The 57671-nt window shown below is 55.8% G+C and carries 38 protein-coding genes; 13 read left to right on the top strand and 25 right to left on the bottom strand.

Features of this window, described 5'->3' with window-relative positions:
• Positions 1–459 precede the first annotated feature (459 nt).
• A complete protein-coding gene (locus tag OSO_RS0132125) occupies positions 460–5619 on the top strand; it encodes a beta strand repeat-containing protein (protein WP_162130575.1) in 5160 nt (1719 codons plus the stop codon).
• 660 nt (positions 5620–6279) lie between these two features.
• On the opposite strand, the gene OSO_RS0132110 is transcribed toward OSO_RS0132125, so the two are convergent.
• The 3 genes from OSO_RS0132110 to OSO_RS0132095 all read right to left on the bottom strand — a co-directional run bounded on the left by OSO_RS0132110 (position 6280) and on the right by OSO_RS0132095 (position 10075).
• Positions 6280–6735 carry a hypothetical protein gene (locus OSO_RS0132110; protein ID WP_010586999.1) on the bottom strand — a complete coding sequence of 152 codons (456 nt, stop codon included), beginning with the start codon at positions 6733–6735 and terminating at the stop codon, positions 6280–6282.
• 119 nt (positions 6736–6854) lie between these two features.
• Positions 6855–7949: a DUF1559 domain-containing protein gene (locus OSO_RS0132105; RefSeq protein WP_010586998.1), complete on the bottom strand. Its 1095-nt coding sequence runs from the start codon at positions 7947–7949 to the stop codon at positions 6855–6857.
• A 644-nt stretch (positions 7950–8593) separates the two neighbouring features.
• Positions 8594–10075: a PhoPQ-activated pathogenicity-related family protein gene (locus OSO_RS0132095; RefSeq protein ID WP_010586997.1), complete on the bottom strand. Its 1482-nt coding sequence runs from the start codon at positions 10073–10075 to the stop codon at positions 8594–8596.
• A gap of 985 nt (positions 10076–11060) precedes the next feature.
• Between OSO_RS0132095 and OSO_RS0132085 the strand changes: the two genes are divergently transcribed.
• Positions 11061–11960 (top strand): YitT family protein, encoded by a 900-nt coding sequence (locus OSO_RS0132085; RefSeq protein WP_010586995.1) that lies wholly within the window; start codon positions 11061–11063, stop codon positions 11958–11960.
• Positions 11961–11970: 10 nt separating this feature from the next.
• Here OSO_RS0132085 and OSO_RS0132080 read toward each other — a convergent pair whose 3' ends face one another.
• Entirely contained in the window at positions 11971–13950 is a 1980-nt protein-coding gene (locus OSO_RS0132080; protein ID WP_010586994.1) for a GTPase, read from the bottom strand.
• Positions 13951–14424: 474 nt separating this feature from the next.
• Between OSO_RS0132080 and OSO_RS0132065 the strand changes: the two genes are divergently transcribed.
• Together OSO_RS0132065 and OSO_RS0132060 are read left to right on the top strand one after the other, a co-directional pair.
• On the top strand, positions 14425–15492 hold the full coding sequence (locus tag OSO_RS0132065) for a PIN/TRAM domain-containing protein (RefSeq protein ID WP_010586993.1): 1068 nt from the start codon (positions 14425–14427) through the stop codon (positions 15490–15492).
• Positions 15493–16243: 751 nt separating this feature from the next.
• A complete protein-coding gene (locus OSO_RS0132060) occupies positions 16244–18475 on the top strand; it encodes a PleD family two-component system response regulator (RefSeq protein WP_010586991.1) in 2232 nt (743 codons plus the stop codon).
• A gap of 83 nt (positions 18476–18558) precedes the next feature.
• Here the strand turns inward: OSO_RS0132060 and OSO_RS0132055 are convergent, their stop codons facing one another.
• Positions 18559–19125, bottom strand: a complete 567-nt coding sequence (locus OSO_RS0132055) for a VOC family protein (RefSeq protein ID WP_010586990.1) — start codon at positions 19123–19125, stop codon at positions 18559–18561.
• A gap of 105 nt (positions 19126–19230) precedes the next feature.
• Positions 19231–19596, bottom strand: a complete 366-nt coding sequence (gene queF, locus OSO_RS0132050) for a preQ(1) synthase (protein ID WP_390511479.1) — start codon at positions 19594–19596, stop codon at positions 19231–19233.
• A 390-nt stretch (positions 19597–19986) separates the two neighbouring features.
• Between queF and OSO_RS0132045 the strand changes: the two genes are divergently transcribed.
• The 5 genes from OSO_RS0132045 to fliN all read left to right on the top strand — a co-directional run bounded on the left by OSO_RS0132045 (position 19987) and on the right by fliN (position 26772).
• Entirely contained in the window at positions 19987–22191 is a 2205-nt protein-coding gene (locus OSO_RS0132045) for a flagellar biosynthesis protein FlhA (RefSeq protein ID WP_010586988.1), read from the top strand.
• A 59-nt stretch (positions 22192–22250) separates the two neighbouring features.
• Positions 22251–23501: a flagellar biosynthesis GTPase FlhF gene (gene flhF, locus OSO_RS0132040; RefSeq protein ID WP_010586987.1), complete on the top strand. Its 1251-nt coding sequence runs from the start codon at positions 22251–22253 to the stop codon at positions 23499–23501.
• A 207-nt stretch (positions 23502–23708) separates the two neighbouring features.
• The gene (locus tag OSO_RS0132035; RefSeq protein ID WP_010586986.1) at positions 23709–24629 is read left to right on the top strand and encodes a P-loop NTPase; all 921 of its coding nucleotides are present in this window, start codon (positions 23709–23711) and stop codon (positions 24627–24629) included.
• Positions 24630–24988: 359 nt separating this feature from the next.
• Complete coding sequence (locus tag OSO_RS0132030; RefSeq protein WP_010586985.1) at positions 24989–25768, top strand: FliA/WhiG family RNA polymerase sigma factor; 780 nt, start codon at positions 24989–24991, stop codon at positions 25766–25768.
• Positions 25769–26121: 353 nt separating this feature from the next.
• Positions 26122–26772, top strand: a complete 651-nt coding sequence (gene fliN / locus OSO_RS48875; protein ID WP_010586984.1) for a flagellar motor switch protein FliN — start codon at positions 26122–26124, stop codon at positions 26770–26772.
• 2 nt (positions 26773–26774) lie between these two features.
• On the opposite strand, the gene OSO_RS50200 is transcribed toward fliN, so the two are convergent.
• Together OSO_RS50200 and OSO_RS45970 are read right to left on the bottom strand one after the other, a co-directional pair.
• Positions 26775–27326 carry a ComEA family DNA-binding protein gene (locus OSO_RS50200; protein ID WP_010586983.1) on the bottom strand — a complete coding sequence of 184 codons (552 nt, stop codon included), beginning with the start codon at positions 27324–27326 and terminating at the stop codon, positions 26775–26777.
• A 92-nt stretch (positions 27327–27418) separates the two neighbouring features.
• A complete protein-coding gene (locus tag OSO_RS45970) occupies positions 27419–28765 on the bottom strand; it encodes a reverse transcriptase family protein (protein ID WP_010586982.1) in 1347 nt (448 codons plus the stop codon).
• Positions 28766–29157: 392 nt separating this feature from the next.
• Between OSO_RS45970 and OSO_RS0132005 the strand changes: the two genes are divergently transcribed.
• On the top strand, positions 29158–30342 hold the full coding sequence (locus tag OSO_RS0132005; protein WP_029247698.1) for a pyridoxal-phosphate-dependent aminotransferase family protein: 1185 nt from the start codon (positions 29158–29160) through the stop codon (positions 30340–30342).
• 97 nt (positions 30343–30439) lie between these two features.
• Here OSO_RS0132005 and dapF read toward each other — a convergent pair whose 3' ends face one another.
• The 5 genes from dapF to OSO_RS0131970 all read right to left on the bottom strand — a co-directional run bounded on the left by dapF (position 30440) and on the right by OSO_RS0131970 (position 36289).
• Positions 30440–31285 carry a diaminopimelate epimerase gene (dapF, locus tag OSO_RS0132000; RefSeq protein ID WP_010586980.1) on the bottom strand — a complete coding sequence of 282 codons (846 nt, stop codon included), beginning with the start codon at positions 31283–31285 and terminating at the stop codon, positions 30440–30442.
• Positions 31286–31628: 343 nt separating this feature from the next.
• Positions 31629–32810: a phosphatidylglycerol lysyltransferase domain-containing protein gene (locus tag OSO_RS0131995; protein WP_010586979.1), complete on the bottom strand. Its 1182-nt coding sequence runs from the start codon at positions 32808–32810 to the stop codon at positions 31629–31631.
• A gap of 306 nt (positions 32811–33116) precedes the next feature.
• Positions 33117–34577, bottom strand: a complete 1461-nt coding sequence (locus tag OSO_RS0131990; protein WP_010586978.1) for a Gfo/Idh/MocA family protein — start codon at positions 34575–34577, stop codon at positions 33117–33119.
• A gap of 346 nt (positions 34578–34923) precedes the next feature.
• Positions 34924–35109 carry a hypothetical protein gene (locus OSO_RS0131975; protein ID WP_157605573.1) on the bottom strand — a complete coding sequence of 62 codons (186 nt, stop codon included), beginning with the start codon at positions 35107–35109 and terminating at the stop codon, positions 34924–34926.
• A gap of 25 nt (positions 35110–35134) precedes the next feature.
• On the bottom strand, positions 35135–36289 hold the full coding sequence (locus OSO_RS0131970; RefSeq protein ID WP_010586976.1) for a hypothetical protein: 1155 nt from the start codon (positions 36287–36289) through the stop codon (positions 35135–35137).
• 730 nt (positions 36290–37019) lie between these two features.
• Here OSO_RS0131970 and OSO_RS0131960 point away from each other — a divergent pair.
• Together OSO_RS0131960 and OSO_RS45965 are read left to right on the top strand one after the other, a co-directional pair.
• A complete protein-coding gene (locus OSO_RS0131960; RefSeq protein ID WP_010586975.1) occupies positions 37020–37805 on the top strand; it encodes a tetratricopeptide repeat protein in 786 nt (261 codons plus the stop codon).
• Positions 37806–37960: 155 nt separating this feature from the next.
• A complete protein-coding gene (locus OSO_RS45965) occupies positions 37961–39181 on the top strand; it encodes an aspartate/ornithine carbamoyltransferase family protein (RefSeq protein WP_010586974.1) in 1221 nt (406 codons plus the stop codon).
• A gap of 255 nt (positions 39182–39436) precedes the next feature.
• Here the strand turns inward: OSO_RS45965 and OSO_RS0131950 are convergent, their stop codons facing one another.
• The 12 genes from OSO_RS0131950 to OSO_RS0131880 all read right to left on the bottom strand — a co-directional run bounded on the left by OSO_RS0131950 (position 39437) and on the right by OSO_RS0131880 (position 55964).
• Positions 39437–40165 carry a pyridoxine 5'-phosphate synthase gene (locus OSO_RS0131950; protein WP_010586973.1) on the bottom strand — a complete coding sequence of 243 codons (729 nt, stop codon included), beginning with the start codon at positions 40163–40165 and terminating at the stop codon, positions 39437–39439.
• Between the two features lie 89 nt (positions 40166–40254).
• Positions 40255–41640 (bottom strand): sigma-54-dependent Fis family transcriptional regulator, encoded by a 1386-nt coding sequence (locus tag OSO_RS0131945; RefSeq protein ID WP_010586972.1) that lies wholly within the window; start codon positions 41638–41640, stop codon positions 40255–40257.
• Positions 41641–41698: 58 nt separating this feature from the next.
• Entirely contained in the window at positions 41699–42130 is a 432-nt protein-coding gene (locus OSO_RS0131940; protein WP_040593478.1) for an ATP-binding protein, read from the bottom strand.
• 212 nt (positions 42131–42342) lie between these two features.
• The gene (locus OSO_RS0131935; RefSeq protein ID WP_010586970.1) at positions 42343–42699 is read right to left on the bottom strand and encodes an STAS domain-containing protein; all 357 of its coding nucleotides are present in this window, start codon (positions 42697–42699) and stop codon (positions 42343–42345) included.
• 373 nt (positions 42700–43072) lie between these two features.
• The gene (locus OSO_RS0131925; RefSeq protein ID WP_010586969.1) at positions 43073–46579 is read right to left on the bottom strand and encodes a mechanosensitive ion channel domain-containing protein; all 3507 of its coding nucleotides are present in this window, start codon (positions 46577–46579) and stop codon (positions 43073–43075) included.
• A 518-nt stretch (positions 46580–47097) separates the two neighbouring features.
• The gene (locus OSO_RS0131910) at positions 47098–47844 is read right to left on the bottom strand and encodes a 3-keto-disaccharide hydrolase (protein ID WP_010586966.1); all 747 of its coding nucleotides are present in this window, start codon (positions 47842–47844) and stop codon (positions 47098–47100) included.
• 77 nt (positions 47845–47921) lie between these two features.
• On the bottom strand, positions 47922–49118 hold the full coding sequence (locus tag OSO_RS0131905; RefSeq protein WP_010586965.1) for a trans-sulfuration enzyme family protein: 1197 nt from the start codon (positions 49116–49118) through the stop codon (positions 47922–47924).
• A gap of 209 nt (positions 49119–49327) precedes the next feature.
• A complete protein-coding gene (locus OSO_RS0131900) occupies positions 49328–49813 on the bottom strand; it encodes an EVE domain-containing protein (RefSeq protein WP_029247695.1) in 486 nt (161 codons plus the stop codon).
• Between the two features lie 68 nt (positions 49814–49881).
• A complete protein-coding gene (locus tag OSO_RS0131895; protein WP_010586963.1) occupies positions 49882–50328 on the bottom strand; it encodes an RbsD/FucU family protein in 447 nt (148 codons plus the stop codon).
• Positions 50329–50376: 48 nt separating this feature from the next.
• Positions 50377–51567: a glycine C-acetyltransferase gene (locus OSO_RS0131890; RefSeq protein ID WP_010586962.1), complete on the bottom strand. Its 1191-nt coding sequence runs from the start codon at positions 51565–51567 to the stop codon at positions 50377–50379.
• A gap of 133 nt (positions 51568–51700) precedes the next feature.
• Positions 51701–54892: a hypothetical protein gene (locus OSO_RS0131885; protein WP_010586961.1), complete on the bottom strand. Its 3192-nt coding sequence runs from the start codon at positions 54890–54892 to the stop codon at positions 51701–51703.
• Between the two features lie 49 nt (positions 54893–54941).
• Positions 54942–55964 carry a KpsF/GutQ family sugar-phosphate isomerase gene (locus tag OSO_RS0131880; RefSeq protein ID WP_010586960.1) on the bottom strand — a complete coding sequence of 341 codons (1023 nt, stop codon included), beginning with the start codon at positions 55962–55964 and terminating at the stop codon, positions 54942–54944.
• Positions 55965–56506: 542 nt separating this feature from the next.
• On the opposite strand from OSO_RS0131880, the gene OSO_RS51080 reads away from it, so the two are divergent.
• Positions 56507–56800, top strand: a complete 294-nt coding sequence (locus OSO_RS51080) for a DUF1580 domain-containing protein (protein ID WP_157605571.1) — start codon at positions 56507–56509, stop codon at positions 56798–56800.
• Positions 56801–57671 lie beyond the last annotated feature (871 nt).

Here is a 57671-nt window from a genome sequence, read left to right as displayed (position 1 = left end):
TGAAGGTCTATCCGCTCACGCACTTCCAAAACCGAAGCCAGCATCTTGGTGTCGCGTTGGCAAAATCTGATGAATACGCCGAAAAATACAAATAACTAGTTGACGCGTGTATCCCTTCCTTATTACTGTTCGCGGTGCTGCTTTTCACCGCAAGACTTTAACCCACCTTCTGGAGCCGAGTGACCAGAGCATTGTGAACGCCCGCTGGCGTGAATGCTTTTTGATGTCACGGTCATTCCAACTCGTGCGCTTTTGGGTGGGATTTGGCAAAAGCCAAGTATCGCAAAAAGAGGGGCGGAAGTGTTTTCCGACCTCTGGGCGGACGTTCCTTTGATGCACCTTCCCTTTGGTTCTCGTTTTCAGGGAATCAGAGGTTTTTGGCGCGGGCCAACAAGGGCGCGTTCGATTGTTTCAAACCGTGTGGCGGTCGCATCCAAGTATCTTCTGAAGGTAGACACTATGGTTTTTTCGTGGTTGCAGAACCTAAAGCGGGGATTGATCAAGGGTTCGGTTCGGAATCGCTCATCGCAATTCCGCCGAGGGGTCCGGATTGTCGGACAAAACTCGGCTCCTGCGACCATCGAGATGCTTGAACGTCGATTGATGCTGACGAACGCAACGCCAGTCATTGCGATTACGACAGCCATTTTTTCTGTAAATCAGGGCTCGTCCGCTGACTTTGGTGGAATCGCGTTTTCCGATGATTCCGGTGGCAATAACGAGCAGGTCACGCTGAGCGTTGCACACGGCACGCTGTTGATCGACACGACGGTTTCGGGTGGTATCACCGGTGCGCAAATCACCGGAAACGGTACCAGTACCGTCACAATCACAGCGCCATTGGCGGCGATCAACAACACCACTCAGCCGTACCCGTTTGGGCATATCAAATATACGCCGAATATCAATTTCTCGAGCAGCGAAACGCTGACCGTCACAATCAATGATTTAGGGAACACCGGCGGGAATCAACTGACAGCGACCAAGACGAAGAACATTGGCGTGGTGCCCGTGACGCAACCACCGGTCGGCACGTCCAACACGGTGGCCTCGCTTGAAAACTCGTCTTACACATTCACCGCGGCCGATTTTGGTTATACCGATCCAAACAACTCACCCGCATACAATTTTACCAACGTCAAGATTACGACCCTGACCAACGGATCGGGGACGTTGACGAAGAATAATGTGGCGGTCCACGCCGGTGATTTTATTTCGGTCGCGGATATCACCGCCGGTAAGCTGGTCTATACGCCAAACGCTTTTGGATATGGTGCTAACTATGCCAGTTTCACCTTCCAGGTGCAGAGTGATGGGAATACGAATTTCGGGGCATCCAACCTCGATACGACTCCCCGGCTCATGACCATCAATGTCACCCAGGTCAATCAGGCTCCGACGATCACTGCTCCGTCCACAGCCTCGACGAATAGCAATGTTCCGCTTGTCGTGAGTGGTATTACCTTTACGGACATCGATTCGGGCGGCCTGGATGAAACGTACACTTTTAGTGTTGCGCATGGAATCCTCGGGCTGAACACCAGCGTGTTGGGCGGCATTACCGCAGGCCAGGTCACCAATAACAATTCCGGTTCATTGACCGTTACGGCGACGTTGGCGCAGATCAATGCGACATTGGCCGATGCCGCCGGGCTGGTCTACACGCCGACTTCACAGTATTTCGGGCCTGATACTCTGTCGCTGGGCATTAACGATGGCGGTCACACGGGCGTCGGCGGCGTGAAGACGGCGACCGCGTCGGTAGCGCTCACTGTGGTTCAAGTCAATCAAGCTCCGTCGATCACGGCACCTTCCAGCGGTTCGCTTTTTGAAAACGACTCCCTGATTGTTACGGGGATTCAGTTTGCGGATTCGGATTCAAATGGGCTCGATGAGGTTTACACGCTGAGTGTGGCTCACGGAACATTGTCGCTGCTGACGGGAGTCAGCGGCGGGGTGAGCAGTGGTCAGATTGTTGGAAATAATTCAGGCTCACTTACCATTACGGCGACATTGGCGCAGATTAATGCGACGCTTGCGGCTGTCGGAGGGCTGACATACACGCCGACAGCTCAGTACTTCGGTAGCGACTCACTCGCACTTGCCATCAATGACCAGGGGCATACCGGTACCGGTGGGGCGAAGACTGCCAGTACGTCGATCTCGCTGACCGTGGAAGAAGTGGTTCCAATTCTTGCCGGAATCGAGGGATCAACCTTGGTTCATTCCGGAAGCGGACCTGTCCCGGTCACGTCGACGCTGACAGTTTCAGAGGCCAATAACACGTTGATTACTGGGGCGACGGTCCAGATTTCGGCGGGATACGCCAGCGGCGTCGATCAGCTTCTGTTTACAAACACCGGAAGCATTGTTGGAAGTTGGGACTCGTCGACGGGGACCTTGACCCTATCGGGAAGTGATACCCAGGCGAATTACCAGGCGGCCCTGCGATCAATTCAGTTCCAGCATGCCGGGACAGACACGAGCGCTCGAACGGTTTCGTTCAGCATCACGGATGGTCTGAAGACAAGTAACATTGTTTCTCGCGACGTCGACGCCGTACCACGAGTCTTGTCGATTACGCCTGTCGCAGATCCGATTACCGGTTCCACCGCGACGTACAATGTTGTCTTCAGCGAGCCCGTTACAGGCGTCGATCCAAGCAGTTTCACGCTGTCGGGCGATGGAGTGACCGGCGGTACAATTGGGGTGACCGGTTCCGGTGCGTCTTACACGGTTACTGTGACCGGACTTCTGGGTAGTGGCACACTAGGGCTCAATCTGACTGGCACTGCGTCCGTTCTGGATGCTGGCGGCAATGCCATTGCATCGTCCTACACGGGAACCCGTCTCACAAAGTTTGACGTCGGGCAAGGCGTTCAGTTGACGGGGTCAGCCCTCTCTGTGGTCGGGACTGCAGGAAGCGATGTGATCACGGTCGCGGAAGATGCAACCACGTTGACGGTCACCATCAACGGTATCGTTTACTCGTACAGTGCAGCACTTGTTAGTGCGATTACGATTTCGTCTGGAGCGGGAAACGATCAGACCACGGTTTACAGTCTGCAATCCGGAACGCAATTCACCTCGTACAGCGGAAGCGGGACCTGTGTTGTCGATTGCTCTGCGGTCAGTGTTCCCGTGACGCTTAATGCGGGGACTGGCAATGCCACGTTGATCGGTGGATCAGGCGATGACCGACTGATTGGTGGTTCAGGGAACGACACGATCTATGGCAACGGTGGCAACGACACGATCTTTGGCAAGCAAGGTACGAACTACTTGGATGGCGGTGATGGAAACGATACGTACATCTTGTCACAGCGATCGGGCAGTACAACGGATGTTGATACACTCCGAGATTCCAGCGGCTCGGACAGAATCAATTTTGATTTCACAAACGATTTGTCATTCAGCCTGTCAGCAGCCGCGGGACCGCAAGTTGCCGATGCGAGCACGGGTTACAAGATTGACGCATCGGGCAATACATTTGAAACGCTCGTGCTGGGGTCTGGCAACAACGTCGTGACAGGCAATTCGACGCTCGGAACAACCATTTTTGCAGGGGCGGGCAACAACACGTTGACGGGTGGAGCAGGCGACGACCGGCTGTATGGTAGTTCGGGGAACGACAACCTATATGGCAACGGTGGCAACGACACGATTTCCGGTGGCCTGGGCACGAACTACATGGATGGTGGTGACGGTAATGATACACTCATCCTGACACAGCGATCGGGTACCACAACAGATGTCGATACGCTCCGAGATTCCAGTGGCTCGGACAGATTGTCGTTTGAATTCACGAACGGCTTGTCGTTCAGCCTGTCAGCAGCCGCGGGGCCGCAAGTTGCCGATGCGAGCACGGGCTACCGGATTGATGCATCAGGCAACACGTTTGAAACGGTGATCTTGGGTTCTGGAAACAACGTTGTCACGGGCAATTCAACGCTTGGGACAATCATCTACGCAGGGACCGGCAATAACACGTTGACCGGTGGTGCGGGTGATGATCGGTTGATTGGCAGCTCAGGGAACGACACCCTGTATGGCAACGGTGGCAACGATGTGCTTTCCGGTGGGACCGGCACGAACTACCTGGACGGTGGCGACGGGAACGATACGTTCAATCTGACGCAGCGAACGGGCAGCACGACGGATGTCGATACGCTGAGAGACTCGAGCGGTTCGGACACCTTGCAGTTCTCTACGTTTACGCAAAATCTGGCGTTCAGCTTGTCGGCAGCTGCAGGCCCACAAGTTGCCGTTGCGAGCACGGGTTATAAGATTGACGCGTCGGGCAACACATTTGAAACGGTCGTCCTTGGGTCAGGGACCAATGTGGTCACGGGCAACTCAACGCTTGGGACCACGCTTTTCGCGGGATCTGGCAGTAACACGTTGATCGGTGGAGCAGGCGACGACCGGCTGTATGGTAGTTCAGGGAATGATCACCTGTATGGCAACGGTGGCAACGACACGATTTCCGGTGGTCTGGGCACGAACTACCTGGATGGTGGTGATGGTAACGATACGCTCGTCCTTACACAGAGGTCGGGTACTACAACAAATGTTGATACGCTCCGAGATTCCAGCGGCTCGGACAGAGTCACTTTTGATTTCACGCACGATCTCGCGTTTAGTCTGTCGGCGGCAGCGGGACCGCAGGTGGCCGATGCGAGCACGGGGTATCGGATTGACGTGTCTGGTAACACATTCGAAACGTTGGTCTTGGGTTCTGGAAACAACGTTGTTACGGGCAATTCAACGCTTGGGACAATCATCTACGCGGGGACGGGCAATAACACGCTGATCGGTGGTGCTGGTGATGATCGGCTGATTGGCAGTTCTGGGAACGACACCCTGTATGGCAACGGTGGCAACGACACGATCTTTGGCGGACTGGGGACGAATTATTTGGATGGCGGTGACGGTAACGATACGTTCGTGCTGACACAGCGGACGGGCAGTACTTCAGACGTCGATACGCTCAGAGATTCCAGTGGTGCGGACGCCTTGCAGTTTACGTCGTTTACGCATGATATGGCATTCAGTTTGTCGGCGGCTGCGGGGCCGCAAGTTGCCGATGCGAGTACGGGTTATCGGATTGACGTGGCTGGCAACACGTTTGAAACGGTCTCCCTGGGATCAGGCAACAACATCGTCACGGGCAATTCAACGCTCGCCTCAAGAATTTTTGGCGGGTCGGGTAGCAACATCTTGATCGGTGGTTCAGGTGCGGATCTGCTCGTCGGTGGTTCGGGCCGAGATATTCTCATCGGCGGTGGTGGGGCGGATCAACTGACCGGCAATGACGGTGACGACATCTTGATTGAGGGAAGCACCAGTCTTTCCGGGAATCAGGCGGCACTCATCGCCATTCGCAATGAATGGACGTCGGCGAATGACTACGCAACTCGAGTGGGCCATCTTCGTGGGACTTTGGCGGGAGGGCTCAACACGACCGCAGGAGGGGCGAGCGGTAACTACTTCCTGGACAACACGACTGTCTCGCTCGATGCTGTGAAGAATACACTTACGGGATCGGCGGGCAACGATTGGTTCTGGGCCAATGCCCTCAGCACGAAAGATCAGACCGGCGGCGAGCTGAACGGTTAAATGGCTTGCAAATGATCCTCAATAATGGTTGAGGATCACATCCACTCAAAATGTCCCGAACGTCGTCTGACGTTCGGGACATTTGCTTTGGTATCGAACATGTTTGTGTGCTTGGTCACCGTTCATAGCCCGAAGAGAGGGGGATAGGTGCAATTTCCCGGTTCATTGAAATCCGCAGTGGATCGACCAGCGCAACCTCCCTTTGCCGCGGGAAAACGAGCCAGTCCCCGGCTTGTGAGCGATTACGTGTGCTTTTGTCGGGTAAGAAACTAGGACTATGCCGCGAGATAAGTCCTAGTTCGAATGGCAGATGGCGAGTGCGTCTGGTGCGCATCGCCGATTCGAAAAAAGCACGTGATCCACTACCTGATGGCGTGCGATTTGATTCCGTCGCACAATCAAATCGCTCTGTCCTGGCAGATTCGCGAGGATTGTCCGCAGGCTTTTGGGCTCCTCGCGGTGACTTGATCGACTTGTCAGTTCCGATTTGAAGATCCAAGAGAATTCGAGGCCGATGCTGAGTTTGCCCTGGCTTCGAGTACGGTCACCGAAAAACGAAGTACTGGTTGATCGATGACGTTTTGATGATTGTCTGAATCAAAGTCCAATCGGCCGATGCGGTTCATTGCTGACGGAAGTGACAATCCAGTCTTAATTCCGCTAGTTTGATGTGAGCTCAATTGTACCGAGCTCGACAGTCTTGTTTGTCACCGTAAAGTGGATTTCGGATTTCTTGGGATCGCTGTAGCGACCATTCAGCTTGTCCTTGGTCTTCACTTTTCGTGTGACCTGGTCCACATCCTGCCACGTGATGACCAGAGAGTAATCGCCGGCGGGTGCCCCGTCTCCATCACGGTATGTGGTGCACGCGAACGAACCATCGATTTTCGTCGTACACGATGGGCGCACCGCGCTTGATGAATCGGCGTTGGCTTCTCTGGGGTAGCAGACAATTTGGAGGGGTGATTTCGGCACATCACCGTCGATCGTCACGAGCCCCACGACTTTGAATGTGGGCTTCTGGCCTGACGTCGAGTTTGCGCCGCCACACCCAGAGATCAGAGTGGCAATCATCGACATGCCGAGGGCCACCATTGCAACTCGCCGCTGGCGCATTGAATTTCCTTGTGCAGCGATTCTGTCGAGGCCGCGGCCGTGCATCGATAAAACGAAGATCGGGTGCCTGACCTGTAGAGTTTGGACAGAATCTGGCACCCGCGAGATCTCCACGGACATTAGTTGTCCAAACCGCCAACTTCACCGTTTCTCGCAGTGATTGCCGCGGCGAAATTTGCGGCGCTGATATTGTCCGAGATAAATCGCACGGCGCCGTCAAGCATCAGGAAATGTGCGCCGCCCGTGTGAAACGAGTGGTAGCCTCCGCTACGAATGTTGGTGCAATTGATGGCGCAAGAGCCACCAAAATCGGCACCTGATCCCACAACAACCAGGCTTTGAGTTCCATCTTGATTGGTTCCCGCGATCGCGTGTTCGCCAATCAAAAAGTCACCCCATCCGACACCGTTTAGTACCGCGCCATATTGGTTTCCCAGGATGTAGTTGCTCGCCATGACCGCCGCCACTGCCGTCGGGGACGTCTTGTTGTAAATCACCGTGCCGCCTGTTCGTTCTCCCAGAACCGTCGTATTTGACGTGCCATCGGTGATGTCTTTCAGTCCGGTCCAGGTACCTACGCCGCCGTTGTTGGAGACTCCGAGAGCACCATTGAGCTGTGTGCTTGGGTTCCCATTGTAAGCGTACTGCGAGTATCCACCCGCGACTCCTGTTGTGACGGAATAATCGCCGCGGGCATAGGGAATCTGGTAGGTTGCCTGGGGAACATTGTTGCCGAATGTACCTTGAGGATAAATGGCGGTGCTGGTCGCTGCTGCGGTTGACGAGGGGCATTTCCAAGCGGCAAGCTGAGTGGCAACGACGGTCATGTTTGCCGCAGCGGCGGTGGCGCTGTATTGGGTGCCCGCCACCGAAGGAATCGGCGGCGTTGTGCTGTCCCACATGTTGAAAAGAGGACCTTGATCGAGGTAGGGCAGCAGTTTCGTGCCGATGCCTGAGAAGTTCTGATTTACGGGCGTCGCTGCCGCGATCAGAATATAGGCCGGGGGCAGGCCGTTGTAGACGTCGTGGTAGTTGTGGATCGCCAGGCCGAGCTGCTTCAGATTGTTCTTACATTGCGTTCGCCGAGCGGCTTCTCTGGCCTGTTGAACAGCCGGTAACAATAGCGCGATGAGTACTGCGATGATCGCAATCACAACCAGCAACTCGATTAGCGTGAACCCTTTTTTTCGAATCATCGCACCAGCGATAGGCATTCTGATAGCTCCAGAATCTAGAGACCTCAAACAGAAAACGATGTCATTCAAGTCATGGCCCGTCGATGGAGTGCAAAGGTGGGATACTCCGCATGCGCAATCCGCGTTCCAGCAAAGTCGAAGACTGTGGAACACGGACGAACTGAAGCGGATCCCAAGATCCACTTTGCCGAGATCGATTCGATGTTCATCCGTGAACGCAAAATCAAAAGCGTGTCTTGGTGAAACAGAATCCCAGCATCACTGTACACTTATTCGATCGCATTCACAATACCCATCCGATCACATCAAATGTGTGTTTTTGTGAGCTAAATCCCGTCGTTTTTCGAAAATTTGTTCAGGTTCGTGCGGGCCCTATTCTCGCGACGCGGAATGGGTCTATTGAGGAGGGTATTGCAAGCGGACGTCCATCGCTTTTGACGAGCGGTGCCGACTGCACTCTTGAAACGTTTTTGTACCTCTCGTTTCCCCGCATGAACTTGTTTGTCTCCTTATCTAACAGGCTGTCTGCAAGAAAGTTCTGCAATTTGTTATGACTTTATTAGCAGACGGCGGTGCCTTTTACGTGGCGCGCGGAAAAAAGCACGGCGAGCGGAAACGTGGGTCTCCGCTCGCCGTGCTGTCAGTCGTCTTGATGTTTTCTTTTACTTGCCGGCTTTGGCTTTTTCTTGAGCGCGACGCTGCATTTCGGCTTCCAGTCGTTTGGCGCCGCCCATTTTTTGGGTTGGGGCGATTCCCTTGAAAGGGAATTCTTCGGGAAGTACGCGAACGTCGGTGGTGACTTTCAACGGCTTTTGGCTCTTGATGTCATAGGTCAGCTCCACGAAGAAGGCGGTAAAGCCTTCTTTGGGCGTGTCGATCTTGCCGACGTATATACCGGGCTCGATCTCATTCAGTTTGGTGCTGGTGTAGATTGGACCGACTTCTTCGAGCCGGAAATCGCGAGCTTTCGGATTGGTTCCCTGCCACAGTCGGACTTCTTGCGGATTATCGCGGGTCTCGACGCGGATTGCGCCGTTCTCGAGAAAGGTCCAGGAATACTTGGGGCGCTTGAGGTTTCGGACGATCGAATCGTAGTAAGTTGCGAGTGTTTCGCGGGCATCGCTGTCGCGCAGGCTATGGTCGGTGTTGGGGACGTATCGCAGCAGTGTTTCGCCGGGCAGGTCGTGGATATACAGTCGTGAGGAATCTGGCGTAAAGAACTGGTCGCCAGCGGCATTCAGGACCAGTTTGGGCATTGTGTACCGGTCGCGATAAGCATAGGGGTCTTCGATCTCCAGCAGTTCGATATAGCGAGGATCTTCTTCTTTCATGACCAGGCCGCCACGAACATAGTCTCCGACAGAGGGAGCCCAGAATCCATAGGCTTCCAAGTGGTTTCGCATGCTCTTTCGGACATTCAGCACATCAATCACGATGGGGCAGATGGCCTTCACGCGAGGGTCCACTGCCGCGGTGCACCAGGTCGTCCAGCCTCGTTTGGAGGCGCCGGCCACGGTGAAAGATTCAATTCGTCGACCGCCGCCTTCTTTCGTTTCCGAGAAGGCCTGCAAGGTGTCCATCGCACGCACGGCACTTTTGACCATCGGCAGTCGGGCGGGCCATTCCTTGTCTTTGGTCTCCATGTATTTGTTCCAGGTGAACACGATCAGATCGTCTTCGACCATCTTTCGGCCGCCACCCGTGAATTCCAGTGGTTGATTGGGGACGTTTTTTAGTTCGGCCACAATGGATTGGGATGCGACGGCCATTTTGACGAGGAATTCTTCGGCGCCTTCTGGAGGTGTGTCTCGATGGCCGCCACCACTGATGAGCAGATATCCGGAATTGGAGACGACGGTTTTCGGGCGCACGACCATCAGCCAGTGTTTCCAGACTGTACGATCGACTTCTTCAGGCTTGCGCCAGGTCTGAGAGGTCAGTTCGATTGCGAACATCGTGTGATCCGAGGCTTCCGTGGTTGCCGCGACGCGCCAGGAATAGGTCGGATCCGGTTTGGCGATGTAGTCATCAAGAGCGGTTCGGTGAGAAGTGCCTGATTCGGCCGCGGCAAGAAATCCTGCGGGAATGATCGCGAAAACAAATAAGAGCCGGCAAAGCCAGCGTGAGGGCAGAGATGATAACATAAAAGGTTTCCAGTCAGGGATTTGCAGTCTGCAGCAGGGGATTAAATGGGGTCAGCAGGTGTGCTTCACATCCAGGAGGGAGGGGCCGTACGTGCATCGTGTCTCTCACCCGGTGGCGAGACAAGTCGGACGGCGTCGCGAATGAAAACTTGGGGCCACTGTGGGATTGTCTTCGTCATGTCGTGTTCTGCGAAACTGGACAAATCGCGAAGGCACAGATTCTCGGAAGACTTCCAGGAAATGGCACACAACTCGAAGATTTCGTCACGACGATGCATTCGCGGGACCGTAGGATGGAAATTAAGTCATTGTGTCATATCTGGCAAGGAGGAAGCGTCAACGTCACATCGATCTGCTGCGTTTCTGTGATGCGAAGACTTCCTGTACCAATACTCCCCGCGGGTCTGTTTGGTTTCATGTTGATCGACTTTCTTGCCCCAACTGTTCACGGCGCAGAGAGGGTGCCAGCCCCGATTTTCATCGGCAACGGATGCCTTGGTTGCGAATACATCATCTGGTGTCGCGCGACTTCTGCGATGAAAATGCGTCAGTCACCCACCCGCGACGGGTGACATTTTCAAACTGGTGTGGTCTCGTCCTGAGGCCGTTGACGGGGGCTTCGGCTGGCCCACATTGCGGAGCGGGAATCCGAAGAGTTGTCACACATGAGTGCGAAATTTGATGCTCGTCCGTTGGTGGTTCCGAGCGAAATGGGATGAAATGTGCGAGAAACTTTCCGAGATGTGTCTGACGCTCTTCCGTAATCTGATCATCGCAGTTATACCCCCATTTCAATGCCTCTCTCCGAGTGACGGTCGAAGAGACGAAACCACTTTAAAGACAATCGGCGACTTTACCGGAACGGTGCTGAACGTGTTTCGGAGTGCGACGCGGACGGCCTGTCTCGTTTAGAGAGTTTCGTTGACGGCCGTGCCGAAGATTCTCTTGCTGGCCGTCTCGACATATGAAAAATCCGCCCCGCTCGATGCTGACGATGACCGTTCAAAGACTCAACCGCTCGGGGCGTCTTCGGTTCGAGAAACGTCAGTTGCGCGAGATCCTGAACGTATTCTTGATTTTCCTGGGAGCATTGTCTGCTGCGATGGGGCTGCATGGATTCTTGGAATCGAGCAATTTCATCGACGGCGGCGTGACCGGAATTTCGATGTTGCTGGCCAAGCAGACGGGGCTTCCGCTTTCCTTGTTTTTACCTCTGGTCAATGCTCCCTTCATCATCCTGGGCTTTCGGCAGATTGGTGCCGCATTCGCGATCCGAAGCATGTTCGCGATCGCGCTCCTGTCGGTGATTTTGGCGGTCGTGGAATTCAAGGATGTGACGTCGGATCGGGTGTTGACCGCGATTTTCGGTGGGGTGTTTCTGGGCGCGGGAATCGGATTGGCGATTCGTGGCAATGCTGTGCTCGATGGAACCGAGATCGCGGCACTGTTGATCAGCAAACGCAGTCACTTGTTCAAAGTCGGCGATATCATCCTTGGGATCAATGTCGCAATCTTCCTCGTGGCGATGCTGGTTCTGGGAATCGAAGAGGCGCTGTACTCGATTCTGACATATGTCACCGCCGCGAGAACTCTCGATTTTCTGATCTATGGATTGGAGCAGTTTACGGCGATCACCATTGTCTCGGAACGCAGTGCTTCGATTCGTCAGAGGATCATGGATGAGCTTGGCCGAGGGGTGACGATCTACAAAGCCCGTGGAGGAAAGAGCGGGGTCGATCAGGAGATTCTGTACTGCGTGGTCACTCGACTTGAAATCGGCAAAGTGAAGTCAATCATTCGCGAAGTTGATGAGAGCGCCTTCGTCGTGACGCATGCACTCTCTGATGTCCAGGGTGGCATGGTCAAACGTGCGGGTTTGCATTGAGTTGCCGACGTCAATCTGTCGAACTGCCGAGTTGCTCGTTCAGTTGGCGAATCCGCTTTTTGGCTTCATCAAATGCGGGCGACTGCGGGATGGTTTCACCTTGCTGAAGGTCAGAGAGTAACTCGCCCAGCAGGTGCTGTCGCAGTTTTTCGATCAACCAGGCTTCGCGCTGGTTTTTGAACTTCACGTGTAGCTGCAGCAGCCAGGCTTTCGTCTGTCCCAGAACGTTCGTGGCCGAACCGACAACGGCTTCACCTGCCGCGGAGGTTCCCGCTGCGGCGGTGGCATCGACCGCCACATGGGTCACCCATTGCGATCCGGCGTTGATCAGCACGTCTTCGGCTCCCAATCCCCCCCCCAATGCCAACAGAAAGGTCAGCAGCGGGCGTGCGACGGCGGCCGCACGATCGGCGTTGCGCAGGATTTCAAACAGTTGCTGACGATCTTGTTTCAGCGCCGTCATTTCGGTGTTGACCAGCGTCCGCGCCAGTTGTTCGAAATCAAACGCGTCGTGCTCGCGGTGAAGCTGTGCAAGCACGGATTCACACGTGGTTCCTGCGAGCAGTTGTTCCAGGCGATCGGTGAGTAACTCATTTCCCAGCGTGGTGACCATTCGTAACTGGTCGTAGACTTGTTGCAGTACGCGGACGATCGCATCCCATTCCGCCTGGCGATATTCGTCCAGCGGATTGGCTTGTTCGCCCCAGATTCTGTTGCGAACGAGTCGCACGCCACCGTTCACCCAGCGGCCGACGTGGGAATAGAATCCGTGGATGTTGGATGTCCAGACTTCACGATGAACGTCCCACCACGCCCACATTTCATTGACCAGCAGCGAATTGGGAGCGGCTGGCCAGTCCGCCTGTCGAATCAATCCCCGCGCCGCGAAGACGTTTCCAGCGTCTCGAAACTGCTGGCTGCGAATCCAGATTTCGCGCAAGTATGCGGGAGCACCATCGGTTTCGGAAACCAATTGCCGCAACGACCCTCGTAGGGTTCGCAGCTTAATTTCGCTGAAACGCAGATGTGACAGGACGGATTTTAATTGGACAGGTTCGATCGGCTGGAGTGGGTTTTCATTGCGATCAGCGGATCCGACAGGACGAGTCGTGTCGGTCTTGGTTGCCGAGTTTACGGTTTCGTTGGTCTTTGAAGTTAAAGGCCAGGTTCGTTCGTCAAATCGAAGGCGAATCGCTTCCGCGGCTTTGCGATCATTCTGCGCGAGGTAGACGAATTCTGGTTTTAAACCGGTTTCACCGCAAAATGTTTCCAGCCAGCGCGGCCAATAGGGTTCATCGTCAGGCAGCTCGACCTGGTTAAAGACAATAAGTGCCGCTTTGTCTTCCACAGCGGCTTTGCGAAAGAACTGCTTGACCGCGGCGTCGTTGTATTTTTGCTGTGTTAGAACGGCAACCAACACATCGGCCGCCTGTCGAACTGCGTCTGCTCGATGCCAGTTCACCGGGGCGTCGCTGTCGACATCGGGGGTATCCAGGATGACCAGGTTCTGGGGAACTTCGTCATTCGTTCTCCAGAACAGGCAATGTTCGTCGTGGCTGGCCAGTGCTTCCTCGCTGCTGACCCATGGACGCAGTTCGAATGCAGGAAACAGCTTTTGCAGATCATGGTGGACGTCGAAGCCTGTCGGGACCAGACAGACGGGGTGTTTCGTTCCCGAAGCGAGGGGACTGCTGGCGCTGGCCCGGAATCCCGCGATGTGATTGAAAACAACGCTTTTCCCGATATTCGTGCCGCCGACCACCGCGACAATCAGATATGCATCCTCGGTCAATTGTGGCAGCAGTTTTCGGACGAGTAGGTCGTACCAGTCGCGTCCGGCGAGCGGCTTGATCCGAAGTGCTGAGGCGCGCTGTTCGAGTTCGACGAGTGCGGCACCGAGTTGACGCGTCAGCGCTGCAAACGAAGCGAGTTGCGTCGATTCATCGTGTGGAGAGGCGAGTGGGGCATCGGCGGGCAACGCATCGGTCATCGGTACATACTACCTCGACGGAGTAACCCGTTCACGAGCCAGAGAGGGGGACAGCCTCATTTTCATCGGCAAAGGGTTCCTTGATTGCGAATGCCACGCGCGAGGACTCGCGCTTTTTACGATGAAAATAGGTCAGTCCCCAATCTGTGAACAGGTGCGATTGATGCGATTGAACTGGCAAGTGCTTCGGCCTCCGCTGGGGAAGCACTCCAGAATGGAATTGTCGCTTGTTTTTGAACGGCGGTTAGGGAACGGATGTCATGCACGGTGGCGCGTTTCCATCGTGATGTTCGCTTGTTGTCTCGAATCGCTTCGGGTCCTGCAATCGAAGAAACCGTATTTCCCGTGGCAATCGACTCAATGTGACATGGAAAATACAGAGATACTGGTTGGTTTCTAACGGGGATCGTATACTTAAAATCGCAATGTTGTGTGACGAGATTATCAATCAATACCTCAAGATGGGGTTAGCCAATGCTGATTTTTCTGCGTGTTGTGTACGTTCTGATCTGCGCCGGGGCCGCAGTGGCATTGGTTCAAAATCCGGCGGCACCGGCATTTATTAATTCGAATCAGGGGGTCTTTTTTGTCCTGATTCTGCTGATGACGCAGATTGTGACGTTGATCGACATCGTCTTTCCAAGGAAGCGTCTAGATGTCATTACGGCGATTTACTTCGGACTTTTGGTCGGCTGGTTGTTAGCGTTTCAACTGCAATATGCGGCACAAGCGTTCATGACGTCCGTGGGGGTCGGTACCGAAAAAGGCGTCGATGGCAAGATCGAGAACCCCGTTGCGCGTGTGATCGGCGGTATCGCGGGGATCATGCTGCCTTACATCTGTATCTCGTTTTTGCTGCAGACTAAGGATGATTTTCGTTTCGTAATTCCTTATGTCGAGTTCGCCAAAGAGATCAAAGGAGGAAGGCCGCTCGTCATTGATACGAGCGCACTGATTGATGGGCGGATTGCGGACGTGATGGATACGAACATCTTTGATACCGAGTTAATTGTACCCAGTTTTGTCTTGGAGGAACTGCAGAACATTGCGGACAGCCAGGACAAGAATCGTCGAACGCGCGGGCGACGCGGTCTCGACGTTTTGACGAAGCTCCAGCAGAAGCCGAAGGTCGAAGTTCGGATGCTCGAAGTGCGCGAGAAGGACGATTTGGCGCATTCGGTCGACCAACGGATCGTCGCGTTGGCAAAGCGAATGAGCGGTCGTGTCGTCACGAACGATTTCAACCTGAACAAAGTTGCTAGTGTGCAGGGGGTCGAAGTCATTAATCTGAACGATGTCGCCAACGCTTTGAAACCACGGTACCTGCCAGGTGAGCAACTGCACATCAAGGTGATGCGTGAAGGCGAATCGTTCGGCCAGGGCGTGGGCTATCTGGATGACGGCACAATGGTCGTTTGCGAGCAGGCTTCGACGTTAATTGGCAAAGAAATCGACGTCGTGGTGACGAGCATGCTTCAGAACAGCGCCGGCCGTATGATCTTCGGTCGTCTGCTGAACTCACCCGTCTCGGCAACACGATAATTCACGCCACGTCTGCGGCACGAGAATTCTTCAAGACGGGTTAAGGGCGATGTATTTCCCTTCGCCCACCTGTTGAACTACGGGGAATCGGCGCCTGGACTCTCACGATGTCGTGGCGCTTTTGAGGCGCCGCGAGTCCAGTCCTCTTGATTTCAACAGGCGGCTTTCCGGCGTTTGGATTGTGGCAGGAACCTCCATCCAACCCGCAAAGTCACACTTGTCACGGGCACCTTTCGAAGGCTTTTGTGCCTGAGCGAATGGTCACTTTACTTGGATTTGCCATACGTCCTACGGCAGGTAGGCTCCTCTTGGGGGGGCTCGCTTGGACGTCCAAGCGGCCCATGAGATCGGTAGCGCATCCGTCACAGTCCGACGTTTCGTCACAACAGGCCATCCAATCGGTATTTGGAAACGACTGTTTCGTTTATTCGCGACGCACCGGTTGGCGGTTGTCGATTTCGATTAGCAGCCTTTTGAAATGCCGGGACGGAGTCTGCCAGGCCGCAGAATGCGGACTTGGATTCGACGGTATCGATGCGCACAGTGCCACGGTGTCTGTCCCGCTCATTTCCGCAGGCAGTACCAGGGCGGACTGAATTCGTCGTCCCGCGTGTCCGATTTTTGTCGTTGTGATCACCTCGTTGACATCCGTACTATGGGGTGTCTGGTGGGGTGGGGCGGTTTTGTGTGTTGACGCGAAGAGCGCCTCAAGGCGCGAGCCGTGTCGAGCGTGGAAGTTGGAGTTGACGACATGGTCCGAATTCGGTGTGGGCTGACCACGATCGTGGCGATGGTGATGACTCTGGTCTCTGCCGTCGCACCGGTCGCTGCGCAGCCAAAGCCGCCACAAGAAAAGTCGTCAACGTTTGACCGGTCACCGCTACTGAAAGAACCCAAAACGCCAGAAGAGATGTTTGCGGCAACTCTGCTGACGGTCGATTTGATCCGGCCGGACCTTGCCGTCAAATATTTTGACCAGTTTGAAGCCGCCGAACCTGATGACGAATTGCTGCTGAAGCTGCGCGATCAGTATGGTACGGGTGATTTTTTGAAGCTGGCCCGCACGAAAGAGCTGCAACCGCGTTCGGCGGCGCTGCTTGAACGATTGAATGCGGCCGCACGAAAGCAGGCGGAAGATCCGGATTTTCTTGCCGGGCTGGTTCAGAACTATCTGCAGGCGAAGAATCGTGAACTGGCTTTTGTCGAACTTCGAAATGCTGGCGTGAATGCGGTTCCCGAAATTTTGAAGCAGTTGTCACTGTCCGAGGCGACCGATCAGCAGGATGCCCTCTTTCGAGCACTGACCAAGATGGGCGACCTGGTCATCCCGCCGATGCTGGGCGCGTTGGATTCTCCCAAAGAGCGGATTCAGATATCGGCCGTGGACGTCTTGAACTGGCTGGATGCGTCCGTCGCAATTCCCTATCTGTGGTTCCCCGCCTTTGACGAGAACCAGCCGGTTGGTTTCAGGACGGCGGCGAAACGCACGCTGGCGAAGCTGTTAAAAGGTTCGCCTGAACGAGCGGCTCAACTTTCTTCGATCGACGCTTCGAATGAATTAAGGCGACTTGCCAGGCTGTACTATCGAAATCCTGGAGCGTCTCCTATTGACGATAACGGGCAAATTTCGCTTTGGTATTGGAAGGACAGCGCGGGTACGGTCGCTCAGCAGACGTATCCACCTGACATTGCGGGGTTACTCTTGTCGGCGCGGTTTGCCCGTCAGGCGTTGTCCTTATCTCCTGACAGTCCAGAGCCTCAACGCCAGTATTTGGGGGCATTGCTGGGGCTGGAAGTGACACGCAACGGCTGGGACAAGCCACGCGTCGCATCGCCCGATTCGGCGTTATATTTGGCGATGACGGCGGGCGAAGAGATGGTTTCGCAGGTTCTGTCTGAAGCGCTCGAAGCGGGGCAATCGCCGACGGCGTTGGCTGCACTGGAGGTTCTTAGCCAGAACGGCAGCCGTGAACAGCTTTCGTCGCAGAAGGGGGTGAAGTCACCCGTCATCGCGGCGCTGAATTCGCCAGATCCGCGCGTTCAATTTGCGGCAGCAACCACGATTCTGAAGCTTGATCCCAAAACGGCTTTTAGCGGATCGACGCGTGTTGTGAGCATCCTGGCCCGTGCCTTGACCGATCCTGGAAAATCGCGAGCGATCGTGATTGACGCCGATGGTCAACGCGCCAGCCAGACGGCGGGATTCCTTGCCGATCACGGCTATGACAGTGTGGTGTGCGCCACGGGACGCGAGGGATTCGAGCAGGCCGCGACGTCCGCAGGGGTTGAAGTCATCGTGATCAATGTGAACTGCATGCGATGGGATTTGACGCAAACCCTGGCCAATCTGCGTGCCGATGCGCGCACCGCGGCGACGCCGATCGTGATTTATGGTCCGTCGGCGAATCGCGAAGATGTCAGTCGAGTGATGGCTCGAAGCGCTCCCGCGACGTTTGTTGCGCAATCCCCGACCGCTTCGGATTTCCTGGCGCAGTTCGTGCCGTTCATGGCGAATCAGAAGACTCCGCCACTTTCCGATCATGAGCGGAGTTTGCAAAAAGGCGCTGCGGTCTACTGGTTGGCCATCATCGGTAGCGGGAACATGTCACGGCTGTTCGATATCAGCCAGGCCGAGAAAGAACTGGAACTGGCCGTCGAAGATCCCGCGGTGGCGATGAATGCCTTGGTCGCGCTGGGAAGTATTCCCGCCCGGGCGGCTCAGCAAAAACTGGCCTACGTTGCACTGAATGCGCAGGTCGACGACGCCCTTCGTGAAGCCGCCTCGGGGCAATTGGCCTATCACATTCAGCGACATGGGTTGTTATTGACGCGAGATGAAGTCATTCGCCTTCAGGCGGGATGGAAACAGACGGATCGCCCCGGTGTGAAATCGGCGCTTGCGAGTGTGATGGGTTCGCTTCGTCCGGATGCGGCGATCGTTGGCGAGCGGTTGCGGCAGTTCCCGGTCCCCCCGGCCAACTGATTCAACCGATCCGAGAACCGACGAAACAGACGAGGGGCGGATTCGAGTGGTGTCCATTCGAATCCGCCCCTGATGCATTCAGATTACTTCTTCCATGGGCCGACCAGTTCGATCAGATTTCCGTCTGGATCGCGGTAGTTTGCCAGCGCCAGCCCGGCGGGAAAGCCTGCGGGCAGTGGAACGGGGCACTTGGCAACCAGCTTTCCGCCGGCTTCATTGGCCTTTGTGACGGCCGCATTCAGATCTTTCACAGCGATCGTCAGATAGCGAAAACCGTACGACGAGTGGATGAATGAGTTGTCGACGCGCGCACCGGGCGAGGACTTGAAGCTCATGAGCTTCACCTTCGTGGCCGTTTCGCCGGTGCCGAGCACCAGGACGTGGACGTCGAGTTCCAATTGATTCGCGAGTCCGGTGTCCGCCGCAAACTGTCCTGGAACCTTGAACCCATTCACTTCCGAGAAGCCCAGCACGTCTTTATAGAACTTGAGCGATTTGTCGATGTCGCTGACGACCATCCCCAGATCGACGGTCTGCGTGGCGAAGTTCGAGGTTTCCGACTTTTGGTTGGCAAAGCTACCGAGCGTAAACGCGCTGAGTGCAACAGCCATCATACCGGCAGACAGAATCCAGGTGCGGCGGTGGGGCATGGGAGTCCTTTTCAATCGAAATTGGTGAGCAGAACGACGCGTGTGTTCCGCAAGGGGGCTCACGATCCTGAAACCGGGATCGGCGGGTAAACAGCGTAACTCATTCTAGATTTGCGGTTTATAGCTGACGGTGACGTTCGTTCGAATTCCACCGCGGGGGGTGAATGCTCCTACCAATGTCATCGAACGTGGTTTGGTCACGGCAACCAGGTCGTCCAGGATCTGATTGGTCACGGCTTCATAGAATGCGCCGTGGTTGCGGAACTGCTGTAGGTAGAGCTTCAGCGACTTCAGTTCGTAACAAAGCTGATCGGGGACGTAAGTCAGGGTCAGAGTGCCAAAATCAGGTTGGCCCGTCTTGGGGCATACCGAGGTGAACTCGGGACAGATCGTCTCGATGGAGTAGTCGCGGTTCGGGAACGGATTGGGGAAGGTTTCAAGAATGCTGCGAAAACTCATGTTGTGGCGAATTCCTGCGATCGGGATCAAGGTATTGAGAAATCGTCGACTCGCCACATGGCGGCCGTTGTTTCGAGGACGCAAATCCGTGCCGGAATTGTAGTCGGCCGAAATGTCGGTTCCCAACGTCGGCAGCGGCAAACTTTGATCGAAATCGGGTCAGGGGCGGCTTTTTCATCGGGAAGTCGGTCCGACAGGCGTGTTTCCGGCAACTCTTGCCTGCTTGCGCGGCGGTTCTTGCGTTCTGACGACAATCTTGTGACGAACGTGCCGCCATTCGGCTGGACAGGTCATTACGTTTCTCTTATCACTCGCCCGCCTATCTCCTTTCCCAAAATCCAACTGAATTCCAGTCGCACCCCCGCAAGGGTGATTCGATCACTTCGTGTTCTCGGAGGCAGCATGCCCACGGACAACGGTCGCGGTTCGCGCACAGCCGGCGGTCAATCGTTCGGATTGGTTTTTCCAATCCTGATCGTGTTGTCCGTTTTGGTATTGGTCGCGCCCGTACCGCCGATTGTCCTTGACCTGCTTCTGGCGGCGAATGTGACCGCTTCGGTGCTGGTGTTGTTGACGACAATCTCTGTGCGACAACCACTTGAATTCAGCGTGTTTCCCACGCTGCTTCTGGTGACGACGCTGGTTCGGCTGGTATTGAACGTGGCTTCGACGCGATTGATTCTGACGCGAGCCCATATCGCCGGAACGGATGCTGCAGGAGCGGTGATTGAAGCGTTTGGCCAGTTCGTCGCCCAAGGACAACTGCTCGTTGGACTCATTCTCTTCTGTATTGTGGTTGTCATTCAGTTCGTAGTGGTCACCAAGGGTTCCACGCGGATCAGCGAAGTGGCCGCACGATTCGCACTGGATGGGATGCCCGGCAAGCAACTCGCCATTGATGCCGATCTGACGGCAGGCTTTATCACGGCAGAACAAGCCCGCGAGCGGCGTGCTGAAATCGTCGAGCAGGCCGATTTTTATGCCGCCATGGATGGGGCAGGAAAGTTTGTGCGTGGCGATGCCATGGCGGGAATTCTGATCACATTGATCAATCTGATCGGCGGAATGGCGATCGGAGTTCTGCAGCATCATATGTCTGTCGGCCGCGCGCTAGAAGTCTTTGCGACCCTGACAATCGGTGACGGGTTGGTCTCACAGGTCTCCGGATTCTTGATTGCGTTGGCGGCAGGGCTTCTTGCGACCCGCTCATCGCGAGAATCGAATCTTTCTCAAAACGTCTTGCATCAGTTGTTTCGTGATCCGACGTCCTTGTTGCTTGCCGCTGCGTTCTCTGGCGGACTGGCGTTCACGGGATTGCCGATGTTACCGCTGCTGGGACTGGGATTGGGGTGTGCATTGCTGGCCTGGCATCTCAAGCAATCTGCATTGGATGCGACGCGCACGGCTCAGGCCACCCCATCGTCGAACGTCAAGACCAAGCTCGAAACGGCAGAGTCTCCTCAGCCATCCGCACAGCGGTTGAATCGTGAAGTGAGGCCCGAAGACAAGCTGAACGTGGAACCGATCGAATTGGAGTTGGGGTTCCGCCTGATCAAGTTGGCTGATCCCGATGCTGGTGGCGATCTGATGGAACGAGTTACCCAGTTGCGAACCAAGATTGCGCAGGAATTGGGAATCATTCTACCCAAGGTCAAAATCAGAGACTGTTTGCGACTCAAGGACAGCGGATATCAGATCAAGCTGCGGGATATCACCGTCGCCGCGGGCGATTTGCGGGTCGATTCGCTGCTCGCGATCAATCCGGGGGGTGTCAGCGGTGAACTGACCGGTGTCGAAGTTGTCGATCCTGCCAGCGGTCGTCCCGCGGTGTGGATTGAACCGGCGCTCGCCGAACAGGCAAAAATGTTTGGTTATCGCGTGGTGGAACCAGCTGTCGTGCTGATCTCGCATCTGACCGACATCGTCAAATCGCACTCTGACGAACTGCTGACACGGCAACAGGTTCATCAACTTCTGGAGAATCTGCGACGAACCTCACCCAAAGTTGTCGACGAATTGATTCCCGATTTGCTCAAACCGTCGCACGTGCATCAGATCCTCTGCAATCTCTTGCGAGAACGAGTTCCGGTCCGCGATCTGGAGACGATTCTGCAGACGTTGGGTGATTGTGCAGAGCGTACTAAGGATCTGGCGATTCTGACGGAGCGGACCCGACAGGCACTCAGTCGCACGATTTGCCAACAATACCGTGACCCTTCGCGAACACTACGGGCAATCACGCTCGACCCCGCTTTGGAAGATGTGTTGGCGGGTGGATTCGAATTCAGTGAACGTGGTCTTCGCGTGAAATTGACGCCGCAAGTGATTGATGGCGTCGTTCAGGAACTGACTCGACAAGTCAAGCTTTTCCTGCGTGCTGGTTATCCGCCCGTCGTGATATGCACGCCCGCCGTACGTCCAATCCTGCGACAGATCACGCAGGCAAGCCTGTCAAAGCTGGCGGTTCTGAGTCTCAACGAAGTGACCCGCGATACGCAGGTTCAGCCTCGAGGTCAAGTCCCCATCAATGCCATCAAACTGAACCTTCCACGCGACGTCGATCAACGGTTGCGACAACCGCTCGCCGCACTTGCTGCGGCGCACTGAGACCGATTCCTGATTGTATCAAGCCGATCATCGACCGATATTTTTTCTGAGTCATCACCATGCAGCGCAGAATTCAAACTTTCCGAGCCGCGACCATTGACGAGGCTCTGAACCTCGTTCGTCGCGAGCTGGGGCAAGACGCCGTCGTCGTCGAATCGAAGGAAGTTTCGACACGTCGACTGCTGCCGTGGCCTTCGACGCGCCAAGAGATTGAAGTCAGTGCCGAACCTTTGACGCGACGATCGCTGTCGCGTCAGTCCGTTTCCGCTAAGCCGTCGTCAGGCCGAATGGTCCGAACGCTCGCAGAATCAATGTCGGATGTCGCGATTGCACCCCAGCGTCCAGCGGTTGCCGCGCCCCCGATGGCCGCCAAAGCACGGGTGGAACTTGAAACGGCGGCACCGTCCGAAATTCCCGGTTATCAGAAGACGCTTGAGTCATTGCATGCGATCGCCGAACAACTCGAACGTCAGTCGCGACCGATTGGCACGGCTAACTTGCCTGGCGAGCTATTCCAGTACTACACGGCGCTGGTCGCTGCGGAAATCGAAGACGATGCCGCTCGCGAATTGATTTCCAAGTTGCGACAGCATGCGGCACCTGATGCTCTGAATTCAGAGTCGTCGGTTCAAGCAACTTTGACGGCCCTGATTGAACGCGAGATGCGATGCGCCCCGCCGATTCGGCCGCGAGCCGGGCGACGCGAGATCGTGACTCTGGTCGGACCGACCGGCGTGGGCAAAACGACAACACTCGCCAAATTAGCAGGACATTTTCACCTGCACGAAGGCCTTCGTATCGGTCTGATCACTGTCGATACCTACCGCGTGGCTGCTGTGGAGCAACTGCAAACGTATGCGGAAATCCTGCAGGTGCCATTGCGGGCGGCATCAAATCCCGAAGAGTTGCGTACGGCGATCGATGAAATGGACGATGTTGACCTGATCCTGATCGATACGGCAGGTCGCAGTCCGTTTGACGCTGGCAGGATGAACGAACTGCGTGAGCTGCTGCGTGTCGCCAATTCCAACCATGTGCTGCTGGTCTTGAGTCTGGCGGCCGGTGTCAGCAAGTTGCCCGCAATTGCCGAGAAATTTGCGGTGGCGGCTCCGACTTCACTGGTGGTGACCAAATTGGACGAGAATCTGGGAGGAGGAGGGCTGCTAACGGTGGCTCGCGATATCGCCTATCCCGTCAGCTACCTTACCACGGGTCAAGACGTACCCGCTCAAATTGAATCGGCCCATCCGAATCGCTTGGCCCGTCTGATTTTGGGGCTCGACAAAATTCACCCCGAGATGCTGTCCTGATGACGGACCAGAAATTCTGAGTCCAACGACGGTGCCAGGTCACACTTCGATTGGAATCCCGACTGCGAATCAACCGACCGAGTCCACGACCCACGATCCCCTCTCCCTTCAAACACGTCTTTGCCTGACTGATTCCCTTCGCTTCGGCAAAGGTTTCGTGTCTTTGCAGTCTCCTCCTACTTGTCCACGCTGCTTGCGATTCCCTTCATGATGTCACAAACACCCCTCACTTCGACCGAACAACAGCGTGCTGGCAGCGATCAGGCGCACGGCTTGCGAGCGCTTGTCGCGCAACGTCGGGCATCCAATGCGGGACGCACATCGACGGCTCGGACTTGTCGTTCGATTGTCGTTGCGGGGGGGAAAGGGGGCACTGGCCGCTCGATCGTTGCTCTGAATTTGGCGATTTCGCTGGCGCAGCGCGGTCAGGCGGTGGGATTGCTGGACGCGAGTTCGGAATTTGGCAGCATCGAACTATTGTGTGGCATGAACGGTTATTGGAACTTGTCGCACGTTCTTCAGGGGTGTCGGCAGTTTGATGAGGTGGTTCATCAGGGGCCCCTAGGCATCAAGATCATTTCCGGTGCGTCGTGCCTGACCGAGCGTTTCTGTGAGCGGGATTCGTCACGATTGGGGCTGAACACGGTGGAGCAGCTGCTGGAGTTTGAACGAACGGTGGACTGGCTAATCGTTGATGCCAGTGGGGCCAGTCCGACGAGTTCACGTGAATTCGCCTGGGCCGCCGATGACCTGTTGGTCGTTGCAACTCCCGAGACGACGGCGGTGGCTGAGGCCTACGCTTCCATCAAGACATTTGCGAGTGGTGGCAGCCCGCGACTGGGGCTGCTCATCAATCAGGCGGAATCTGCCGCCCAAGCGCAGCAGATCCTGGATCATCTGCAGCATGCGGCGCATTCCTTTCTGGACGTGGATCTGCATCGACGTGGTTTTATCCCGCGTGATTCCGTGGTCTCTGCGTCCGTGAGTCGGCGCGAACCGTTTGTCCTGCAATCACCGAAATCGGCAGCGACTGCCGCGATGGAACAGTTGGCACAGCGCTGGACTCGTCCAGCGCGGCGTGAGAATGAGGTTTGTTTTTTTGAACGACTGCAAAAGGGTGACGAGTGACTATTGGTGTCCGGGTTCTTGTTGAACTTTAGTTGAAATCTTTCTGTTTTGTATTATGTCGAAACTGTAATGAAAAAAGGTGCGGTTGTGAGTTGCAGAGGAAATAAAGTGAATCGATTTATCTTTAACGTATTGAAATGCCGATAATCTACGGGTGGGGAATTTTTCCTGGTTTGTCGTGCCGACGCTCGACCGCCAAAAAAAGAGGTTTCCACAATCGTTCGTAACGAGCCGTTGTTCGCAGTGCTCGCTCAAATGATTTGACACAATGACTTAGTAACCACGAGCGAGGGTATCGATCGCGAGTCCCCGGCATGATGCCGCGAGGTCGATAACTCACCATGGAGGGTTCGATGGTAATGAAGGTGGCGACGGAAGAAGAGATCGCTCAAGTCTGGCTGGACTTTAAGCGAGATCAATCCAATCAAGATTTGCGCAACGCACTCATCGAGCGCTTTTTGCCGCTCGTTCGATATAACGCGGAACGCGTCTGGGCCAAACTTCCTGACGGTGTGGATCTGAATGATCTCATCTCGGCGGGTGTGTTTGGATTGATGGATGCAATCGAGGCCTTCGATCTCGATCGCGGCGTGAAATTCGAAACCTACTGCGTTCCACGTATTCGTGGGGCCATGCTGGACGAACTCCGGACGATGGACTGGGTTCCGCGGCTGGTTCGCAGCAAGGCGAGCAAGCTGGAAGCGGCGCGCAAAGAAGCGGAAGCCGAACTCGGCCGTCCACCGTCAGATGCCGAAATCGCCAAGAAAATGGGCCTGCCGATGGAGGAGTACGACAAGCACAAGTCGGAAGCGTCGGCCGTGAATCTCGTCAGCCTCAACAAGAAGTGGTACGAGACCGACAGCTACAAGGATGTCCGAGAAATCGACATCATTGAAGATACCAAGGGCGAAGATCCCACCGACGGGATTCAAAAGCGTGACGTTATGAAGCTCGTCACGAAAGGCCTGAACCGTAACGAACGATTGATCATCATCCTCTACTATTACGAAGAGTTGACGATGAAAGAGATCGGTACGACGCTCGGTCTGTCGGAATCTCGGGTCAGCCAGATGCATTCCAGCATCGTCGCCCGGCTGAAGGATCAACTGAATCGCCGCCGCCCCGAATTCGCACAGTAGTCCGCAGGTCGCTACGTCTTGAGATCACCATCGCCTCGATCGTCCTAACGCGATCGAGGCGTTTTCGTTTGCGGATGGCAGAATATTATTTTTCCGACTTGTCGTTACGTCTTTCCCACGTTCCGAAAGCGGTCGCTTGGGAACGAGTGACGTCACGTGCAGAGCGGGTCTTAGCCGAGCGTCCCACCGGAGGCAGACGAATTGGCGAGCCGCATTGGATTCTCTCACCGGCACCCATGTGCAGGGAATCGTTCGAACACGATGCTGTCGCTTGCCGAACTCGCAATTGACGAGTTTTGGTTGCCTGACATATACCGCTTTGGCTGGGTGATTCCGGCAATCAGGAGCCTCGTATGACGCAACCCTCTCAATCCGATCGACAGAGTCCGGCACCCGCTTCGAATCGGGGAAGTGATCCCGGGCGGCCGATACCTTCGTCGTCGATCTCTCTCGCTGGAATGGAGTCATTGCTGAAGGCCGCACGCGAGAACGTCGCGAATGTCTCGCATGCGACGTCGCATGAGGAATTGGGGCCGGGCGACGTGCAGTACTTTCGCGGCGAAACGACGACAACCAATCTCAATCTGGAGCAGGCCATGGAACGAGGCTGGTTCGAATCGCCATCGCCCCCAGATGCGTTGCTGCAGCATGCCGAGCGTCAATTGGCGGAGGCGATGGCATCGCCCGCACACGAGTCCCTTGAGTCTCGAATGGCTCTCGCGAACGCCACAAATTCCGTCGGGAACATACCCCGGGACTTGTCGGCCCATCGCGGCTTGTCGCTCGAAGACCTTGGAGATTTGGAACTGAATATCTCGATCGAACTCGGGCGGACTGAATTGTTGATTGAAGAGGTGTTGAAGCTGCGTGAGGGAGCTGTTGTGTCGCTGGACAAACTGGCCGGTGACCCTGTCGATATCATCGCCAACGGGCGTCTGGTTGCGCGCGGTGAGCTTCTGGTCATCGACGGGAAGTTCGGGGTCAGGTTGAGCGAAGTCCTGTGACGTTACGGACTCTGATCTGCGGGCTCGGATGTCACGTCGAGACACCGTAGAAACGGTTGCAGTTTTTCGATCAGTTTTGGGCCCAATCCCCGCACGCGCCCGATCTCGGCAATGGATTTGAACGGGCCATTCTCGTCTCGGTCTTGCACGATTCGACGCGCCAGCTTCTCGCCAATGCCATCAAGTTGAGCCCATTCGACCCACGATGCCCGATTAATGTCGATCGCATAGAAGTATGCGCGAGGTTGCTGACTGATGACCTCGATCTCGGTTCGTCCGCCGCCTGAAAGTTTCCAGCGTGCGATGATCAACAGGATCAGCAGAGCGATCAGCAATCCACCCAGCAGAAACTGATCGGCCCGCCGCAGCCAGAGCGCCGTACCGGAGAGCTCACGGGGGGAAGGACTCGATGGGGAACGCGTTGGCGAGGTGGGTTTGTCTTCCTCTGTTTTCAGGGGAACGGAAAGTGCGTTTGGAACTGATCGTACGAGATGATCCGTCACCGACTGTTCGTCGGTAGCAGCTCTCCGCTCGCCAGTGTGCGGTGACGACATGCACGGATCTTCGACAATGAGGAATCAGGCTCTGCATGGAATGACATTCAGAGCATACACCGCAGCAAGGCTTCGATACGATTCGATTGATGTTATGGCCACACAATCTGATCAAACAGCAGCCTCAATTTGCGAGATCGTTCTGGACAAATATTTGACCAATAGTTGATCTTGCCCAGCAGATGATCGCGGAAATGAGGATGTTGGTTTACGTTTTGAGTTGTCGGGCCATGACGCTGGCAGTTGTAAAGCGTTGCTCGAAGTGCATCGTATTCTTCGCGGGGGATGTTTGGTTGCCTGTTCAGCACGATGCCTGCGACTTGTTGCCGCGTACCGCTGTGCATAGTTCGCGATTTTCGGGCGCGAATCTCGAAGCCCTCGTGATGTGCGATGGCGGTGACGAGCAGCCGAAAACGTGATGCGCAGCGTGCCAGTTCCTTACCACCCGAAAACAACAGATCGTCTGCGTATCGGGTATAGACGGCTTCCACTTTCTGCGACAGCCCTGCCAGACGACAGTCGAGTCGAAACGCGACGAGGTTCGCCAATGCCGGTGAGGTCGGGGCACCTTGAGGCAAATGCGGCGAACCCAGTCGTTTCCAATTGGAATTGGACGCCTGTTGTTCACCGTTCAATGGGATCGCGTCACGCGGGGTGATGTGTGTGCAGAGTCCCGTCAACATGGCGGCGACACGTTCGGGATAACCGACTGTTCGATACAAGGCATGAATCTGAGACGCGCGAATCGAAGGGAAGAATTCCCGCAGATCAATGTGTAACACCACTTGTTGGCCGACATGCGGTGTTACGTATCCTCTGACGGATCGGCCGCGACGAAATGCGTGCGCCGCAGGATGTGGAGGAATCGCATCCAGGATTTCCGCCAGAATCTTTCGCTGAAGTTCTTTTAGACGAGGCTTGGGGATCTCGAGCAACCGCTGGCCGCCGGATGATTTGGCAATCCAGCGATAGCGATAGTGCCTGAGCGGTCCTTCCGGTACGCGAGACTTCCGACGCGTACGATCCGCGAACCAGTCGAGTTCTCCCAAGGTGAGCCCCAGCCACTGGCTGACATCCTGGATCGTGACGAGCGGCCGAACAGGCCAGGCAGCGATCACCTCGCTTGCTGGCTGCATGACCGGCGGCACCAGCTTTGTCAGATCGATTTCGGGAAACGGTCGCTCGTCGCGCTCGCAATTGTTCCAAACTCGTCGAAGCCCTCGGTCGTGTGCCAGAAATTGCATCAGCAGGCAATGTTGTGGGGACTGTCGACCAGGGAAGGCGACCATTGTCCGCTCCGTCAGACGGATGATCCAAGCGCGCGAACTGGTTTCGGTTAGTGACTGATCCGCGCGTTTCAGTAGCTCGTCCAGACTCCAGGTTCCTCGAGCGAGTGTTTCGGCCAGATTCGCGGTGAATTGTCGAAACGAATCGTCCATATCGCGGCAATTTCCGGTGTCGCTCGAGCGTCAGGGAGAGGAAGGCACGAAGCGAGCGACGCACTTCGCCAAGTCTCGTGAGGCGCGAACTTACGGCCATTGACGTGGCCGCACGTTCGTGCGCAGGTCTGTAACGCGTCAAACAAAATGTTTCGGGGTTGCCCCGAACAGGAAGGCTGTCGTAAACGAAGCCTGCCAAACCAGAAGTGCGCCGCTCGCATCATCACGGTAAGGCGATTGAAAATCGTCGTCAATTCATGCAACCATGATCTATGCCCCCAAGGCGAATCGTGCCAACTGTTGAAGCCAGCAATCGCCTCCGTCATATTGACGGTGTTGAACGCCCCAAAACGGTCGGTGTTCGCTTCTCACATTCAACAGACGAGTGCATCATGACGACGACTGTCCCCGCTCCAGTGGCTCCCCCTCGACGGATTCTGATGGGCCCCGGTCCCAGCGATATTCCCTCGCGCGTGCTGTTGGCGATGGCCGCCCCGACCGTCGGACACCTTGATCCTTATTTTTTGCGGATCATGGACGAAACGCAGTCGATGCTTCGCCAACTGTTTCGCACCCAGAACAAACTGACGCTTGCCGTCAGCGGAACGGGCAGTGCCGGGATGGAAACGGTGGTTTGCAACCTGATCGAACCCGGCGACAAAATGATCGTCTGCGTCAACGGGGTGTTCGGTGGCCGAATGGCAGACGTCGCTGCACGTTGTGGTGCCGAAGTCATCAAGCTGGAGCGGCCGTTCGGCGAGATCTTTTCGTCCGAAGAAATCGAAGCGGCGCTCAAGCAGCATAAGCCGAAACTGTTGGGAATTGTCAATGCGGAAACGTCGACGGGGGCCAGTCAACCGGTCCAGGACATTGCGAGACTTTGTCACGAGCACGGGGCGTTGATTGCCGTGGATTGTGTGACATCTCTGGGTGGTCAACCGGTGGAAGTCGACGAATGGCAACTTGACGCCGTTTATAGCGGAACGCAAAAGTGCCTGAATTGTCCTCCAGGACTCGCTCCGGTGACATTCAGCGATCGCGCAGTGGCTGCGATCGATGCACGGAAGACGAAGGTCCAGAGCTGGTACCTGGATATGCAGATGGTGAAGGACTATTGGGGCAGCAATCGCGCCTATCACCATACCGCGCCCATCAATATGAATTATGGGCTGCACGAAGCTCTGCGAATCGTACTCGAAGAGGGACTGGAAGCCCGATTCGCGCGTCAGCAACGCAATCACCTCGCGTTAAAAGCCGGTCTGAAGGCGATGGGGTTGGAGTACGCCGTGAAGGAAGGACAGCAATTGCCCATGCTGAACGCTGTGATCATTCCCGCCGGGGTGGATGATGCGGCCGTGCGGAAGCAACTGCTGAACGAGTTCGGAATCGAAATCGGTGGTGGACTGGGGCCGATGAAGGGAAAGACCTGGCGCATTGGGCTAATGGGTGTGGGAGCCTGTCCTGCTAATGTCCTGGTGTTCCTGGCAGCACTCGAAAAATGCCTGCTGGAGCAAGGAGTGAAGCTGATACCAGGGGCCGGTGTTGGTGCGGCCAATCTGGCTTATGCCCGATCGTGAGGCGAGATGTTCTTGAGTTGGTCCAGACGTTTTTTGCCGCGTCTGGACCACTCTGAAAGAATGATGTCCGAGATAACGAGAGCCGCGTGAATGCTGTTTACGACAGGCTCGTGCTCCAATCGCCGCTGAAGACTTCCGTAGCCGGACCCGTCATATAGACGTCGCCACTGGGTGACCATTCCAGCTTCAGATCGCCCCCGCGTAAATGAGCCGTCACGGTGCGATCTGTTCGACCGGTAATCGCGCCCGCGACCGCCGCAGCGCAGGCTCCCGTGCCGCATGCCATGGTTTCGCCGCTGCCGCGTTCCCAGACGCGCATGATGAATTCAGACCGTGACACGACCTGAATGAATTCCGCATTCACGCGTCGCGGAAACGCCGAGTGTCGTTCGATTTGTGGGCCCACGCGCAGCACCCAGTCGTCATTCACTTCGTCAACGAACGTCACACAGTGCGGGTTTCCCATCGAGACGCAAGTTACGTTGATCGTCTGTCCGGCGACATCGAGCGGCACATTCGCCGGAGGATTGCCGGGAAGCAGCGTGGGAATCATGGCGGCTTCAAGAATCGGCTGTCCCATGTTCACTCGCACCTGTTCGATCAAGCCGTCCCGACCGGGGGTCAACTGCATTGTGAGCAGTCCGCGGCCGGTTTCGATTGTTAGTTCTGGCTTTTTCGCGAGATTGCGATCATAGACAAACTTGGCGACACAACGAATCGCGTTGCCGCACATTTCGGATTCGCTGCCATCGGCGTTGAACATGCGCATGCGGGCGTCGGCAACTTCCGAAGGGCAAATCAGCACCATTCCGTCACCGCCAACACCGGTGTGACGATCGCTGATCGCAATGGCGGTGGCGGGAATGTTTTGAGGGACAGGCTCGTGAAAGCAGTCCACATAGACGTAATCATTCCCCGCCCCGTGCATTTTCGTAAATCGCATACCGTCAATTCCTGTCTGTCGACTCGAAGAAACAATCCGCCGAATTCTACCGGGATTTTGTGGCAGACAAAACGGCCACTTGAAAATGGCCCAATCAAAGATTCAGGCGAGCCGAGACGCGTCAGCACGCGAACCTTTGATTGGACCGGGGATTAGATTCCCGTCGTTCCTCTCGTTACCAAGCACCGCTTGGTAACGCTTCATACACATTTGAATGGTGTACGCCGGTTCCAGGCCACTTTTCTGCTCGATAGAAAATCGAATTCAAGAGGCATTACCAAGCGAGAGTCTGGAAACGAGGAAACACTCCATTGCGGAGGGGGACGCAGTCCTCGCAAACGCGTTAGTGCGAAGCGACCGGCTGACGATCTTCGACGCGTTTCCTGGGGCGTGACTGTGTTTCCGCGACCGCTGGCTCTTGTTGCTTGGGCATGGCCAGGTTTTTGCGTGTTTTGGGACGAGCAATTTGTTGCCAGAGATTGTGAAGCAGCTTGCTCCAATCGAGATCGAGCGCGGCCGACAGTCGCACTGTCGACCACATTGAACCCACCGATGCCCGCGGCCAGTGGCAAATGAACCGTCTGATAAACCTCGGACGGAACCGGCTCTTGAAATGGTATTCGCCGGGCATGTCGAAGAATGCCGAGGCATAGTTGAAGCCGAATTGCAGACAGCGGCGGATGATCCAACTGTCGCCCAGGAGCTGTTCATACCGGACTGCCGGGCACAAGCACAGCGAGATGGCATCGATCCCTTCGGACTTCAAGCTTTCGACCGCTTGATGGATCATGAACGGAACGATTCCCCGCGGTGCGTCCAAACGGTGCCGATAAGTTTCAATCGACCACTGGCGACCGGAATCGAATGGCAGACAGATCAGAAAGCCTTCGATCCGCCCAGCACCATGATCGGATCGCGCGACGAACAGTCGCCGCCGATCCCAGCTCGGGGGATCAACTTGGCCATTGAAGAATCGCACGTCACCGCGCTGTGGCTTTGTCGACAGGCATTCCGCGGCAATTCCGCGGATCTCGTCCATCAGTTCGTCCCAGTCTTCCGTCGAGTAATCGTCGCGGCAACATTCCGTGACCACAGCCTGCTGGCGTCTGCAATAGTTGGCCTGTCGGCGGACCCATTCGAATTCATGGCCGGACCATGTGATATTCTTGAGGTCCAGGAGCGGTTCTTCGCCCCACTTGGTGACCTGGAATCCTTGCTGGCGGAACAGAGGAAGTTCTTCTTCGCCGACGTTGTAGAATGTGGCCACCAGGCCCGATCGCTCGACGAACTCAAAAAATTCTTTCAGGAGCAGGCTACGGGATTCAGCGGGGGCCAATAAGCCGCCTTGAACATGCAGATAGCGTCCGACCTTGGCATACGCGATGACGCCTTGTCGATCGCTGGACCAGAACTTCTCGAACTGGCCTTCGGTGGAAAGATAGCTGTCGTAGGCTTGCCCGTGCAGATAGGCGAGTTCTTCCAACCGTTTGTCGGAGTTTTGGGTCTCGATTGAGTCCGCAAGCATCTGGTTCACGATTTCCGATTCCTACTCAAGCTCTGCTCACCGGATGCGTCGCAATCCGCATGTGGACAGATGCGAGCGTCGTATAAAAGTTGACTCCTGTACTGCCGTGTGAAAGAGAAATCCCCCTCGTCCGATTTCTTTCCTCTTTGAAAGGAAAACGCTGCGGACGAGGGGACGTGTCAACCGGCAGACTTTAAGGTTAGTGTTAACCAAATCGGCCGTGCCCATCGAAAAATGAACTCAACTCCTTCGAATCGAGCAAGGATTCTCAAGGATCGGCTCAGTTCAAATTCAGACCGGCGACAATCAAAGATCTTTTGTCTGTGGCACGACGAATGGTGCCCGATATTCACGGGTCAACATCCGATTCGCTTCGGGAGAATGAGCCCCTGCGAATTCCTCACTTGTTGTGAGCGTCAGTTTCGGACCAAGGGTAATCTTCGTGGTTTCAGGATCGACTTTGTTATCACGCAGATGCAATTGGAACCGATCGAGAGTATCAAGAGCCTCAGCATCTCCTTGAAATTTCGTAATGATTTCGGAAATCGCTGATGGCGTTCCCAGGCGGTACGAGATGTTGCCCACATGGCATAGCGCACTCGACAAATGACCGTCGAGGATGTCTGCGTTCAGGTCAGTGTACTTGCGGCTGCGAACGGCATTGATGAAGTTTGCGAAATGGAACTTGTCGCTGCCCCCTTCGAACGTTTTGCCCGTCGGCTTGCCGTCTTTGTCGAGCACCACTCCACCGTGATAGCTGGGCACGACCAGATAACCTTCCGAGCCTTTGAAGATCACGCCGACGCCAGCGTCCATGTACTTCTCGGTCTTCAATCCACGCACTTCAAAGACCAGTCTCTTGCCATTGGCGAAGTTGTGAATGCTCACTTGCGTGTTGGCTGTTTCACCCGCGTCTTCGTAGCCGAAACGACCCCCGTAGCTCACGATCGATTCACCAAGGTTCATCTCGTTCAGACCCCAACGTGCGATGTCCATCTGGTGGATTCCCTGGTTGCCCAAGTCGCCGTTGCCATAGTCCCACATCCAGTGCCAATCGTAGTGCAGCGACTTGCGGCTGAGCGGTTTGATTTCGGCCGGACCAGACCACAAGTCATAGTCGACGCTGGCGGGCACATCGTAGTTGCCTTTGGGGCCAATCGAACCGCGCGGCTTGTAGCACAATCCGCGAGCCAGTTTGACGTCGCCGATTCCGCCGCCGTGCAAAAACGCAATCGCTTCACGCATCCCGGGGTTTGACCGACTTTGCGTACCGGTTTGGACGATCTTGTTGTACTTGCGAGCAGCCTCGACGACACGGCGACCTTCGCTCACATTGTGGCTGACCGGCTTTTCAACATAGACGTCTTTGCCAGCTTGAATGGCCCAGATCGCGGCCAGCGAATGCCAGTGATTGGGGGTTGCGATGCTGGCGATATCGATGGTCTTGTCTTCGAAGCATTTCCGCATGTCGGAGTAGACCGCGGGACGCTTACCGTACTTCTGTTCGATGGCATCGGCACGCTGGTTGATAATCGTTTCATCGACATCGACCAGAGCGGCAATTTCACAGTCTTCGCGTGAACCGAATCCTTCGATATGCGAACCGCCTCGGCCTTTGACGCCGACCACGGCCACGCGTAATTTCTGCCCTGCGTTCGCAGCACCATTGTCGTCAGCGGCAAACAGGCGAGGGGATTTGGCCAGAGTCAGTGCCGCCGTGGCAAACATCGAACGTTCAAGAAACTCGCGGCGAGAAACATGCGTCATCGGTGTGATCCTTGAGGTGGGACGAAGCAGAAGAACGAATAGCAACCGCAATCCCACTAGTGTACGTCGATGCGAAGGGGACTGGCAACCGGCGCTACCTGAAAACGCCGATGACGATGACGCGCAACTCAGACGCATGGGCCCAAATTGGAGGAGTCGATCGATGGGTGGAGAATGGTATTTCGAACACGTGAAGATTGGGCATGTTGCCCGCGTTCGCGATTGCGGATGACGGAAGATGGCGCGCGGCGGTGGGGAGTGAGATCGCGTGCGCGTGGGAATGCGTGAAAGCCGCGCGGCTCTGCGAACATGTATTAACCAATCTGGGGTGAGGCCGTTGGCCAGATCAGGGCATTCGCCCTGGCAGCGATTCACCGCATGAGAATCGGTCTTGTGCTGCAGTCGCTTTCTTTTTGGATTTTGCGGCCATCATGGATTGGCAGCCCATGGCACCAATGAGCAACAGGCACAGCGGGATCAGACACAGACGAAATCCGGTACGTGCCCGCTGACTCCACAAATAGAGTTTCACGATCAATCCCTTTGACATATGCGAATTACGGTCGGCGATAGCGTTGATTGAATTCTTCGGGGTCGAACGCATCTTCCGGTTCTGCGGCAAGCTGTGCGGCGTCGGTTCGATCGAGCGGACGTAAACGCGGTTCTTCCAATGTCTCGACGAGTTCCGGTGGTTCAGAATCGGGACGGTCGTGACGATCAAAGGCGTTCGACGAGGATTGATGTGGTTCCATGGCGCTGGCTTGAGTGACGCGATGTTTCGTTCTGGATCTGCTGGCCAACTTCGGCCGCTGTTGCAGTTCGGCCTCTTCCGCGAGCTTTTCATCGACAACTGCCACAACCCACGACCGGATTGTCTTGATGTTGTCATTCGCAGATTTGCCCTGAAACACAGGTCCGCGTCCGCCGTGGGCACCTCTGAGTGCCGTCAATAACTCGCTACGAGCCACATCGTCGGTTTCAATGTACTTCAGGACTTCGGCCAGGTTTCGCTGTGAGTTTTGCGACGAGCCGCGTCCGGCCACCCGCGAAGGGAGGATATGGAAGGCATTCGATGATGCGGCACCGTGGCACGAGGCGTTGCCACACTTATTGATCAGGATCGGTTGGACGCGAGTTGTGAACAGCGTGGCGGTGTCTCGACTCAATCCACCGAGCGATTCGACTTCGGGCAAGTTGAAGCCATCGATCGTCTTGCGAACGGCCGGCGGCTCGGCTTTGGGAGGGAGATCTTTTCGGAGCGTATCCGTCAGGCGGTTCAACAGCCGCAGTGCGTCGCGATGCTGGGGATCGGCCTTCAAGCAGATCTTCAGTTCGTTCCGTGCGTCTTCATACAGATCATACGTGATGCACCATTTGGCGAGTGCCACATGCGTTGCCGGTGTTGGCTCCACAATACTGTCGCGTTGTTTGCGATACATTTCGCGCAGGTCGCGGCAAACGAACTTCACTTCGTTGGCTGGAATCTGGATGCGACCATTTTCCTGTTCAATCAAATAGCCGCCTGCGTTGCGTGTGACTTGCCCGGTTAGCATTCGCCCCGTCGTCAGCAACACCATCCGAATCGACTCATCCGGCACTTCGTCGTCCAACTCGTCCTGGCCAAACCCCAAGAATGGGAACGATGCGACGATGGCGACGCAGGCTCCAATCCAAAGCGTACTGCGGTAGGTGGTCATCCGATTGAATGGCATAGGATGAACTTATGAGAAGGTAGTGACGGTCCAGAGAGAGGAGGGCGGCACGCTATCCTCTTGCGAAAAAACGGTCAACGCCTTTCAAGGCCACACCCGGTGCCGCCATCGACGCGAATTCGACCTGATTTCGTCGGACGGAGCTGCTCGCGGCCCGCCGTCATGGGCCCGCGAGCAGTTCGCGGACGATCGTTTGCGAGCCGGAATGCGTTCGCACCTGGGCTGTTTGTCAGCAGGGTGACAGTGAGGCAATCGCCTGGAATTCAAGGGGAAAATTCACGGATCGAGGGCAGAGGCGAGTTTCGGTCATCTCTTTGGGCAGGGGCGCAGGATCCGAGTGCCACCGCATCCCGGCTCGCCAAGGATACATGTTGCGGCGGGATTGTAAGTTGCTTCGAAGGGCGCCCCGGAGTTGATGGTCGGGGGCAGTCCACTTCGTGTTTTCTTGCATTTCGGCGAAGACTGCCGTTTGTGTGGTGAGAATTCACCCTAACAGCCAGTTGAAGTCAGGGGGACAGGCACCTCGGATTCACGATGTTATGGCGTTTTTTAATCTAGTCGGAGCCAGTCCCCATTACTTCAACAGGCTGCCAAGCGATGCGGCATTGAAACTCGCAGTGGGACGATTCAGACTGAGATGTGGGACCGGCCGATTGACTGGTTGGCCCTATAACGGTCAGGGCCTGAGAAACGGTCAGGTTCCGAGAAGAGGTTCAGATTGAGGATCACGATGTTGAGAACGAACACTCTGACGACGATGCTGATTCTGATGGGAACCGTCTGGGCGGGCGATGCGGTCGATCAGGTTCCGGCCCCGCCACTCTCTGAGTCGAAGCGCGCCGAACTGACAAAGTCGCTCGAGAAATCGCTCGAAGACTCGATGCGGCTGGTTCAAGAGACACCACGCTCGGTGGCAGCCTATTCCCGGCGTGGTGACGCGTATTTTTTTCTGGGCCGCTTCAAAGAGGCGGTTGCCGACTACGACACGATGGTGGAGTTGGACGACAGCCTGGCGGCCTCACACTGGCGGCGCGGGATTGCCCTGTTCTATGCCGAGAGGTACCAGGACGCGGCAGCACAGTTTGAGTCGTACCATTCCTTCGATCAGGTTGACCGTGAAAATGGAATCTGGAGGTATCTATCGCAGCACAAAGCGCACGGCCGCGCAAAAGCCCGTGAGGGGCTGCTGAAATATCAGAAAGACGATCGCGAACCATTTCCCGCCGTCTACAAGCTGTTCGCGGGGACGATCTCGCCCGAGCAGATTCTGGCCGACATTGGCGCTGCCGAGCTCTCCAAGATGGAACGGGAACAGCGGCTGTTCTACGCGCAACTGTACATTGGCTTGAACTCTGCGGTTGAGGGTGATGACGACCAGGCTCGTGCCCATTTGGCAGAGGCCACGCGAAACACCTGGGGGCCGGTCGCGGGCTATGGCCCCACCTACATGTGGCATGTGGGGCGCCTGCATGAAGAATTGCTGCGGACGAAAAAAACGCACGAGTCGCCAAAATAGGCCGAGAAAGATGAGCGACGTGCCGTAGAATTCGGCCGTTTTCAGAATTGATGGATTCGGCAGCCAGGTTCGTGGTTCGTCTGATTGCGGACTTGTCCGCGCGAGTTAGAATACCCCGCAACCGTACTTCGCTTCAGGGGCCTTAGAGATTCCGCATGTCCGATGAAATGAGTTTTGCCGATTATGAGAGCCGCCTTGATCGCTCAATCAAGGTTAAGGCACCCGATTTTTCGACGGGTGAACGCTTAAGACATCTGATTTTCTCGGGACAGTTTACTCGTCCAATGCTGGACAAGTTGTGTCGGCTGGCTGACAAGATTCGCTTGCTGGCGAAGTCCAACGAGGGGCATCGATTCCTGAATACGTTGCTGTCGCACAAGCGCGCAATGCTGTACTTCACGCAGCCTTCGACGCGAACGTTCATGTCGTTCGCGGCAGCGTGCCAGATTCTGGGGATGACGTGCAACGAAGTCCGCGACCTTTCCGTTTCGTCCGAAGCAAAGGGTGAATCGCCGTTCGATTCGATGCGGATGTTCAGCAGCTATTTCGACCTGGTGATCATGCGCAGCCACATTCCCAAGTTCGCGGAATGCTGCGGGTACATGATGAATCATCTGGCGAGCACGCAGCAGCGCAGCGTGCCGATTTTGAATGCCGGGGCGGGGTCGGACGAACATCCGACGCAGGCTTTGCTGGATATCTACACGATTCAACGAGCCTTCAGCTTCACAGATCCCAAAGATTCGCGGCAATGGACCCGATACGACGAACTTCGCGAGAGCTTTCCCGGGCTCCGCAAAGGCATTGTCGGCAAGACGATCGGATTCTGCGGCGATATCCGTCGCGGTCGCACCGTCCGGTCCCTGGCACAATTGCTGGCGCTTCACGACCAGATTCGTCTGGTCTTCGTTTCACCGGCGCATCCCACTTTGGCGTTGCCACGCGACCTGAAGGACAAGTTGATCGACGCCAAGGTCGACGTGCGCGAGTGTCATTCGTTGCTCGACACGTTCGATGGAAAGCCGTTGATCGAACAGTTGGACGCGCTGTACATGACCCGAATCCAGCGAGAACACAATTCCGCCGAGGAAGAAGCAGAGCTGAAGGATCTGGATTATTCGCAGTTTAAGCTCACGAAATCGCTGGTCGCCCGGATGAAGCCTTATGCGGCAATCCTGCATCCGTTCCCGCGAGACAAGGAGTTTGGCGAGATTCCCCCCGCGATTGACGAAGATCCGCGAGCCCATTATTTCCGGCAGGCGCGAAACGGGATGTGGGCCCGTGCGGCACTGGTCGCGCACATCTTCGATGTCGATGGCGAGATCAACGACTATCACGAACAGTACAACAGCGAACGCCAGATCGCTCCGCAGTAGTCATCGATTGACAGGCGGATTGCGTTGTGTTTCTCCTCGTTTTCTCCTCGTTCCCAAGCTCCCGCTTGGGAACGCTTCAAGATCCAGAAGCCGTGCGCAGGATGATCTCGGACCGCATTTCCATGGCACGAAACTGAGAACGCAGAGACGTTCCCAAGCGGGAGCTTGGGAACGAGGGAAACGGCGATCAGAGACACGTGCCCAGGCGATTCGGGCGTAATGCCGCCCGGATTGCCGTGTGGTATCCCCCCCTGGTTACGTGTGGCTGGCGGCGACGATCAACTCTCGCATTTCGCGAACGGCTTGCGTGAAGCCGACCATCACAGCGCGGGCGACGATGCTGTGGCCGATATTCAGTTCTTCCGCTCCCGGAATGGCGGCGACCGGTTGGACATTGCGGTAGGTCAGGCCATGTCCGAAGTGCAGGTGTAGCCCGCACTGTCGCGCGAATTCTCCGGCTCGACGAAGTTGGGCCAATTCCTGGTCTTGTTCACTGGGGCTGATCGCATCGGCATAGCGGCCGGTGTGCAGTTCGATGGCCGCGCATCCCAGCGCTTTGGTCGCTTCGATCTGTTTCTCGGAAGGGTCGATAAACAGGCTGACGACGATTCCTTTCTGATGCAATTGATCGACGCAGCGGCGAACTCGATCCAGGTTACCGACCACATCCAGTCCCCCTTCGGTAGTGACTTCCTGACGCTTTTCGGGTACCAGCGTGGCTTGTTGTGGCAGGATTTCGAGTGCGAAGTCGGTGATTGACTGTTCCGCGGCCATTTCCAGGTTCAGTTTGACCTGGACAGTTTGTTTCAGCACGCGAACATCGCGATCCTGAATGTGGCGCCGATCTTCGCGCAGGTGAACCGTGATCACATCGGCGCCGCCCAGTTCGGCCAACGCGGCGGCCCACACGGGATCAGGTTCAACCGTTCGGCGGGCTTGTCGCACGGTGGCAACATGATCGATATTCACTCCCAGGGTGGCCATGGTTTTCGTCTTTCGAGAGGTTTCGGGGAATCGACAATCTTTGGGGTGGCGCGATCTGCGACACGTCACGGGGCGCACGGTGAATCGATTCAGGATTCGGCGTCGTCGTCGGAGTGTCCTTCGGTCAGGCCGAGTAATTCCATTCGGCGATAGAGGCGGGGGCGGGTAATTCCCAGTAATTCCGCGGCCTTCGCCCGGTTCTGATGGGCTTCGGCGAGTGCCAGTTCGATTTGTTCTCGCTCGACCTGAAGCAAAAGCGGGTCGAGCGGGACAACGCTCCGGCGTGGCGCCGGGCCGACGGCCTGCCGGTCAACTCCGGTGCGGAATCGAAAGGGCAAGTGCGCCGACTCGATGATCGTTCCCGTGCAGTTCTTGCGCGCTTCGATCACGACAGCACGCAGTTCACCGATGTTGCCCGGCCAATTGTAGCGACGAAACTGCTGCCAGACGTCATCCTCAAAACCGTTGATTTGGATCGGGTCACCACGATTGAGCTCTTCGAGAAAGTACTGCGCCAGGAGTTCCAGATCGTCGGAGCGATGGCGGAGTGGCGGGACCTCGACTTCGAGCGACGTTAGGGAAAAGTACAGTTCTTCGAGCAACTGTTCTGACTCGACGAACGATTGCAGTCGGGTGTGCGACGCGGTCATGATTCGGGGGCGTAAGGGATCTTTCGATTCAATCAATTCCAGCACAAGCCGCTGCAGATCGCGTGACAAGACGTCGACGTGGTTCAGATAGACGGCTCCCGGTCGAAACGCTTCTTCATTCGCGGCGGTGATCAGTCGTTCAAATGTCGATTGCAACTGATCGATCGGCAGCTTGCGGCAATCCAAGGGGACAAACGGTCGTTGGCCCGTGGAGCTGTTGTAGTGCACCCATCGTGCGAGGTGTTCGCGCCCCGATCCGGTTTCACCGGAAAAGTGCACGGTCACGCTCGACTGCTGTGCGAGTTTCAGTTGTCCCACGACGCGTCGGATGGCGGGACTGCGACCGATCAGTGATTCCTCTGTAAACATTTGTCGGATCGAGGCCCGTAGTTCGGCAAGTTCGCGATGCAGGCGCTGCGATTGCGAGACCGTTACCGGTTTCACGTGACTGGTTTCGATTTGAATGATTCCCAGCGCGGCTTGAACTTTGTGACCGGCATCCGTCAGTGGGTAGTAGTGGATGACACAGGAAACGGGAGTGAGTTCGCGGCGGGGTAAGAAAACGGGCACCGTTGTCGGCTGGCCTCGCCAAACGTCCGACGGGGCGGCCAATGATGCGAGGACGGCGCCAGGAAGGTGAATCTCGGTTTCGGTCACGAAGTCGCAGACCTGGCCCAGCACATCGCCCGGCGTCCAGCCTGTCAGTTGTTCGCACCCCACATTGAAGAACACGAGCCGTCGATGTGCGTTCAGGACGAACAGTGCGACCGAGGTGTCTTTCAACCAGACTTCCAGTCGTCGGGTCGTTCGAACGCGTTTGGTCATCCGCGGTGTCCTTGGTCCTGGCAACCTCGACAGCGGGCCGCTCAGGCTTGATGCTCCACTAGTTTGTGGGGGCGTGCTGCGGCAACTGCTTTTCGAGCACCACGAGATTTCCCTTGGGGCTGTACTCGATCCGGGACATGAATTCCCGCATCAACATCAGGCCGCGTCCGCTGGGACGCTCGAGGTTCTCATCGGCGGTCGGATCGGGGACGTCTTCCGGGCGAAATCCTGGGCCTTCGTCTTCAATTTCAACCCAGATCCCGGTTTCGTTCAGACGAAATCGGACATGGACCGATTTGTCGGGGCTCAGCTTGTTTCCATGCTTGATCGCATTGGTGACGGCTTCATCCAGTGACAAACGGATTCCAAAGCGGTCGCGGCTGGAAAAGCCGGCGCGATCGACGGCGGCCATGATTCGTCCGATGATTTCCTGTCCAGCCTCGTACTTACTCGGAATCGCAACATCGAATTGAACGTGGTCGGGGTTCACTTCGCAGGACTCTTCAACAAGCAAGGAAAGGGGAGATCGAGTGACATGGCAGCGAGAATTCGAATCTGCGGACACGATTGGCACCTGGCGACCTTAATCGCGGGCTGCTTCCGAACTTGAGTGGACACCGACGCCGATTGCCCACTCAAGAATTCGATTTCTCATCCGCCGCACTGTCAGTTGCTATCCGGCAACCCATCCAGCCGTGGCGATCAGAAGCCTTCCAGGGCTTCTTCCTGGGTACCCTTGATGTCGAAGATCTTATTGAGGCGTGTAATCTCGAAGACTTCGTAAATCTCTGGACGGATACTGCACAAACGTAGCTTGGTGCTCGCGGTTTTGGCTTTCTTGTCCATGATGATCAGCTTGCCGAGTGCTGCACTCGACAAATACTCGACATGTGTAAAATCGAGGATGATCTTCTTGCGGCCATCTTCGTCAATGAGCGCGAAGAGCTGGCTGCCGATCGTCTGGATATTTGCTTCGTCCAGAATTTTCTTGTCCACGAACGTCGCAATCGTGACTCCGTTGACTTCTTCGATATCGATTCGTCGTCGACTTGTTGACATGTCAAATTCCTGTCCAAGCCAAACCATCAAATTGAATGTGTTATGGCAATCTGAATCAAATCCGATGCGTCGAACTCAATTTACGCCGGTAGTTGCTTGCGATCATGTGAGTTGGCGGATGCGAAGTCAAGCCCCGTAAAAGGCCCAATCGCCGAGTGAGACGCGACTTAACCTTACGAATATCAATGTCCGCACATTCGTCACAACTGCGAGGTGCGCCCCTTCAATTCTGGCGCGGGCCGATGCGATTTCCAAGGACGAAAGCACGAATTTACGGTCGTTTCGGTGAATTCGTCACCGCGGAAATTCGCCACACGCTTCTGGCCGCAGATTGCGTTCCTCATAAAGGAAAACCGTGGCCCCGTCTTGATCATTATGCACGCCGAAAGGCACTGCTGAAGTCGGGTTGCAGTTGCTTCAGCGGCGTTCCACCTGGCGGCTGATGCGGGCTGGATGGAATTGGGGCATGCGCTTCATGGGGTTCCATATGAACGAAGACTTCGCTGGTCGGCCAAGACATCTCGATCCCTTCCGCTTTGAATCGCGAATGAATCGTCGTGCACAGCTCGTGAATCGTGGTCGCCCGTCCTTCAAGTGACGGTAAGAAGCCACGCACGGTGAACGTTAGCCCGCCGTTCAAGTCTTCCAGGGCGGCGGACGGGGCCGGGTCTTTCAGCAGTTGCGGCTGCTGCGATGCGATATCCAGCAGCAAACGTCGGACGCGCTGTGGATCGTTATCCTGGGCGACGACGACTTTCACGCCGACTCGATTTACGCGGTCACTCAGCGTCCAGTTCAGTAGCCGACCTGTGATAAATTCTTTATTGGGGACGATCAACTCTTTGCGGTCGCCATCCACGATTGTTGTCGCCCGGAAGCGGATCCGCGAAACCGTCCCCGTGGTGTCACTGATCGTAATGACGTCACCGACACGCATCGGACGTTCGAACAGCAGAATGATGCCCGACACAAAGTTGCCAAAGATTTCCTGAAGGCCAAAGCCAAGACCCACCGATGCCGCTGCGACCAGCCACTGGACGTTGCTCCACCCGATGCTGATTTGTGCGAAGGCGCACGAAACGCCCGTGATGAAGATGGCATACCGCACCAGGCATGTGGCGGCGAAGCGGATGCCCGCATCCACGGAAAGGTGCTCGAGCAGAATCACTTCGACGAGACCGGGAATGTTTCGGCCGGCCACAACGGCGATGGCAACAATCAAGGCCGCTAGTCCCAAGTCCGCGGCGGTGACTGGTTTGAGTCGCTGCACGGTCTGTGTCACCGGAGGCAGTTCCGGGTCTTTGGGGTCTTTGACGGATCGTGTTTCCTGAATGGTCGTTTGCCAAAGTGTGACGCGATCAAAAATGTTCAACGCGGGTGTGACATCCGACCAGACGATCCACATTCCAATCACGGCCAGCGTGATCAGGCCAGTGTCGAGCAACCTTCGCATCTGATTGACGATTTGAGTCAGGTTCAGGCGGAAGTCTGGCCAGTTCCAGCGCGGAAACAAGAATGCGTTGTGCCCAGCATTGCCCGGTTCGTGACTGGCCTCGGTCAGTGACTGCAGTTCTTCTTCCTGAAGGACGGCCATCCGGCGACGTTCAAGTGCAATCCATCGGCGGATCACCGACCGCACCAGAATCAATCCCACGACAAACCAAGCCGTTTGCTGCATGCGCCAAGTCAGTTGCAAGGCCGTGTAGAAGTAGCCGGTGACACCCAACGTCAATAATCCCAGGCAGGCACCGATCGCGAAGACAGGGGCGAATCGCCAGAATCGATCGGACCAGAGATCGGTATCGCTGACTGCGACACCTTCCGAGGTTGTGACACGGGTTCGTACGCGACGAACGGTCAGCAGGCTGAAGATGGCCGACAGGGCCGCGAACGCGAGAAATACCAGGCGTCCGAACGAGTCCAGCCGATGTTCGTTCGACGTTCCTTCGACCAGTCCAATCAGTCCGATGGCAACCACGCCGATGGGAAGAAACCAATTCAGGTTTCGCCGCCATCGATGAACCAGATTCATCGGCCAATCGAAATGGCGTTCGCCCAGTCCGCTGCGGATGCATACGACCCGCAGGACTTCCAGTGGAAACAAGAACGTCGCAGCGCGTTGAAGTCCCTGTGCCAGGGCATGGACAAACGGCGTCGTGGAAAGGCTGTGATCCAGTCGCCAGCCACAAAACAGGAACAGGCTGGGCCAGCAGCACGCCATCAGCATGGTCAGTGAAACCGCTTTCAAAGTCGGTGTCAGATCGCGGCAGACGATTTCGGAGGACAATTGCCCGTGGCGCTGCAGTGCATTCTTCAAGACCGTGCCGAACACAATCCAAAGGCAGACGAATGCCGCGAACGCCGACCAGAGAACCGGGTTCAGGTAGATGTCCATTGAGACGGTATCAAGCACCGGTTTCCAGGTTTTGGAATCCGAAATCCACTTGAATGCCGGCAACGTCTTGGCGAGATGATCTCGGCCGAAGACAGGACCCGTTCGAATCCAAAGGACTCGCTCATCGACGTAGTCAGCATAGTTTCTGGTCAAATCCAGCAATCCACGTTCGACGTTATCGAGTTCGATCAACTGCTTGAAATACTTGTTGTAGTCGGCATCCAGTCCCTTGCAGAGCTGGCGTTGTTCGACGAGAAGCTCACGCAGTCCGGCCGCTTTCAAGTCATCGTCTTTGTGTAGCTCGAATTCCTCCGTATGCTTCACGACGGCGGCATCCAGATCGAGCAGCGCCGCCTGATCCGCGTCGAGTTGGAAAAGCCGCATTCGCACTTCGCGAACGACCTCGGTACGTCGAGCCAAATTCGCCTTCATCGTGCGCGTGTTTCGCAGTTTGGCGCGTTGCTGGCGCAATAACAGGCCGATGGAGTCGGTCAGGCCCACGTCCGCGACCATTTTCTGGGTTCGCGAGAACTCCTTCTTGAGATCATCCAGCGCTGCGAAAGTGGCTTCACGTCCGCTTTCAATTTCGCGCAATTTGACTGTGACGTCACGTTGTTCTTTGGCGAATGTCACATTCTCTTCCGCGAGTAACTTTAACTCGGGACCGACCTTGTTGAGCATTTTTTCGGCATGTTGAACGCGCTGATCTGCTTCGTCTCCGCGTCGTTTGGCAAGTTCCTTTTGCAGGACATCCAACTCGCTTGTCTTCAATGCCAGCGATTTGGCTGCCAGTTCTTGCTGGACCTGCAAGAGATCGGACGCTTCGTTCGATTGCAGCCAGATTGATTCGGCCTGCATGGCTCGCCGTTCACTCTCGGCACGCTGTCGGCGTGCTTGAAGAAAGATGCGATGAGCCCAGATCACCCGTGGTGGGTCACTGGATGCGGCAAGCTCGCTGCGTTCGGCTTCGATCTCCTGAAGACGATCGTCAACCTCGGTCATTTCCTTGACCAGTTCCTCGGGTCGTACCCGCCGCTGTTCCGCTTGTTCCTCCAGTTCAGAAATCTGCTTGCGAAGTCCATTTTCCAAGTCATCAAGTTGCTGGACTCGCAAATCGACGAGATGTTGAAGTTCATCCAGATCGGCAACCTGGGCGATCGATGGATCAGCAGCAGTGGGCGATTCCGCAAGTTTTTTTTGGGTCGCCCGCAATGCGTCACTTAAGACCTGCACACGACTTTCAAAACCTTTGGCTTTCGCGAGATGCTCGTCGGCAATCTCCAGACGCTCGATGGCCGGCTCTAGATATTTGATGACCTCGTCACGGATGGCGGCCGGATATTCGCTGCTGGTTTTTTCCCGTTTGATTGTTTCTTTCAACGCATCAATTGTCAGCGCATCAGACTTCTTCGTGGTTTGCGCATCAAGGACCTGCAAACTACAAACAAGACTGATGCTACAAACAAGGATCGATCGCCAATTCATAGTTGCTTCCCTGCATCGTATCGGACGTTGCGTCCTGTTCGCGGCCACTTCGTTGTGATCGACGTTCGTAGGCCAGCGGCTCCGCCGGGTGGCCCAGGTGCTTTGACCAGACAAGTCTTCGCACATCGCACCCAGGCTCGTTGGCCCGCTCGTCGCGACGTTCTCGACGTGTCAATTTCGCTTTGATGATTCCCTGGTGGTCGACGGCATCAATTCACAAAATGTTTCTGATCCGGTTGGAATGGCCCGCGATCGTTCAGAATCAATCGAATCAAAAAGCGAGGTATGGCAGAAACTGCCGAAATGTGTCAACAGGACTCGCGCACGTTGAAGGATTCGCAGGAACGGGCAACGATTGTGAAGATGCGGATACTGTGGCGTTCGTGATGTAACATATTGTGGCATAATTGATTGTGAAAAATGTCTGAGTGCCATGAAAAGGGTCGCTGTGCGAATTCGATGAACCCGGACAGCGACCAAATTGCTTGCACACATGTAAGGCGATGCGTTCGCGGCAACTACTTCAATTCTTTGACACGAACGTTCCGGTAGCGGACGAACTGTTTTGTGTAGTCCCCGCCGCCGTGTACCTGCAGTGCGATGCTGCCAGTATCGGCGTGGCGTTTTTCAGTGTCGGTGAATTCCATGAATCGGACGCGATTGATCCAGGTTGTGATCTTCGGAGGATTGTGCTCGATCCTGGCTCGCAGTTCGTTCCATTCGCCATGCTTCCAGAATTCCGGCCAATCGGCTGGTTTGATCGGGCAGGGGATCAGCGAATCCTTCGTCTTGATCTTGGTAACCGCATCAAGGAAATCAAAGTTGCGATGGTGAATTCCGCCCGACAGGCCTTCGCCATAAATCCCGGCGAGATTCCCGTTGTCATGGTAGTCGATCATGTACTGGTAAGCCTGACCGCGTTCATTGCTGCGAAGGAACAGTCCGCTATCAGGCCCAAAATCGTTCTTCATCTCGACGATCACTTCGAAGTTTCCGAACTGCTTGTCGGTCAGGATGATTCCGCCATTGCCGGGAATGTCCTGAGATCCCACGATCGCACCATCTTCGAGCTTCCAGCGGCCACCGCTGGTGTGCATGCTAGCGTGACTGTGGCCGGTTTGAGTGCTCACATGCCATCCGGTGATGGATTTGCCGTCGAACAGCGTCTGAAAATCATCATCGCTGAGCTTTTCGCGGGGAAAATCGGCCGCGTGAATTGTGCCGCATGTCAGCACCAGCAACGCGAGAAGTCCAAAAGATCGCATGAGCAGGTTCTTTCTACAGGGATGACCGATCCAGATGACAGACGCTGTTCATCAATGTCATCTGATTTATGATCGATTCAGATCAGTTTCGCGAGTGCCTCGCCCAGTTCGCGCTGAAGATCGGCGGGATCTTCCAGGCCGATCGAAAGGCGTACCAGACCGTCGGTGATCCCGCATGCCGCGCGTTCGGCCGTCGTCATGAATTTGTGCGACGTTCCCGTGGGATACGAAAGTGTCGTGCGGGCGTCTGCCAGCGTCGGCGAAAACGGGATTCGATCACTCAGGGTCCGGAACAGGCAGTCAACAGCACCGCGTCCACCGGGTAAGTCGAACGCGAGCATGCCGCTGCAACCGTCGGGTAAGAGGCGACGAGCCCGCTCGTAGTGCGGGTGATCGGCGAGCCCAGGATAGATCACGCGTGAGACTTGCGGTTGTGCCGACAGGAACTGTGCCACGCTGTTTGCCGTTTGCGACACGCGCGCCATACGAAGGGGCAGCGTCCGTAACCCGCGATTGGCGAGCCAGCTTTCGAAGGGATTCGCGTTCACGCCGTAAAGACTCGACATGGCGCGGATTCGTCGCATCAGGCTGTCGGGGCCGACGACAACGCCCGCCATCACGTCGCCATGTCCGTTCAAGTACTTCGAGACGCTATGCCAAACCAGTGTTGCGCCATGTTCGATCGGCTTGAGCAGACAGGGGGTGGCGAAGGTATTGTCGACGAGCAGCGGGATCGCGCCCAGGATCCCGACAATCTCAGGCAGATCTGCGACTTCGAGCAGTGGATTCGAGATCGACTCGACGATGCACAGTTTTGTTTTGGAGGTGATTGCCGCTTTCAATGCGGCCAGGTCATCCAAATCGAAGTACGTGACCTGAAGGCCGAACGAATTCGCCAAATGGTTCAGCAATTGCCCCGTTCGGCCGTAGAGGACGCGTGCGGCCAAGACATGGTCACCCGACTTGACCATGGCCATCAAGACCGCTGTCAGAGCGCCCATTCCCGATGCGGTCACGACTCCCGATTCCGCGCCCTCCAGTTGGGCGACATCGCTCGCGAACGCTTCGTGATTCGGGTTTCCATCACGGGTGTAGATGTATCCCTTTTCCTGTCCCCCGACGACCGAATCGAGTTGCTCAAGCGATTCGATGTCGAATGCCGTCGTCATGTAGACCGGAGGGGCGCTCGTCCGTGTGGTGAAGTCCGACGACCAGCCACCGCGAGCCGTGATCGTCGACTGTGCGGCTGCGGGATCGATTGGTTTGTCTGTCATTGCTCAATGGCCTGATCGAGTGTGATAAACGGTCACGACACGGGGATTCGCTCGTTCGCAAACTCCTATGGATTTCCTCGTTTTTCCCTCGTTCCCAAACTCCCGTTTGGGAACGCTTCTTACGGCAGAAATGTCCACGTAGGGTTTTTCATCAGGTCGCCCTCCTGTTCGAGACGAGAAAACGCGAGAACAAAACTCCAACCATCACATCACTTCACTTCAATCAAATCTTTCACACCAGCCAGTCGGTGTACGGCTTGCCATTCTTCTGCAGTGACGGGTTGAATCGACAGCCGCATTCCACGTTTCATGACCAGCATCTTTGAGGTGACCGCGTCTTCGGCGAGCATGTCGCGAGTGACCGGTTCAGGGAACGTTTGTACCAGTTTCACATCCACCATAATCCAGCGCGGCTGATCGGCCTTGCTGGAGGGATCGTAGTATTTGCTTTCAGGATCAAACGCCGTGTGATCGGGATAGCCAGCTCTTACGACGGACATCGTTCCGAACACCCCCAGTGGTTCTTCGCGACTGTGATAGAACAGGACACGATCGCCGACTTTCACATCGTCGCGAAGAAAATTCCGTGCCTGATAATTGCGGACACCATCCCAGGGGGCGGTCTGCTTTTTTGCCTTCGCCAGATGCTCAATCGAAAAAGCCGATGGCTCGGATTTGAACAACCAGTATCGCACCGAATCCGGTGCTGTCGCCGCTTTTTTCATGGGATGCCGAGTCTTTGCTGAGAGAGATTCGAAAATGGTCAGTCCGTGCGGCAGCCCAGCGTCAGTAGGACGTTGGCCCACAACTGCTGATCGGCGGTCTGAATCGTCAGGACGTGATCGCGTGAGGCGACCGCGTCATAGAACTGCCACTTGTCGATCGGAGTCAGTTTCACATCGAGTCCCGCGGCCGAAACGATTCGGCGATAGTCCGTCCAGGCGGGGGGATCTCCCTTCAGGGCGTACGGATCGTCGGACGGGATTCCCATTGTGTTGATCTCGTCGACGGGAATGGCGGTGAGCAACGTTTCCAGGACTTGTGACACCGTGACCAGTCCGGGAGCGAGGTTCAGGCTGACCAGCCGCGCATTGGGGCCAATCGCTGTCGAAGCGGGATAGTTTCCGTCCGCGATCAACACTTTCGCGTGATGTCCGGCTCGTGCCAGAACTTCGGTAATCTCGGGGTGTAGCAAACGATGTTTCAGCATAGGGAGTGGCTCTGCGTGGTAATCTGACGAATCGCGTTTGTAGACGAATCACAAGCCAAGTTCATTTTTGACTTCGGTAAAGCATTTGACGGCAAATTCAAGGTCCTCGCGGGAGTGCGCGGCGGAGACCTGTGTGCGAATGCGGGCCTTGCCCAGCGGGACAACAGGGTAGCTGAACCCGATCACGTAAACTCCCTTGGCCAGCATCAATTCGGCGGCTTTCGTGGCGAGTGCGGCGTCGCCCAGCATGACCGGCGCGATGGGATGAGTCCCGGCGGGAATGGTGAAGCCGCGACTGGTCATCTCCGCGCGGAAGAAGGCCGTGTTTTCTGCCAGTTTGTCACGTAGTTCGGTGGATTGCGTCAGCAATTTGAGGGCTTCCACGGAACCGGCCGCAATCATGGGGGCGAGGGTGTTGGAAAACAAATAGGGACGCGAGCGTTGGCGCAGAAACTCGATGATACTTTTGCGTCCACTGGTATAACCGCCACTCGCACCGCCCAACGCCTTGCCGAGCGTTCCCGTCAGCAGATCGATGCGATCGATCACGCCGTGCAGTTCGTGGGTTCCGCGGCCGGTCGGGCCCGTGAAGCCGACGGCGTGCGAGTCGTCAACCATGACGAGCGCATCGTACTTGTCGGCCAATTCGCAGATCGCAGGCAGATTTGCGATCGTACCATCCATCGAAAATACGCCGTCAGTGGCAATCAATTTGAAACGTGCCTTTGCGGCGGCGGCTTCCTGAAGTCGCGCCTCCAGGTCGGTCATGTCGTTGTTCTTGTATCGGTAACGCTGTGACTTACACAGCCGCACGCCATCGATGATGCTGGCGTGATTCAATTCATCGGAAATCACGGCGTCTTCTGCACCCAGCAGCGTTTCGAACAGTCCGCCATTGGCGTCAAAGCACGATCCATACAGGATCGTGTCCTCGGTGCCCAAAAACGCGGACAACTGATCTTCAAGCTGCTTGTGAAGGACCTGTGTTCCGCAGATGAACCGAACCGACGCCAGTCCGTATCCCCACTGATCAAGCCCCCGCTGCGCCGCGGCGCGAATCGCAGGATGCTGCGCCAGGCCCAAATAATTGTTGGCACACAAGTTCAGCACGGGACGGCCATCGCCCACACGGATCAGCGTACCTTGCGGCGTCGAGATCACGCGTTCTTGTTTGTATGTTCCGGCTTTGCGGATTTCGTTCAGTTGCTGATCAAGGTGATGTTGAAACGATTGGTTCATGGCAGCACTTATGGAAAGCGGTGTTGAAACCCGGGCCAGCGAGCGACTCGGCTGATCATACCGCCTGCGACGGTAGACGACGACAAAGAGGTTGTCGAGCCATGCCGGCGACTCGGCGTACTGCGAGATTTCGTTACTGCGAAATCTGGCCTGATGAGGCCCGGTCGACGCGCAGAATCTGATGTTTGGGATCGGGGTTGAAGTGAATTTCCTGGCCCTGACCGCCTTGACGTCCGGCGCCGATCCCCGTCACGCGTGCATTCTGCCGACCCCGCGCGCGGAGAATGAAGAAGCCTTTGGAGCCGTCATAAATGATTTCGTCCGCAGACGCAGTAAAACTCTGGCCGTTCACCTGTCCTTCGACTTCGGCGTTGCCTCGTCCGATCAGTTCCAGATTCTTGGTGCTCGAGCGATCCGCTCCTTCCCGATTAATGACTTCCAGGCGATGGCAGTGCATGTTGCCGGCCATCGAAGGCAGGTGATCCGGATCGACACGCTCGTTCGGTGATTCCACAGGGCCGTACGTGACTTCAACGCGTTCCTCGATTGTGACGCTCTGGCGATTGGATTCGCCCTGATTGAGTCCGCTGAATGTTCCCATGAGCTGACCATTGAATTTGACGTGGGTGTAGTCCCAGGTCGTGACCTCGGTCGGAATAGGCCGGTTCGCCTGGATGGTCTCTCGAGCCGAAATTCCGCTATCGATTTGTTTGCGGCGCCAGGCATAAACGTTACCGGGGCCCGTGGCTTCGACCGCACCGGTGGCCAGTCGCAAAACAAACTCGCCGACATCGCCGCGGAAGACATCCGTCTGTTTGTTCTTGGCATAGATCGCGTGTTCAAACCAGACCTTGTCCTGGCAGCGGATTAAGTTGATCTCGGGAGTGGATTCGAGTTGTGCGTCTTGAAAGGAAAGACGTTTGGTCAGTTGGACGCCCATTTGTTCGCAGTGCATTTTGGCGAAACCCAGTTTTGCCACGATCGTGCCATAGAATCGCGCATTGAGTCCATCGAATTTCATGGATTCCTTCCAGCGGACTTCCAGTTCGCGCGAAGTCGCATCGTCGAGTCCGGGAAGCTTGGCATCGGCGGGAACAGGTAGCCACAATCGCCCCTTGCCCTCGACGCGTGCCAGGTTTGCAGCTCGGTCCAAGTGGATGTCGTGACCTTCGATTGTGAATCGTTCGTCCGCAATTTGTGCTGGTTCGCCAAGGACATGCGCGATGACATTCTGTTCCGATTCGGCTTCCAATTCGATCTGCTGACCGATGATCCTCAGTGGCTTTTCATTTGATGACTCGCTTTTTCTCGCGACTTGAACATCTTTGCCGCTGCAATGGACTACGAGATGCTCGAATTTCTGTGTACCAGGAATCAGCCTGACGTGACCTTCGATGCGATCCGCCGAGACTTCCCACGGTTCCTGGCTATCGAAGTTGTTTTTCTTGGTGGTCGCCCTTGGGGGTGCTGGAATGGTTGCGGAATCGAATGGAATGTCGACGGCCGGACCTAGTGAACGATCACTTTCGATGGGGACGTTCGCAAAGGCCTGTCGGTATGGTCCACGATTGGGGGCGGTTGTTGGAGCGGCTCGTGGCGGGGGATTTCTCTTCGCTATCTCAGAACGCTTGGCGGTGAAACCTGCGAGTCGCAGTTGATTACGAGATTCTCGATCGCGCCGCGCGGAGGATGCTCGGACCGGTTCGTCAAAAATCACATCCAATTCTCGCGTATTCAGTTCCATCTGCGGATGACGTAGTGCAACATCGCCAGTGGCAAACATCCGTTTGGGTTCCGGATTGGGCATCGTGGAGGATTGGTTCTGATTCGCGTTCATCGACGCGATGCCCATCTTGATCGGGGCGAGCCAGATTTTGATTTGTTCTGCACCCAGCCCGAATCTCTCTCCATACTGAACGAACTGGGCCTTCTCATCGAGTTCGATCAGATCAAACTGCGTAGCAGGGTCGAACGACTTGCGCAGCCGTTTTTCCCAGTTGGCGGTCATCGTGGGGTGCAACGTATTCTCGTCGAAGAACTCCAATTTTCCTGCGCCGAGGCAAACCAGTGATTCTAATTCGTTCGCTTCACTGAGACGGGCCTCGATTTCTGGGGAAAGCAATCTCGAGTCTTTACGCTGGACTTCCACAGCCCTTTGGCTGTTGAGGGATGTCATGGCGACGATTCGAGCGTCCGCATTGTAGCTCAGGGAAGTCATCTTGGCTTGAACCCCCTGCGACGTCGAATTCACGATCACCAGCGGGCCTTCGGCCGAGAACGAATTGAACTCCAGATCCGTTTCTGGTTTTTGATAGCCGGGATCGCTGGTCGGGGCGATGAATACGTCCGGCTCACTTTTTCCCGAGTTGTTGACGACGGGCGATTTGCGAGGACGAAACTTCATGGTCAGTGTTTCGCACGTCAGCCAATTGTCTGGCCGATCTCGCTTGTCCCGCATTTCTTCCGCGGATTTCTTTTTCACGCTCCAGGCACGCACGTCTTTGCTTAAGACGGCCGTGTTCGTTCTGAAGGAATAGACCATGTCGCTGGCGCAGCGAATGATTACCGGCGAGTACTGTGCCTGTTCCGGCGGGAGAAAAACCTTCAAGCTGACGAGGTGGTTTTTGGGAGAATTTCCGTTGGGGGCGGCAATCAACCGGATCGACTCGACCCCGCTGATGTGGGGACGATCCAATGTTGGCTTGCCTTCCCCGGCAATCAGCTTCATCTCCATGCGGCTGGCCGAACCTTCGTTCGACTGGAAGCGAAACGTGACGGGATTAAACGTCTGAAGCATCAGCGATTCTTCATCGAAGATGAAGCCACGTCCATTGATCTCGAGTCCGTTCGGGCCCAAGATATTGACATCCCCGATCAGTCTTGCGCGGACGACTCGTCCCGGCGTTGTGGAAACGGATTTGATATCGAGATTCGAGGCGAATTCCAGTTGCGCCGAATCGCTCGAAATCGAATACGCGGCTTCTTTGCCGTCTTCGCCCGTCGTTAACCAGACCATGGCAAAAGGACTGAATTGAATCTTCTTGCTGTTCTCTTCATCGGGCTTCCAATCGTCCGTGTAGATGTAGGCCTGATCGACGCGCAAAGTATGCTGCGCGTTTGCGGCCCACTTCTTTCGCGGCAGGTAGGATTCCGCGACGCGATTGGTGTCCGAGGGCAGTTCATCCTCGGCTCGCTCGTGATTTTCGATGTTCTGCTCGGGAGCAATCGGAATGACGACAATCGGTCGCATCGCGAGCGTATACAGCGCGTACAGCCCGGTCAGGCTGACTGCGGTCGCAAGCGTAAAGACCAATCGTTGAAACATGATGAACCAGTGATGACAAAGGCGGGTTCGGCGTCAGTGCGGTATTGCGTTAACTCGGCTTCGAGTCTTTGGCCAGTCCGACCACGTCGGTAATATCGACCATTCCCAGAGGACGCCGTTCGTCATCAATGACCGGCAATTCGCTGACATGCTTCGCGCCGAGCACCTGCAACGCTTCTTCCAGAATTGCATGCGGACCAACCGTCAGTGGTTGCTGCGTCATGACTTCCGAAATGGGGCGATCAATCTGATCGTCGCGTCGTTGTTCCAGCAGGCGAGCCAGATCGCTGTCGGTGAACAACCCCGCCAATCGGCCCTCGTCGTCGATCAGGATGACTGCTCCTGTGCGTCGACCTGGAAGTGATTTTTTCACGAAGACTTCGCGAATGGTGGCTGATTCGTGCGCGACGCGAACCTGATCCAGAGGACGCATGACGTCCTGCACCGAGGCCAGTCGGCGTCCCAGGCTTCCCCCGGGATGAAACGCGGCAAATTGCTGAGGTGTGAATTGCTTCATTTGGCTGAGTACGAGCGCCAGTGCATCGCCGAGCGCCAGCATGACCGTCGTACTGGTCGAAGGAGCTAACCCGTGAGCACCCGCCTCAATCAGTCGACCCATGCAAATTGTCACATCAGCCTGGGTTCCCAGCGTGCTCGTGTCGCAGGCCGTAATCGCAATGATGGGCTGTTCACGATTCCGGATGATGGGCAACAATCGAGTCAGTTCTTCGGTTTCGCCGCTGTTCGAAAACATCAGCCAGACATCGTCACAGCCCACGCAGCCCAGGTCGCCGTGCAAGGCTTCTGTCGGATGCAGAAAGTAGGCTCGCGTGCCGGTCGAAGACAGGGTGGCCGCGATCTTCTGACCGATCAGCCCGGCCTTGCCGATGCCGGTGACGATCACGCAGCCACGACAATTGGAAAGCAGCGTCAACGCATCACAAATGCGGGAATCGAGTTTCCGCGAGAGCTCGATCAGGGCCTCGCCCTCAAGACCAAGGATCGCCCGCGCCTCACGCAGTTGTTCGACGTGCGTATACGGAACGACCGAGCGTACAAATGAAGCGCTCATCGATAGCATCCTTGCAAAAACGAACTTAGCCATCCTGGCTTCGTTCAAAATAGGCAAATTCGCCGTCGAAAGCACCTATTTTGTAGAGTTTATCTGAAATCGGGTCTTGTGGCAATCTGTAACATTTTGTCACGAGAAATAACGACTTACGACAGTATTTCGACCACAATCCGGTATACCGGATTTGGGCTGATCGGGCTGGGTGGGGGCTGGAAAATCGCGCGCACTTGGCCATTCCGCCTGAACCGTCACCGCCCAGCAAGGCTTGAAGTGAGTTTCAGACGCAATCGCTCTTGATTTGCGGAATTGCATGTTGTCAAAAAACGTTAATCTTTACGGGTTAATCACTAATGGCATTGCTTGAAACGAGACTATTCACTTTTCTGTCGCGAGTTGTCACATTCACGCCCGAACTGTCAAACCGCGATCCTCTGAAACCCGCAACCAAGCCAGCGGGATCTGCGTTCCTCATTTGCTTGGTCACGTCAACGCTCTGCTCGGGTATCGAGCCAGTCGAGTCCCATCGAGGATGCGACCGTCGTATGTTGAATGAGAATCTGGTTTCGATTTCCTGTGCCGCCGATGAATTCCCTGGCGGCAAGATCTCCCGACAGACGCTTTACCGCCACGCCACGCGCGGCTCACGTGGGATCGTGCTGGAGTCCGTCCTTGTGGGTGGTAAGCGTCGAACGTCGACCGAAGCGATTGCTCGGTTTCTGACACGACTGAATTCCGAAGATCGGATCAGCCAAAGATCGAAGCCTGTCGAAACGCCGGACGAGATTTTGACGCGGTCACGCGCGGCCCGCTCAAAGTTGAAGGCGATGGGGATCTGAACGGCATGTTGTAGTTGCCCAAAAAAGGTTCGTGACGAGCAGGGGGGCGCGTGCGAACGTGTTTTTCGTTGGACTGGCTGGAACCAGTTCGGGCAAAGAGCACTCGCGACAGGTTGCAAAAGAGATCCTGATTCGATGCAGCGCGCCGAACTCCATTGCGGAGGCGTTCGCATCACATACCGGCCTCGTTAATGCAGTGAAAGACGATCCAACTCTTTTGGCGTTGCTGGACGAATCTGGCCGGTATCTGCGAGTTCAAGGCGGTAAGGCTGATGCACATCTTGCAATGATTCCAACGATCATGATGAGGCTCTATAGCTCGTCAAATTCGTGCTTCATGTCAGATCGGTACCCCATAAAGCACAGTAAGTTCTACTCCAATATTGCTAGACGGATTTTCTCGGCTTGAAATTAATTGCGCTTCAGAGATTGAAGAAACAAGTTCATGTGAGATTATTGATTGTAGTAAGAATATTTGGTTCGTCACCAGTTTCTGTGGGTGAGTAAGGATCGTTTGAAGATGAGCTGCGCTCAGGTTCGGCAAAAGGGTGTCGCCCCTTCCGCCATCGCCTTCGATCGCCACTGCAGGTGTGAGGGCGATGCGAAGGCGATGGCGGAAGGGGCTGAGCGAATCCTTTGATAGAAGGAATGCATCCTGTGATCCAGCGGTTACGATTTGAGTTACCACACTTAAAACGTCACCGGGACACACAGGATGCAATTGAAAACGATCCTCAACCACGTCGAGAAACACAAGTCATTTGTCTATGGAACCATCGCATTTTGCGGGAAAGGAGACGATTTGGCGATCGAGGTCAGTATTCAGAGCCGCCGAAACAGTCGCCCGATCTGCTCAGGTTGTGGTCGTCCA

Source organism: Schlesneria paludicola DSM 18645, assembly GCF_000255655.1.
GTDB classification, from domain to species: Bacteria; Planctomycetota; Planctomycetia; order Planctomycetales; family Planctomycetaceae; genus Schlesneria; species Schlesneria paludicola.
This window is presented reverse-complemented; position numbering and strand designations above follow the sequence as displayed.

Bases quoted from the DNA above. Each gene is read 5' to 3' on its own strand.
- OSO_RS0132125 (WP_162130575.1), top strand. From the start codon at position 460: ATGGTTTTTTCGTGGTTGCAGAACCTAAAGCGGGGATTGATCAAGGGT.
- OSO_RS0132110 (WP_010586999.1), bottom strand. From the start codon at position 6,735: ATGCGCCAGCGGCGAGTTGCAATGGTGGCCCTCGGCATGTCGATGATT.
- OSO_RS0132105 (WP_010586998.1), bottom strand. From the start codon at position 7,949: ATGCCTATCGCTGGTGCGATGATTCGAAAAAAAGGGTTCACGCTAATC.
- OSO_RS0132095 (WP_010586997.1), bottom strand. From the start codon at position 10,075: ATGTTATCATCTCTGCCCTCACGCTGGCTTTGCCGGCTCTTATTTGTT.
- OSO_RS0132085 (WP_010586995.1), top strand. From the start codon at position 11,061: ATGCTGACGATGACCGTTCAAAGACTCAACCGCTCGGGGCGTCTTCGG.
- OSO_RS0132080 (WP_010586994.1), bottom strand. From the start codon at position 13,950: ATGACCGATGCGTTGCCCGCCGATGCCCCACTCGCCTCTCCACACGAT.
- OSO_RS0132065 (WP_010586993.1), top strand. From the start codon at position 14,425: ATGCTGATTTTTCTGCGTGTTGTGTACGTTCTGATCTGCGCCGGGGCC.
- OSO_RS0132060 (WP_010586991.1), top strand. From the start codon at position 16,244: ATGGTCCGAATTCGGTGTGGGCTGACCACGATCGTGGCGATGGTGATG.
- OSO_RS0132055 (WP_010586990.1), bottom strand. From the start codon at position 19,125: ATGCCCCACCGCCGCACCTGGATTCTGTCTGCCGGTATGATGGCTGTT.
- OSO_RS0132045 (WP_010586988.1), top strand. From the start codon at position 19,987: ATGCCCACGGACAACGGTCGCGGTTCGCGCACAGCCGGCGGTCAATCG.
- flhF (WP_010586987.1), top strand. From the start codon at position 22,251: ATGCAGCGCAGAATTCAAACTTTCCGAGCCGCGACCATTGACGAGGCT.
- OSO_RS0132035 (WP_010586986.1), top strand. From the start codon at position 23,709: ATGATGTCACAAACACCCCTCACTTCGACCGAACAACAGCGTGCTGGC.
- OSO_RS0132030 (WP_010586985.1), top strand. From the start codon at position 24,989: ATGAAGGTGGCGACGGAAGAAGAGATCGCTCAAGTCTGGCTGGACTTT.
- fliN (WP_010586984.1), top strand. From the start codon at position 26,122: ATGACGCAACCCTCTCAATCCGATCGACAGAGTCCGGCACCCGCTTCG.
- OSO_RS50200 (WP_010586983.1), bottom strand. From the start codon at position 27,326: ATGTCGTCACCGCACACTGGCGAGCGGAGAGCTGCTACCGACGAACAG.
- OSO_RS45970 (WP_010586982.1), bottom strand. From the start codon at position 28,765: ATGGACGATTCGTTTCGACAATTCACCGCGAATCTGGCCGAAACACTC.
- OSO_RS0132005 (WP_029247698.1), top strand. From the start codon at position 29,158: ATGACGACGACTGTCCCCGCTCCAGTGGCTCCCCCTCGACGGATTCTG.
- dapF (WP_010586980.1), bottom strand. From the start codon at position 31,285: ATGCGATTTACGAAAATGCACGGGGCGGGGAATGATTACGTCTATGTG.
- OSO_RS0131995 (WP_010586979.1), bottom strand. From the start codon at position 32,810: ATGCTTGCGGACTCAATCGAGACCCAAAACTCCGACAAACGGTTGGAA.
- OSO_RS0131990 (WP_010586978.1), bottom strand. From the start codon at position 34,577: ATGACGCATGTTTCTCGCCGCGAGTTTCTTGAACGTTCGATGTTTGCC.
- OSO_RS0131970 (WP_010586976.1), bottom strand. From the start codon at position 36,289: ATGCCATTCAATCGGATGACCACCTACCGCAGTACGCTTTGGATTGGA.
- OSO_RS0131960 (WP_010586975.1), top strand. From the start codon at position 37,020: ATGTTGAGAACGAACACTCTGACGACGATGCTGATTCTGATGGGAACC.
- OSO_RS45965 (WP_010586974.1), top strand. From the start codon at position 37,961: ATGTCCGATGAAATGAGTTTTGCCGATTATGAGAGCCGCCTTGATCGC.
- OSO_RS0131950 (WP_010586973.1), bottom strand. From the start codon at position 40,165: ATGGCCACCCTGGGAGTGAATATCGATCATGTTGCCACCGTGCGACAA.
- OSO_RS0131945 (WP_010586972.1), bottom strand. From the start codon at position 41,640: ATGACCAAACGCGTTCGAACGACCCGACGACTGGAAGTCTGGTTGAAA.
- OSO_RS0131935 (WP_010586970.1), bottom strand. From the start codon at position 42,699: ATGTCAACAAGTCGACGACGAATCGATATCGAAGAAGTCAACGGAGTC.
- OSO_RS0131925 (WP_010586969.1), bottom strand. From the start codon at position 46,579: ATGAATTGGCGATCGATCCTTGTTTGTAGCATCAGTCTTGTTTGTAGT.
- OSO_RS0131910 (WP_010586966.1), bottom strand. From the start codon at position 47,844: ATGCGATCTTTTGGACTTCTCGCGTTGCTGGTGCTGACATGCGGCACA.
- OSO_RS0131905 (WP_010586965.1), bottom strand. From the start codon at position 49,118: ATGACAGACAAACCAATCGATCCCGCAGCCGCACAGTCGACGATCACG.
- OSO_RS0131895 (WP_010586963.1), bottom strand. From the start codon at position 50,328: ATGCTGAAACATCGTTTGCTACACCCCGAGATTACCGAAGTTCTGGCA.
- OSO_RS0131890 (WP_010586962.1), bottom strand. From the start codon at position 51,567: ATGAACCAATCGTTTCAACATCACCTTGATCAGCAACTGAACGAAATC.
- OSO_RS0131885 (WP_010586961.1), bottom strand. From the start codon at position 54,892: ATGTTTCAACGATTGGTCTTTACGCTTGCGACCGCAGTCAGCCTGACC.
- OSO_RS0131880 (WP_010586960.1), bottom strand. From the start codon at position 55,964: ATGAGCGCTTCATTTGTACGCTCGGTCGTTCCGTATACGCACGTCGAA.
- OSO_RS51080 (WP_157605571.1), top strand. From the start codon at position 56,507: ATGTTGAATGAGAATCTGGTTTCGATTTCCTGTGCCGCCGATGAATTC.